59 protein-coding genes and 1 other RNA gene (1 of these 60 cut by a window edge) are annotated in these 57,671 nt (G+C 31.4%); 19 read left to right on the top strand and 41 right to left on the bottom strand.

All coding sequences use genetic code 11. From position 1 onward, the window contains the following. The first annotated feature begins 19 nt into the window (after positions 1 to 19). Both PQF96_RS21335 and PQF96_RS21330 read left to right on the top strand, forming a co-directional pair. Complete coding sequence (locus PQF96_RS21335) at positions 20 to 235, top strand: hypothetical protein (RefSeq protein WP_109435286.1); 216 nt, start codon at positions 20 to 22, stop codon at positions 233 to 235. 2 nt (positions 236 to 237) lie between these two features. Further along, entirely contained in the window at positions 238 to 786 is a 549-nt protein-coding gene (locus PQF96_RS21330; RefSeq protein WP_271768168.1) for a Smr/MutS family protein, read from the top strand. Between the two features lies 1 nt (position 787). Here the strand turns inward: PQF96_RS21330 and PQF96_RS21325 are convergent, their stop codons facing one another. Both PQF96_RS21325 and PQF96_RS21320 read right to left on the bottom strand, forming a co-directional pair. Beyond that, on the bottom strand, positions 788 to 1,321 hold the full coding sequence (locus PQF96_RS21325) for a hypothetical protein (RefSeq protein WP_271768166.1): 534 nt from the start codon (positions 1,319 to 1,321) through the stop codon (positions 788 to 790). A gap of 19 nt (positions 1,322 to 1,340) precedes the next feature. Further along, positions 1,341 to 2,354: a hypothetical protein gene (locus tag PQF96_RS21320; RefSeq protein ID WP_271768164.1), complete on the bottom strand. Its 1,014-nt coding sequence runs from the start codon at positions 2,352 to 2,354 to the stop codon at positions 1,341 to 1,343. A gap of 219 nt (positions 2,355 to 2,573) precedes the next feature. Here PQF96_RS21320 and PQF96_RS21315 point away from each other — a divergent pair, with 219 nt between their 5' ends. Continuing rightward, positions 2,574 to 3,722 carry a cysteine desulfurase family protein gene (locus tag PQF96_RS21315; protein ID WP_143916644.1) on the top strand — a complete coding sequence of 383 codons (1,149 nt, stop codon included), beginning with the start codon at positions 2,574 to 2,576 and terminating at the stop codon, positions 3,720 to 3,722. A gap of 10 nt (positions 3,723 to 3,732) precedes the next feature. Here the strand turns inward: PQF96_RS21315 and PQF96_RS21310 are convergent, their stop codons facing one another. The 3 genes from PQF96_RS21310 to PQF96_RS21300 all read right to left on the bottom strand — a co-directional run bounded on the left by PQF96_RS21310 (position 3,733) and on the right by PQF96_RS21300 (position 9,013). Then, positions 3,733 to 6,201 carry a TonB-dependent receptor gene (locus tag PQF96_RS21310; RefSeq protein WP_271768162.1) on the bottom strand — a complete coding sequence of 823 codons (2,469 nt, stop codon included), beginning with the start codon at positions 6,199 to 6,201 and terminating at the stop codon, positions 3,733 to 3,735. A 14-nt stretch (positions 6,202 to 6,215) separates the two neighbouring features. Further along, positions 6,216 to 7,904: a M23 family metallopeptidase gene (locus tag PQF96_RS21305; RefSeq protein WP_271768161.1), complete on the bottom strand. Its 1,689-nt coding sequence runs from the start codon at positions 7,902 to 7,904 to the stop codon at positions 6,216 to 6,218. A gap of 62 nt (positions 7,905 to 7,966) precedes the next feature. Further along, the gene (locus PQF96_RS21300) at positions 7,967 to 9,013 is read right to left on the bottom strand and encodes a beta-1,6-galactofuranosyltransferase (protein ID WP_160114083.1); all 1,047 of its coding nucleotides are present in this window, start codon (positions 9,011 to 9,013) and stop codon (positions 7,967 to 7,969) included. Positions 9,014 to 9,192: 179 nt separating this feature from the next. Here PQF96_RS21300 and glf point away from each other — a divergent pair, with 179 nt between their 5' ends. The 5 genes from glf (at position 9,193) to rny (ending at position 12,778) form a co-directional block, all read left to right on the top strand. Continuing rightward, on the top strand, positions 9,193 to 10,311 hold the full coding sequence (gene glf, locus PQF96_RS21295) for a UDP-galactopyranose mutase (RefSeq protein WP_271768160.1): 1,119 nt from the start codon (positions 9,193 to 9,195) through the stop codon (positions 10,309 to 10,311). 93 nt (positions 10,312 to 10,404) lie between these two features. Beyond that, positions 10,405 to 10,695, top strand: a complete 291-nt coding sequence (locus tag PQF96_RS21290) for a hypothetical protein (RefSeq protein ID WP_109435295.1) — start codon at positions 10,405 to 10,407, stop codon at positions 10,693 to 10,695. 7 nt (positions 10,696 to 10,702) lie between these two features. Then, complete coding sequence (locus tag PQF96_RS21285) at positions 10,703 to 10,993, top strand: cell division protein ZapA (RefSeq protein ID WP_109435296.1); 291 nt, start codon at positions 10,703 to 10,705, stop codon at positions 10,991 to 10,993. 53 nt (positions 10,994 to 11,046) lie between these two features. After that, positions 11,047 to 11,154: non-coding RNA, 6S RNA (ssrS, locus tag PQF96_RS21280), on the top strand. A gap of 55 nt (positions 11,155 to 11,209) precedes the next feature. Further along, the gene (gene rny / locus PQF96_RS21275) at positions 11,210 to 12,778 is read left to right on the top strand and encodes a ribonuclease Y (RefSeq protein WP_109435373.1); all 1,569 of its coding nucleotides are present in this window, start codon (positions 11,210 to 11,212) and stop codon (positions 12,776 to 12,778) included. An 86-nt stretch (positions 12,779 to 12,864) separates the two neighbouring features. On the opposite strand, the gene PQF96_RS21270 is transcribed toward rny, so the two are convergent. From PQF96_RS21270 to PQF96_RS21260, 3 genes are all read right to left on the bottom strand, one after another. Then, a complete protein-coding gene (locus PQF96_RS21270) occupies positions 12,865 to 13,242 on the bottom strand; it encodes a hypothetical protein (RefSeq protein WP_271768158.1) in 378 nt (125 codons plus the stop codon). Between the two features lie 113 nt (positions 13,243 to 13,355). Beyond that, a complete protein-coding gene (locus PQF96_RS21265) occupies positions 13,356 to 13,751 on the bottom strand; it encodes a hypothetical protein (protein WP_143916640.1) in 396 nt (131 codons plus the stop codon). A 129-nt stretch (positions 13,752 to 13,880) separates the two neighbouring features. Continuing rightward, on the bottom strand, positions 13,881 to 16,439 hold the full coding sequence (locus PQF96_RS21260) for an ATP-dependent Clp protease ATP-binding subunit (RefSeq protein ID WP_109435299.1): 2,559 nt from the start codon (positions 16,437 to 16,439) through the stop codon (positions 13,881 to 13,883). A gap of 370 nt (positions 16,440 to 16,809) precedes the next feature. Between PQF96_RS21260 and gyrA the strand changes: the two genes are divergently transcribed. Both gyrA and PQF96_RS21250 read left to right on the top strand, forming a co-directional pair. Then, positions 16,810 to 19,353 carry a DNA gyrase subunit A gene (gyrA, locus tag PQF96_RS21255; protein WP_109435300.1) on the top strand — a complete coding sequence of 848 codons (2,544 nt, stop codon included), beginning with the start codon at positions 16,810 to 16,812 and terminating at the stop codon, positions 19,351 to 19,353. Positions 19,354 to 19,380: 27 nt separating this feature from the next. Continuing rightward, a complete protein-coding gene (locus PQF96_RS21250; protein WP_271768156.1) occupies positions 19,381 to 20,655 on the top strand; it encodes a tetratricopeptide repeat protein in 1,275 nt (424 codons plus the stop codon). A gap of 347 nt (positions 20,656 to 21,002) precedes the next feature. On the opposite strand, the gene PQF96_RS21245 is transcribed toward PQF96_RS21250, so the two are convergent. From PQF96_RS21245 to pheT, 3 genes are all read right to left on the bottom strand, one after another. After that, positions 21,003 to 21,560 carry a helix-turn-helix domain-containing protein gene (locus PQF96_RS21245; protein WP_109435302.1) on the bottom strand — a complete coding sequence of 186 codons (558 nt, stop codon included), beginning with the start codon at positions 21,558 to 21,560 and terminating at the stop codon, positions 21,003 to 21,005. Between the two features lie 248 nt (positions 21,561 to 21,808). Further along, complete coding sequence (locus PQF96_RS21240; protein ID WP_109435303.1) at positions 21,809 to 23,668, bottom strand: PQQ-binding-like beta-propeller repeat protein; 1,860 nt, start codon at positions 23,666 to 23,668, stop codon at positions 21,809 to 21,811. A 140-nt stretch (positions 23,669 to 23,808) separates the two neighbouring features. Next, complete coding sequence (gene pheT, locus PQF96_RS21235; RefSeq protein WP_271768153.1) at positions 23,809 to 26,244, bottom strand: phenylalanine--tRNA ligase subunit beta; 2,436 nt, start codon at positions 26,242 to 26,244, stop codon at positions 23,809 to 23,811. Between the two features lie 147 nt (positions 26,245 to 26,391). Between pheT and PQF96_RS21230 the strand changes: the two genes are divergently transcribed. The 6 genes from PQF96_RS21230 to PQF96_RS21205 all read left to right on the top strand — a co-directional run bounded on the left by PQF96_RS21230 (position 26,392) and on the right by PQF96_RS21205 (position 34,154). After that, positions 26,392 to 27,621 carry a peroxiredoxin family protein gene (locus PQF96_RS21230; RefSeq protein WP_271768152.1) on the top strand — a complete coding sequence of 410 codons (1,230 nt, stop codon included), beginning with the start codon at positions 26,392 to 26,394 and terminating at the stop codon, positions 27,619 to 27,621. A gap of 258 nt (positions 27,622 to 27,879) precedes the next feature. Continuing rightward, a complete protein-coding gene (locus PQF96_RS21225) occupies positions 27,880 to 28,278 on the top strand; it encodes a lipocalin family protein (protein ID WP_109435306.1) in 399 nt (132 codons plus the stop codon). A gap of 12 nt (positions 28,279 to 28,290) precedes the next feature. After that, positions 28,291 to 29,358, top strand: coding sequence for a hypothetical protein (locus PQF96_RS21220; RefSeq protein WP_271768150.1), 1,068 nt, complete (start codon positions 28,291 to 28,293; stop codon positions 29,356 to 29,358). Between the two features lie 209 nt (positions 29,359 to 29,567). Further along, positions 29,568 to 30,668 (top strand): DUF2911 domain-containing protein, encoded by a 1,101-nt coding sequence (locus tag PQF96_RS21215; RefSeq protein ID WP_271768148.1) that lies wholly within the window; start codon positions 29,568 to 29,570, stop codon positions 30,666 to 30,668. Between the two features lie 180 nt (positions 30,669 to 30,848). Beyond that, positions 30,849 to 32,942 carry a phosphate acetyltransferase gene (gene pta, locus PQF96_RS21210; protein ID WP_109435309.1) on the top strand — a complete coding sequence of 698 codons (2,094 nt, stop codon included), beginning with the start codon at positions 30,849 to 30,851 and terminating at the stop codon, positions 32,940 to 32,942. A gap of 21 nt (positions 32,943 to 32,963) precedes the next feature. Beyond that, positions 32,964 to 34,154, top strand: a complete 1,191-nt coding sequence (locus tag PQF96_RS21205) for an acetate/propionate family kinase (RefSeq protein WP_143916631.1) — start codon at positions 32,964 to 32,966, stop codon at positions 34,152 to 34,154. A gap of 243 nt (positions 34,155 to 34,397) precedes the next feature. Here the strand turns inward: PQF96_RS21205 and PQF96_RS21200 are convergent, their stop codons facing one another. The 5 genes from PQF96_RS21200 to PQF96_RS21180 form a co-directional block, all read right to left on the bottom strand. Further along, positions 34,398 to 34,583, bottom strand: coding sequence for a hypothetical protein (locus PQF96_RS21200; RefSeq protein WP_143916630.1), 186 nt, complete (start codon positions 34,581 to 34,583; stop codon positions 34,398 to 34,400). Between the two features lie 119 nt (positions 34,584 to 34,702). After that, positions 34,703 to 34,882 carry a hypothetical protein gene (locus PQF96_RS21195; RefSeq protein WP_271768146.1) on the bottom strand — a complete coding sequence of 60 codons (180 nt, stop codon included), beginning with the start codon at positions 34,880 to 34,882 and terminating at the stop codon, positions 34,703 to 34,705. 103 nt (positions 34,883 to 34,985) lie between these two features. Then, complete coding sequence (locus tag PQF96_RS21190; protein ID WP_271768145.1) at positions 34,986 to 35,171, bottom strand: hypothetical protein; 186 nt, start codon at positions 35,169 to 35,171, stop codon at positions 34,986 to 34,988. Between the two features lie 174 nt (positions 35,172 to 35,345). Beyond that, entirely contained in the window at positions 35,346 to 35,522 is a 177-nt protein-coding gene (locus PQF96_RS21185; protein ID WP_160114085.1) for a hypothetical protein, read from the bottom strand. Between the two features lie 122 nt (positions 35,523 to 35,644). Beyond that, positions 35,645 to 35,830 carry a hypothetical protein gene (locus tag PQF96_RS21180; protein WP_271768143.1) on the bottom strand — a complete coding sequence of 62 codons (186 nt, stop codon included), beginning with the start codon at positions 35,828 to 35,830 and terminating at the stop codon, positions 35,645 to 35,647. 302 nt (positions 35,831 to 36,132) lie between these two features. On the opposite strand from PQF96_RS21180, the gene PQF96_RS21175 reads away from it, so the two are divergent. Next, positions 36,133 to 38,709 (top strand): endonuclease, encoded by a 2,577-nt coding sequence (locus tag PQF96_RS21175; RefSeq protein ID WP_271768142.1) that lies wholly within the window; start codon positions 36,133 to 36,135, stop codon positions 38,707 to 38,709. An 80-nt stretch (positions 38,710 to 38,789) separates the two neighbouring features. Here the strand turns inward: PQF96_RS21175 and PQF96_RS21170 are convergent, their stop codons facing one another. The 16 genes from PQF96_RS21170 to PQF96_RS21095 all read right to left on the bottom strand — a co-directional run bounded on the left by PQF96_RS21170 (position 38,790) and on the right by PQF96_RS21095 (position 50,297). Continuing rightward, positions 38,790 to 39,356: a DinB family protein gene (locus PQF96_RS21170; RefSeq protein WP_143916627.1), complete on the bottom strand. Its 567-nt coding sequence runs from the start codon at positions 39,354 to 39,356 to the stop codon at positions 38,790 to 38,792. A gap of 50 nt (positions 39,357 to 39,406) precedes the next feature. Then, positions 39,407 to 39,943, bottom strand: coding sequence for a Crp/Fnr family transcriptional regulator (locus PQF96_RS21165; RefSeq protein ID WP_271768140.1), 537 nt, complete (start codon positions 39,941 to 39,943; stop codon positions 39,407 to 39,409). A 70-nt stretch (positions 39,944 to 40,013) separates the two neighbouring features. Continuing rightward, positions 40,014 to 40,565 carry a DUF1697 domain-containing protein gene (locus PQF96_RS21160; RefSeq protein WP_271768138.1) on the bottom strand — a complete coding sequence of 184 codons (552 nt, stop codon included), beginning with the start codon at positions 40,563 to 40,565 and terminating at the stop codon, positions 40,014 to 40,016. Positions 40,566 to 40,604: 39 nt separating this feature from the next. After that, entirely contained in the window at positions 40,605 to 41,507 is a 903-nt protein-coding gene (locus tag PQF96_RS21155; protein WP_109435318.1) for an SPL family radical SAM protein, read from the bottom strand. Continuing rightward, complete coding sequence (locus tag PQF96_RS21150; RefSeq protein WP_143916623.1) at positions 41,491 to 42,213, bottom strand: DNA alkylation repair protein; 723 nt, start codon at positions 42,211 to 42,213, stop codon at positions 41,491 to 41,493. Before PQF96_RS21150 ends, PQF96_RS21155 begins: the two co-directional genes overlap by 17 nt. Before the next feature lie 25 nt (positions 42,214 to 42,238). Continuing rightward, on the bottom strand, positions 42,239 to 42,706 hold the full coding sequence (locus tag PQF96_RS21145; protein WP_109435320.1) for a GNAT family N-acetyltransferase: 468 nt from the start codon (positions 42,704 to 42,706) through the stop codon (positions 42,239 to 42,241). Positions 42,707 to 42,796: 90 nt separating this feature from the next. Next, positions 42,797 to 43,558 (bottom strand): hypothetical protein, encoded by a 762-nt coding sequence (locus PQF96_RS21140; protein ID WP_271768136.1) that lies wholly within the window; start codon positions 43,556 to 43,558, stop codon positions 42,797 to 42,799. A 160-nt stretch (positions 43,559 to 43,718) separates the two neighbouring features. Beyond that, positions 43,719 to 44,039 carry a DUF4345 domain-containing protein gene (locus PQF96_RS21135; protein WP_271768135.1) on the bottom strand — a complete coding sequence of 107 codons (321 nt, stop codon included), beginning with the start codon at positions 44,037 to 44,039 and terminating at the stop codon, positions 43,719 to 43,721. A 144-nt stretch (positions 44,040 to 44,183) separates the two neighbouring features. Continuing rightward, positions 44,184 to 44,948 carry an SDR family oxidoreductase gene (locus PQF96_RS21130; RefSeq protein WP_271768134.1) on the bottom strand — a complete coding sequence of 255 codons (765 nt, stop codon included), beginning with the start codon at positions 44,946 to 44,948 and terminating at the stop codon, positions 44,184 to 44,186. A 90-nt stretch (positions 44,949 to 45,038) separates the two neighbouring features. Further along, positions 45,039 to 45,947 (bottom strand): helix-turn-helix domain-containing protein, encoded by a 909-nt coding sequence (locus tag PQF96_RS21125; protein WP_271768132.1) that lies wholly within the window; start codon positions 45,945 to 45,947, stop codon positions 45,039 to 45,041. A gap of 150 nt (positions 45,948 to 46,097) precedes the next feature. Then, on the bottom strand, positions 46,098 to 46,655 hold the full coding sequence (locus tag PQF96_RS21120; protein ID WP_271768131.1) for a YbhB/YbcL family Raf kinase inhibitor-like protein: 558 nt from the start codon (positions 46,653 to 46,655) through the stop codon (positions 46,098 to 46,100). Positions 46,656 to 46,743: 88 nt separating this feature from the next. Beyond that, positions 46,744 to 47,583 carry a helix-turn-helix domain-containing protein gene (locus tag PQF96_RS21115; protein ID WP_271768129.1) on the bottom strand — a complete coding sequence of 280 codons (840 nt, stop codon included), beginning with the start codon at positions 47,581 to 47,583 and terminating at the stop codon, positions 46,744 to 46,746. Between the two features lie 36 nt (positions 47,584 to 47,619). Continuing rightward, positions 47,620 to 48,051: a hypothetical protein gene (locus tag PQF96_RS21110; protein ID WP_109435326.1), complete on the bottom strand. Its 432-nt coding sequence runs from the start codon at positions 48,049 to 48,051 to the stop codon at positions 47,620 to 47,622. Positions 48,052 to 48,114: 63 nt separating this feature from the next. Then, positions 48,115 to 48,609, bottom strand: coding sequence for a YfbM family protein (locus PQF96_RS21105; protein ID WP_271768126.1), 495 nt, complete (start codon positions 48,607 to 48,609; stop codon positions 48,115 to 48,117). 30 nt (positions 48,610 to 48,639) lie between these two features. Further along, on the bottom strand, positions 48,640 to 49,314 hold the full coding sequence (locus PQF96_RS21100) for an SIMPL domain-containing protein (protein ID WP_271768125.1): 675 nt from the start codon (positions 49,312 to 49,314) through the stop codon (positions 48,640 to 48,642). 116 nt (positions 49,315 to 49,430) lie between these two features. After that, positions 49,431 to 50,297 (bottom strand): LysR family transcriptional regulator, encoded by an 867-nt coding sequence (locus PQF96_RS21095; RefSeq protein WP_271768124.1) that lies wholly within the window; start codon positions 50,295 to 50,297, stop codon positions 49,431 to 49,433. Between the two features lie 115 nt (positions 50,298 to 50,412). Between PQF96_RS21095 and PQF96_RS21090 the strand changes: the two genes are divergently transcribed. After that, positions 50,413 to 51,288: a haloalkane dehalogenase gene (locus tag PQF96_RS21090; RefSeq protein ID WP_271768123.1), complete on the top strand. Its 876-nt coding sequence runs from the start codon at positions 50,413 to 50,415 to the stop codon at positions 51,286 to 51,288. A 67-nt stretch (positions 51,289 to 51,355) separates the two neighbouring features. On the opposite strand, the gene PQF96_RS21085 is transcribed toward PQF96_RS21090, so the two are convergent. From PQF96_RS21085 to PQF96_RS21055, 7 genes are all read right to left on the bottom strand, one after another. After that, positions 51,356 to 51,724, bottom strand: a complete 369-nt coding sequence (locus tag PQF96_RS21085; RefSeq protein ID WP_271768122.1) for a nuclear transport factor 2 family protein — start codon at positions 51,722 to 51,724, stop codon at positions 51,356 to 51,358. Positions 51,725 to 51,736: 12 nt separating this feature from the next. After that, the gene (locus PQF96_RS21080) at positions 51,737 to 52,480 is read right to left on the bottom strand and encodes an SDR family NAD(P)-dependent oxidoreductase (protein ID WP_109435332.1); all 744 of its coding nucleotides are present in this window, start codon (positions 52,478 to 52,480) and stop codon (positions 51,737 to 51,739) included. A gap of 5 nt (positions 52,481 to 52,485) precedes the next feature. Further along, positions 52,486 to 52,680, bottom strand: a complete 195-nt coding sequence (locus PQF96_RS21075) for a tautomerase family protein (RefSeq protein WP_143916612.1) — start codon at positions 52,678 to 52,680, stop codon at positions 52,486 to 52,488. A 120-nt stretch (positions 52,681 to 52,800) separates the two neighbouring features. Next, complete coding sequence (locus PQF96_RS21070; RefSeq protein WP_109435334.1) at positions 52,801 to 53,364, bottom strand: Crp/Fnr family transcriptional regulator; 564 nt, start codon at positions 53,362 to 53,364, stop codon at positions 52,801 to 52,803. Positions 53,365 to 53,504: 140 nt separating this feature from the next. Continuing rightward, positions 53,505 to 54,143 (bottom strand): hypothetical protein, encoded by a 639-nt coding sequence (locus PQF96_RS21065; RefSeq protein WP_109435335.1) that lies wholly within the window; start codon positions 54,141 to 54,143, stop codon positions 53,505 to 53,507. A gap of 143 nt (positions 54,144 to 54,286) precedes the next feature. Then, positions 54,287 to 55,078 carry a DJ-1/PfpI family protein gene (locus PQF96_RS21060; RefSeq protein ID WP_271768121.1) on the bottom strand — a complete coding sequence of 264 codons (792 nt, stop codon included), beginning with the start codon at positions 55,076 to 55,078 and terminating at the stop codon, positions 54,287 to 54,289. 182 nt (positions 55,079 to 55,260) lie between these two features. Further along, positions 55,261 to 55,641, bottom strand: a complete 381-nt coding sequence (locus PQF96_RS21055; protein WP_271768120.1) for a nuclear transport factor 2-like protein — start codon at positions 55,639 to 55,641, stop codon at positions 55,261 to 55,263. A gap of 233 nt (positions 55,642 to 55,874) precedes the next feature. Here PQF96_RS21055 and PQF96_RS21050 point away from each other — a divergent pair, with 233 nt between their 5' ends. After that, on the top strand, positions 55,875 to 56,552 hold the full coding sequence (locus PQF96_RS21050) for a class I SAM-dependent methyltransferase (RefSeq protein WP_271768119.1): 678 nt from the start codon (positions 55,875 to 55,877) through the stop codon (positions 56,550 to 56,552). A gap of 40 nt (positions 56,553 to 56,592) precedes the next feature. Here PQF96_RS21050 and PQF96_RS21045 read toward each other — a convergent pair whose 3' ends face one another. Both PQF96_RS21045 and PQF96_RS21040 read right to left on the bottom strand, forming a co-directional pair. Continuing rightward, positions 56,593 to 57,078 (bottom strand): GNAT family N-acetyltransferase, encoded by a 486-nt coding sequence (locus tag PQF96_RS21045; RefSeq protein ID WP_271768118.1) that lies wholly within the window; start codon positions 57,076 to 57,078, stop codon positions 56,593 to 56,595. 111 nt (positions 57,079 to 57,189) lie between these two features. Then, positions 57,190 to 57,671: the 3' portion of an alpha/beta hydrolase gene (locus PQF96_RS21040; protein ID WP_271768117.1), read on the bottom strand. Its footprint extends 409 nt past the window's final position; 482 of the gene's 891 nt are visible here — the last part of the coding sequence; its start codon lies off the right edge, out of view; the stop codon is at positions 57,190 to 57,192.

Raw genomic sequence — 57,671 nt, 5'->3', positions numbered from 1 at the left:
ATTTAATATTTTTGCAGGTATGAATTATAATAAATTTAAAAAGATTATAAGTGTACTTTTTATTGTTTTAGGAACAATAGCAGTTATTAGTGAAATTTCTTCTTCAGTAAAGAATTATTATATTCAAATCATTGGAGTCGTTTTTTTAATGTCTGGAGTATTTCTAGTCAATACGAATGTGAAATCAAAAACAGAAGTTGATGCATATCAACATGTTGAAGAAGAAGAAGAGTAGATATGATAAAGTTGGGAGATATAGTATCGGTGCTGGATGAACCTATTACAGGAAAGGTTGTTGGGCTAACTACAGAGGAAGTGACTATTGAAACTGAAGATGGTTTTGATATGACTTTTTTAATAAAAGAAGTAGTAAAAATTGAATCTGAAGATATAATTATTCCTTCATATGAAGAAGTGAATAGAAATTTACAAGAGAAAGAGGTTTTTAAAAAGAAGCCTAAAAGACCTGTGGTAAAACCAAAGGAACGTCATATTCCTCCTATGGAAGTGGATTTACATATCCATAAATTAACAAAATCAACAAAAGGAATGACTAATTACGATATGGTTACATTGCAATTAGATACAGCAAAAAGACAATTAGATTTTGCAATTCATAAACGTATACCAAAAGTGGTTTTTATTCATGGAGTAGGTCAAGGAGTTTTAAAAGAAGAGCTTACTTATTTGTTAGGTAGATATGATAATGTTAGGATCTCTGATGCTGATTATAAAAAATATGGATTAGGTGCAATGGAGATTTATATCGTCCAAAATCCTAAATAAGTTATTTGGTAATAGTAATTTCATCATTGCCAAATTCTAGTACTTCCTGTCGTATGGCAATATCAGGTCCTTCCAAAGTAATGTCGTTAAGAGTAAAGGTTCTGGTATATGTGGCTTCAGTCATAGTCTCACTTAGTAAAGTATACTTAATTTCTGCATTTCCATTAGAACTTGTTAATTCCTGAGTTACCGTGATGTCTCCAGGAGGTACACTGCTACAAAAATACTCACTGCCATTAATGGCAGTATCGAATTGCCTATAGATCAAAACATTTGCAGTACCATCAAGTGTTATGGTTAATGTTAACTCTTCATTGTCTGGGATAGTATTTAACTCAAAAACAGTACTTGTAAAACTAAGCGATATGGATTGATTGATCTCAGAATCTGTTTTAAAAAAAACAAAAGTATCATTACTTTGATTAGAACAATTTTCTAAAGGAGCAGTAAAATTACTAATATCATTTTCGATAATATCTCCTTCACTACAGCTAATCAAAAGAGTGAAAATAATAAGGAAAAATACTTTATTCATAATTATATTCTAGTGTATTCTACATTTTTTTTGTAGTCTTAGGAATGGTGCGATCTCTAAAACCAAATTTAAATTCTCCGTCCTGGAAATTATCTGTGTTGCCATTAAGAATAAGATTGTTTATTTCTAAAGTAGCTCTAAAAGTAGTTTGCACAGTATTATCAAGAGCAGGTTCTACAGTTACAACAGGAGGTTGAATAGTATTGTCTAAGTAATATAAATTATTAGAAGCATCTCTGTCATCCCTAGGATTTCCATTTTGATCTGCATCTTCATTTCTAGTCAGAACGCCATCATTATCATCATCTTCTTCAAGATAGTCTGGTATGCCATCTCCATCAGTATCTCTAGGGTTATCATCATTAGGAATACCATTTTGCAACTCTACACTCGTTAGGATATTGTCATTATCGTCATCCTGATCCTTATAGTTAGGTATACCATCTCCATCAGTATCAAATATAGATTCTAATGTGTCACAGATACCATCCTCATTGGTGTCAGGACAAGTGGGGCCGGCCTGGCTTCCATTAGCAGTACTGTCCTGATAGTTTGGGATCTGATCATTGTCTATATCTCCTAAGGGGTCAATACCTCCAGATTCATCGATTGGATCTACACCATCATCATCATCTTCGGTAATGATTTCATTTGTGATTTCTGCAGTACCAGAGGATCCAATTAGTTCTTCAATAATCCTAATGTCACTAGATGGTACATTAGAGCAATAATATGTTGCGGTGACAGGGATGTTAAAAGTTCTGTAAATTAAATCATTAGTTCCATCAGTAAGGTCGATTATTATCGAAGATGTCGTAGGTATAGTGTCAGAGAATATTTCGCTTATAAAATTATAGGAAATAGCTTCATTGTTACTTTCGTTAATTTTAAAAAAGACAAATTCATTTTCTTTTGCTCCCTCGCAAAATTGTAAATCAACATCATCAAACTCAAAACTTGTAATTATTATATCTCCATCGTCGCAAGAAGACAACAGTACCATTGAAAAAAGAAAAGAAAATAGCTTTTTCACCTAATTAAAATTTATATGTATTAAAATCATTTATTTCTACTCTTAAGGACGAATGAAAATAGAAAATGTTCTGATTTTATAATGTTTTAACAATTTCTGACAAAAGTAAAGGAATTGAAAGATTATAACGAGCCTGGCTGAAAATAATTTTATTTAAACTAATTTTGTATTCTTAAAATTTCTCCAATAATCAGTTTATATATTTAATTATTTTGTTTTATGCAAAAGGTTTATTTTGATAATGCAGCCACTACGCAATTACGACCAGAAGTTATCACAAAGATGGTTTCAGTTTTAGAAGAGGATTTTGGAAATCCGTCTTCTACTCATGGGTATGGACGTTCTGCTAAGAACCATATAGAACATACACGAAAAAATATAGCCAGTCGTCTTGGGGTTAGTGCCTCAGAGATTATATTTACATCTGGAGGTACAGAAGCTGATAATCTTGTAATAAATAGCGCAGTGAGAGATCTTGGAGTACGTCATATAATTACTTCAAAAATAGAGCATCATGCAGTACTACATACTGTACAAGAAATCGAAACTCGTACAGAGGCATCAGTGAGTTATGTAAGCGTACAAAAAAATGGAGCTATTGATTATGAGCACTTAGAATCTCTACTTGATAAATCAAATGATAAAACTCTAGTAAGTCTGATGCATATTAATAATGAGGTTGGAACAATGCTTGACATAGAGCGCGTTGGGGATTTGTGTAAAAAGTATAATGCGCTTTTTCATAGTGATATGGTACAGTCAATTGGACATTATGAAGTTGATTTTAACAAGATACATGTGGATTTTACAGCGGTGAGTGCGCATAAATTTCATGGTCCAAAGGGAGTGGGGTTTGCTTATATAAGAAAAAATTCTGGGTTGAAACCATTGATTTTTGGTGGAGAGCAAGAAAGAGGGTATAGAGCTGGAACCGAAAGTGTACATAATATCGTGGGAATGGATGAAGCACTGCGGCTTTCTTATGAAAACCTGGAACAAGAAAAGAACTACATAATAGAGTTAAAACAATACTTTGTAGAAACGTTAAAACATAATATTAAAGGAGTAAAATTTAATGCAGACTGCTGCACTGCTGGGCATAGTACATATACATTAATCAATATTTGTCTCCCGGTTTCTAATGAGAAGGCAGGAATATTACTATTTCATTTAGATATTAATGGTATAGCCAGTTCAAAAGGAAGTGCTTGTCAGAGTGGAAGTAGTAAAGGCTCACATGTCCTAACTGAAATTCTTTCTGAAGATGATATGCAAAAACCCTCTGTGCGTTTTTCTTTTTCGAAGTATAATACTAAAGAAGAAGTAGATTATACGGTGGATGTGTTAAAAAAGTTTATTGAGAGTTAATACAATCATTTTAAAACTTCATTCCGAGTCTAACATTAAAAACTCTTGGGGTCAGAAAATTTGGAATTGCAAATTGGCGCTGAGTTGAAGCATCTCTTACAAAGGTATTTGTGATTGAATTTTGATTGTCAAAAATATTATAAATTTCGAACCCAAGACTTAATTCTCTGAACGTATTAAGAAAATGCCCTTTTCTAAGTCTTTTATTTTTATCTACTACAACATATGATATTCCTAAGTCAGCTCTTCGATAGTCTCTTAGTCGGGTCTGAAAATCATAAGGATCAGCATAACTAGGAGATCCGCCTGGTACTCCTGTTTGATATACCATATTTAAGTACATTTTTAGACTAGGTATAGTTGGTACATAATCCTGGAACAGCACTCCGATTTTTAACCTTTGATCTGTAGGTCTTGATATATACCCGCGATTATCAATGTTCTCTTCTGTTTTTAAATACCCAAGACTTACCCAGCTCTCAGTTCCGGGAACAAATTCTCCATTTAATCTAAGATCTAGCCCATAAGCATATGCTTCTGCATTATTTCTTGCTCGATATCGTATTCTTACGTTTTCGATTGTATATGGATTTACGTCAGTCAATTTTTTATAATAGGCTTCTGTTGTAAGTTTAAAAGGTCTTTTCCACATAGAAAAGCTATAATCATTACCCAAAACGATGTGTATGGACTGCTGGGCTTTTACTTCTGGTCTAACTACACCCAAAGAATCTCTTAGCTCTCTGTAAAAAGGAGGTTGATGATATAACCCGCCAGAAGCTCTAAAAATCATTTCAGCTTTCCAGTTTGGTTTAATAGCAATTTGTGCTCTTGGACTAAATACAATTTGAGAATCACTACTGTTAACTGTATTTCCTGAAATATTCCAGTGATGAGACCGTATGCCAATATTTGCCCAAATTTCATTTTCTTTTATATGTGAACGTAAGCTATATTGAGCATATCCCGAAATGCGATCAATTTTTGCTTTATTTGTTGCTCTAACACTAGTAAATGGAACAATTGGACTAACGAATGGAGTATAAGGTTGATCATTTATAAAGTCAGAAATTGGTGGACGTATAGAAAAACCAGCAGAATCAATGATTTCAAATTCTTGTAATCGATCTCTGATATCTTCTGATGTGTATTTTACACCCCAGTCAAATTGATGCTTGTCTGCGGTATAGGTTCCTTTATGTTCTATATTGAAAATTAAGGCGTCCAGATCATTCCTGGCATGAGTTAATTGGGATCCGATCCCTTCACTAAATTCTACCTGACCTAAGTCTTCACTTCCAATATCAGTATTTACAGTCCCTAAAGCATAAGCTGCAAAAATATCATAATGCTCTTGTTCTTGTGTATGATAAGCTGATGTAATTAACTTTAATGTTAGATTGTCATTAGGTTTATAAGTTCCTTTAAACGCTCCAAAATAAGTTTCGTATCGATCTTCTTCCTGTCCGTCATAAAGCACTGTTAAAGCTTGTACTGTTTGCAAGGTTCCAAAATTCACCTGTTCTCGTAAAGGCTCATAATCATAGGTGTTAAGCGCTACATTGCCTAAAAAACCTAGTTCAAATTTATCAGAGAAATTATAGGAAAGGTACGTTTGTACATCAGCAAATCTCGGTTGGAAATTAGTTTCGGTATTTCTTGCGTCTACCAATAGGCTGTTATCTCTATATCGAACACCAACGATAGCAGCCAATTTTTTGTTTTTAGAAATTCCACCAGCAGAAACACTGCCCCCCAATAGACTTAAGTTGGCTGTTGCTCCTAATCGCGTAGGTCTTTTGTAAGTGATATCTAGAACAGATGAAAGTTTATCTCCATATTTTGCCTGAAAACCTCCGGCAGAAAAATCTACATTACGAACCAAGTCTGTGTTAACAAAGCTTAGCCCTTCTTGTTGACCTGATCTAATTAAAAAAGGTCTGTATACTTCAATCTCATTAACATATACCAGGTTTTCATCAAAATTTCCTCCCCGAACAGAGTATTGTGTACTTAATTCATTGTTAGAACTTACACCAGGTAAACTTTTAAGAAGGCCTTCTACACCTGCATTAGCAGAAGGGGTAGAGCGTATGGTCTCTGGGTCTAATGTAGTGATTCCTTCCACTACTTTTCTTTCCCTACCTGAAATAACTACCGTGCTGATTTGTTCAACATCTGTCTTTAGTACTGGGTTTAATTCATATTCCTGATTTTCCTGGAGATTAATAGTGAACAGAAGATTTTTTAAACTTATGTGCGATATATTGATTTCAATATCTTGATTGGCAGGTATTCTAAGTTGATATACCCCATTTTTATCAGACTGAGTACCCGAATTATCGTAAGTGATATTAGCACCTTGAACTGGAATATTATTTTCATCTAGAACTACACCTTTAATCGTAGCATTTTGAGCCGAAGTTGAAATACTGATTAAAATCAGCGAAATCAGAAGGAAGAAAAATTGATTTTTCAAAAAGTATTTAGGTTTTAAGGTTTTCTAAAAAATGTGGTTTCGAATGTTGCTCTATTTCCTACATTATCTAACACCACAAGTTTAAAATTATTTTCTGAATCTGTGATAATTTTATCATTGAAATCATAAACCAACATTCCTGTTTTATAGTCATATTCTAATAAGATGAATTTTCCATTTATAGTTCCTCTATAATTTTTTATTCCTGATTCAGAATCATTAATCTTTATTTTAAGGTGAGTTGCCTTAGATATCCATTTCTTATTGGCAACATTGATGGGGACTATTGTTGGTTTTTGTTGATCAGAAAATAAGGAATACGTCCCAAAAGTTCTTGTTCTTGTAGAAAAACGGTTTCCTTTTTTTGAAGTTCTGGAATAGTATGGCTTCTTAGAACCATTTATTCTTCCGATATAAAGTTTCTTTTTGTCTTCTTCAGTATAACGAGATACATCAAAAACTAATGTCATATTTTTATGTAATGGGGTCGCGTTATTATGAATTTTTGCTTTTTCGCCATTAACCGAAATATCAAGATAGGTATCTTCATACAGACTACCTTTTGGAATCAATAGATCAAAAATACCTTTACTATAAGTGAAATTTTCGCTTGTTTTAGCAAAGTCTGGCGTCGTAATGATCTTTTTCTTGATAATAGAGTCAACTTTTTTCCCTTGTAGAGGAACTAATATGGTTACTTTATTGTTTTTAAAATCTCTTACATGGATTTTATAATTATAGGACAATCCATCTTCAGTTGTAAGTATACCTTTATTAATACTACTTTTAAAAATGGTTAAAGGATTATTTTTTTCAATAAATAGTTTGGTTATTCTACTACGATGATTTTTATAGTAAGCATAGTCTATAAGTCGATTTGCATATCGTGTTTCGGCAAAAGAAAATCGATTCATCTCTAATCTTAAATTCTTTTCTCCATTAATTTCTGTTACAATTTCATAAATACCATTGCTATTTGTTGCCAAATCTTGTTTGTCAATGGTAGAAATTCCGAATCCAATTTTTCCAAAAACATTTACATTTTCTGCTTTAAAATTTCCATCTTCTTGAGGAGTTAATTTTAATTTTACGGGTTTTTGGGCGCCATTAATATGAGTGTTTTTATCCAAACTATATGCCCATAGACTATTTATAATGGGTTTTTTTGTGTCTTTTACTTCTATGCCAAAAATCATAGGATTCATTGGTCTTGATCTTGGATCTCTAATTTCAAAATGAAGGTGCGGTCCAGAACTTCCTCCGGTATTACCGCTATATGCAATAATATCGCCTTGTTTTACGAGTAAAGAACCAGATTTAGGAAAAAGCTCTATTTCATAAGATTCTTTAGCGTATTGTCTTTCTTTTACAAAAGCCTCTATTTCTGGTGAAAACTTTTTTAAATGAGCGTATACACTGGTATATCCATTTGGATGAACAACATATAAAGCTTTTCCATATCCTCCATGTGAAATCTTAATTCTACTTATTCTACCAGACGCAGATGCATAAACGTTAAGTCCTTCTTCTCCAAGGGTTTTCATGTCTAGTCCAGAATGGAAATGATTGGATCTTAATTCTCCAAACGTACCTGATGCTGTAATAGGGATTTCTAATGGGTGAATGAAATAATCTTTTGGAAGATCTTTTTGCCCATAACAAAGGGAGAAACTTAGTAAACTGAAAATTAAAAATTTATACATATAGGGGGAAAATATATGAATGTTTGTCAATTGTCTATAAAACTACTTATTTTTTTGGTAGGTTAGGTAATTTTTAATGCTTGATTAACTGCGTCGTTTAAATACCCACCAGAAATGATTTTGGTTCTAACATTATTAACGTTACTTTTCATTTCTTTATATTCTTCTACTGATAAATTATCAAGAATATCACTCAATTGATCTAAATTAGATATCGTAAAGCCAATATTATTTTCTTTAATAAATGAACTGATAGCTGCTTGATCCCAAACAATAACTGGCAATCCGCATAAGATATACAAGGAAGTTTTGTGTGGATTGTTGTACTTGAGATACTGTCCATATTGTCCACTACATTCTTCTGTTGAAATACCATCCCAGACTAACCCAAATGAACCTTTGATATGATAGGCCACAACATCAGAAGGAAATGCACCTTCATAGGATAGAACAGATTCTTCTTTAGAAACTTTGAGTTTTTGATAATCAAAACCTATACCATATAGGTTCATCTTAAAATTCTTTTCATTAAGAGTATCAAGATCGTATATGTAAGAGTTTTTACCTTCACCAAATCCGCCTGCATACACTATTTCATGAGGTTTTTCTCCCTGGTTATTGTCATTTTGATCAGGAAGTCCATCTTTGAGAATATAATCAAAGATACCGAGTACAATAATAGGTATTTTAACACCTTGTTCAAGAAACCAGTTTTTCATAGCATCGTTATGAACAATAATGGCATTGGATGTAATAATTTTCTTTAATTCTTTATCTGCATTACCAGTTCTTCCTTTTAAAAATCGAACATCATGAACTATAGTAATAATTTTACACTTTTTGAGCTTTGCCATGAATAAGACATACCCTCTAAATTTATTTAACGGATATTGAGTGCATAATGTGCTTTTATATGGTAATCTTAATAAAGCATATGTTATGCCTAAAAAGTTTTTGATAGTACCTATTGCAGAATTTGGTATTGAAGATTGTTTGAATCCAAGATTTTTGAATCCCATTTGCGCAAGAATAGACTCACAATCTGTTTTTGCTTTTCCAGCAGCATTAAAAAGAGATTTGTAATTTCTGGAAATAAAATATCCCATCATATAAATATATCGATTTGTGGCTTGAAAGATACATACATTTTATTTTTTATACCCTATCATATAAGGATTATCAAGTTGTGATTTTTTCATCTTATAAATATGCACATAAATTAGCTATAAATGTATTAGTTTTGAAAATTGAAATTGAAATAGAAGCTTCTTAAGAAAAAACAAGTAGAGTGAAAGAAAAAAAATATGATTATCTGATTGTAGGGGCAGGATTATTTGGAAGTGTTTTTGCTCACGAAATGACCAAACACAATAAAAAATGTTTGGTAATTGATAAACGAGAACATCTTGGAGGCAATGTATATTGTGAACAAAAAGAAGGAATTAATGTACATAAGTATGGGGCTCATATTTTTCATACAAATGATAAGCGAATTTGGGATTATGTAAATCAATTTGCAACATTTAATAATTATATAAATTCTCCTCTATCATTGTCAAAAGGAAAGTTATATAACTTACCGTTTAACATGAATACTTTTTATCAATTATGGGGGACCAAAACACCTCAGGAAGCAAAAGAGATAATTAATGGGCAGATAAAGGAATATGGTGTGAAATCTCCTAAAAATCTTGAGGAACAAGCTTTATCATTAATAGGTAAAGATATTTATGAAACCTTTATCAAAGAGTATACAGAGAAACAATGGGGGACTAAAGCCACAGATTTACCAGCTTTTATTATTAAAAGGTTGCCAGTGAGATATACATATAATAATAATTATTTTAATGATATTTATCAAGGCATACCAATTGGAGGCTACAATACTATCATTAATGGTTTATTAGAAGGTATTGAAACAAAAACTAACATTGATTTTTTTGAAGATAGAGTAGCGTTAGAATCTTTGGCAGATAAAGTGGTTTATACAGGTAAGATAGATGAGTTTTTTGATTACAAGTATGGACAATTAGAATATAGGTCATTACGATTTGAGCATGAATTGCATGATGTAGAAAATTATCAGGGAAATGCAGTTGTTAATTATAATGATTCAGAGTACAAGTTTACTAGGATTATAGAACACAAACATTTCGAATTTGGAAAACAGGATAAAACAATCATAACAAGAGAATACCCCGAAAGTTGGGATAGAGGTAAAGAAGCATATTATCCAATTAATAACGATAGGAATCAAGATGTGTTTAAGAAGTACAAAGAAGAATCAAAGAAATCTAAACATGTTATTTTTGGCGGAAGATTAGCAGAATATCGTTACTATGATATGCATCAGATAATAGCATCTTCTTTGACTAAAGTAGAAGAAATATTAAAGATTGAAGTATAATAAGGGATAGCATTAAAATTAGTTTAAAAACTATTGGGTTTTTTCAATTGGTATGTTAACTTTGTGTAACGAAGTATTGTGTAAAAGTTATCAATGAGTGATTTAATTGAAATTATTGATTCTCTTGAAAATAGAATAAGTAAGTTGCTTCATAAGCATGAATTATTGAAACAACAAAATACAGATCTAAAAGAGAAAATTGTTGCATTAGAGTCCAATTCAGAGGATCAGGCAGATCAATTAAAGCATTGGGAAGAAAAATTCAGTGCCCTCAAAAATGCTAATGCAATGCTAGGCAGTGACGAACATAAAAGAGAAACAAAGCTCAAAATAAACGCTTTAATAAGAGAGATTGATATGTGTATTGCTCAACTCTCTGAGTAAATAAAGTATGGCAGATAAGCTTAAAATTAAATTATCTATTGCAGACAGAGTGTATCCATTGACAATTAACCCTGATCAAGAGGAAGGTTTACGGAAGGCTGCAAAAAAGATAGAGGTTATGATTAAGCAATTTGAGCAAAGTTATGCGGTTAGAGATAAGCAAGATGTATTAGCAATGTGTGCTTTGCAATTTGCTGCACAAGTAGAACAAAAGACTATAGATAAAGATGATGATATGATTAATGTGGCAAATAGATTGAATGAATTAAACGATTTGCTACATGATCATTTATCATAACGTTCTTTAAAATAAATAAAGGTTACTGCCTGCACTAGTTGTTATTTTGATAAACTCAACAAGAATTATTTAAAAAGGGTGAGTTTAAGTTGTAAAAGCGCGCCGCCATAGAGCGGATTCTTGAGCAATTTGTTAGCCCTAAACCTGTTTTTACAGAGTTTATACAGAACCTTTGCTAGTGCAGGCTTTTTTTATATACAAACACTAACACAAATTATGGATAATAATATTATATTTTTGATAGTTGCCGGGATCGCAGGATTGGTGATAGGATTTATCATCGCTAAAGTCCTGGAGCGCAGCAAAGCATCAGAAATGATTAAAAGTGCTAAGAAAACTTCTGAAAGCATAATAAGAGACGCAAAAAGCGAAGGGGAGACCATTAAAAAGGATAAAATTTTACAAGCTAAAGAAAGATTTATAGAGTTAAAATCTGAACATGAAAAAGTAATATTATCCAGAGATAAAAAAATTGCAGAAGCCGAGAAGAGAACTAGAGATAAAGAATCTCAAGTTTCTAATGAATTATCAAAAAGTAAAAAGCTAAACACAGAGTTAGAAGAAAAAATAAAAGAGACACAACAACGTCAAGATTATTTAGAAAAGAAACAAAGTGAACTTAAAAAATTACATAAAAGCCAGGTACAGCAATTAGAAGTGATATCAGGTTTGTCTGCAGAAGAGGCAAAAGAACAGTTGGTAGAATCTTTAAAAGGACAGGCAAAAACTGATGCCATGGCCGTGATTCAAGACACCATAGAAGAAGCTAAATTAACTGCACAGCAAGAAGCTAAAAAAGTCATTATTAATACAATTCAAAGAATTGGGACAGAAGAGGCAATAGAGAACTGTGTTTCTGTATTTAATATCGAAAGTGATGATGTAAAAGGTAGAATTATAGGTCGAGAAGGAAGAAATATCAGAGCAATTGAAGCTGCAACCGGAGTAGAAATTATAGTTGATGATACTCCAGAAGCTATTATCTTATCATGTTTTGATTCTGTAAGGAGAGAAGTAGCTCGTTTATCTTTACATAAATTAGTAACCGATGGAAGGATTCATCCAGCGCGAATTGAAGAGGTCGTAAGAAAAACCAGAAAACAAATTGATGAAGAAATCATCGAAGTAGGAAAACGTACCGTAATCGATCTTGGAATACATGGATTACATCCAGAGTTAATTAAGACTATAGGAAGAATGAAATACAGATCTTCTTATGGGCAAAATCTTTTACAGCATTCTAGAGAAGTAGCAAAATTATGTGGAGTAATGGCTGCAGAATTAGGATTAAATCCTAAACTAGCGAAGAGGGCAGGGTTGCTTCATGACATAGGGAAAGTTCCTGATACTGAAACCGAGGTGCCGCATGCTATATTAGGAATGCAATGGGCAGAAAAATACGGTGAAAAGAAAGAAGTTTGTAATGCAATTGGTGCTCACCATGATGAAGTAGAAATGACTTCTTTGATTTCTCCAATAGTTCAGGTTTGTGATGCGATTAGTGGAGCAAGACCAGGAGCAAGACGTCAGGTGTTAGATTCTTATATACAAAGACTAAAGGATTTAGAAGGTATAGCCTTTGGATTTGATGGAGTTAAAAAAGCGTATGCAATTCAAGCAGGAAGAGAATTACGAGTAATTGTAGAAAGTGAAAAGGTAAATGATGAAAAAGCAGCTAGTCTTTCATTTGAAATTTCTCAAAAAGTCCAAACAGATATGACATATCCAGGTCAGGTAAAAGTAACAGTGATAAGAGAAACAAGAGCGGTAAATATAGCTAAGTAAATAAGCTTGAAATCTAATATACAAAAAGAGCAGTCATTATACATAACTGCTCTTTTTGTATTTATATATTTTTTGATAGGGGTTGATTAATCCTTATATTTTTTAATGGTTTCATTTTTCCAGTTTAATGCAGCTTCTATAGTGTCAAATTGTTTAAATTCCTTTCCGAAAAATATTTTTTCAACTTTAGTTTGCATGATTTGTTTCGGATCGTTTGATACAACAGCAAATCCTACTAAGTTTTTGATTTTAGCCGTCTCTAAATATATGGTTGGATTTACAGCATAGGAGTTAATTCTATGGGTAAGATACACAAAAGGTTTATTTTTAAAATGCCTTTCTACAACTTGTAATAAAATGGTATTGTGCTCAGGAGAAACTGTAATTCCAGCTTTCATTACAGCTTTTATATAGTCATTATAAATTTCTATATGACAAAAATCAAAATTATATGAAGTAACCATTTAGTATGCCTTAGCTTTTTAAAGATATGAGTTTAATCTTTAAATAAGATGAAAAAAAAGTGTTTTTCCCTTATTGTGAATGACGAATATATTAAAAATAGTAGAGTTTTTGTTTAATTAACATCTTTTGAATCACGAATATGCTTTTTCAAAATTTCATTTTTCCACTCTAAAGCTTGTTCCAGAGTTTCGAATAATTTGAATTCTTTTTTGAAAAGTGATTTTTCTAATTTGGTTTGCATTTTTTGTCTAGGATCGCTGGATATTACAGCAACTCCAATCAAATTTTTTATTTTGGACATCTCCATATGGATAGCGGGATCTACAGAATATGAATTTATTCTATTTGTTATATATACAAAAGGCTTGTTTTTGTAGTATTGATTAGCTCCCATTTTTAGAAGGTCATTGTATTTTGAGAAAACAGTGACTCCTTCTTTCATGACTGACAAAATATAGTCATTATGTACTTCAACTATACCAAAGTTGAAATCAAAAGATGTAATCATTAAATTGATTTGTTAGTCTAACAAAGATAAACTTAAAAAATTATAAATTTTTAGTCGTCAATAGATTAAGTAAAAAAAAGACTACTATAGCTATATAGTAGTCTTTTTTAATTATAATTCAGTTTGTTTTTAAGATTCAGCTGATTTTTCGGCTTTCTTAATGGTTATTGTAAGTTCTCCAGAATCATCATCCATATCCATGAAAATACTATCACCTTCCTGTAGTTGAGCATTTATAATCTCTTCAGCCAAAGCATCTTCTATATATTTCTGAATAGCTCTTTTTAGTGGTCTTGCTCCGTATTGTTTATCAAACCCTTTTTCTGTTATGTAATCCTTAGCTTTTTCACTAAGGGATAAATCATATCCAAGGCTTTTGATTCTTCCGTATAGCTTATCAAGTTCGATATCAATAATTTTATGAATATCTTCTCTTTCTAAAGCATTAAAAACTACAACATCATCTACTCGATTTAAAAATTCGGGAGCAAATGCCTTTTTTAAAGCATTTTCGATAACTCCTTTTGCATAATCTTCTGCCTGAGATTTCTTGGCTGTTGTTCCGAATCCTACTCCTTGTCCAAAATCTTTTAATTTACGAGCTCCAATATTAGAGGTCATTATAATTATAGCGTTTCTAAAATCAATTTTACGACCCAAACTATCTGTCAAATATCCATCATCTAAAACTTGAAGCATCATGTTAAAAACATCAGGATGTGCTTTTTCGATTTCATCTAATAAAATGACAGCATATGGTTTTCTTCTTACTTTTTCTGTAAGTTGTCCACCTTCTTCATAGCCAACATATCCCGGAGGAGCTCCTATAAGCCTTGAAACAGCAAATTTTTCCATGTATTCACTCATGTCTATACGAATGAGTGTATCTTCACTATCAAAAAGTTCTCTAGCTAATACTTTTGCTAATTGAGTTTTACCGACTCCTGTTTGTCCAAGAAATATAAAGGATCCAATCGGTTTGTTTGGGTCTTTAAGTCCTGCACGATTACGTTGTATTGCTTTTACGACCTTGGTAACAGCTTCGTCTTGTCCAATAACTTTGCCCATAATAAGGCTTGGTAACTCCGCTAGTTTATTGCTTTCTGTTTGGGCAATACGATTTACAGGAATTCCTGTCATCATAGAAACTACATCAGCAACATTTTCTTCATCTACTGTTTCTTTATGTAGTTTCGATTCTTTTTCCCATTGTTCTTGAGCAACTCCTAGTTCTTTTTCAAGATTTTTCTCATCATCTCTAAGTTTCGCAGCCTCTTCATATTTCTGTTTCTTGACAACGCTATTTTTGAGTTCTCTAACTTCCTCTAATTTTTTTTCTAAATCTAAAACTTTCTTAGGAACGTCGATATTAGTAATATGAACTCTGGAGCCTGCTTCATCCAGAGCATCTATAGCTTTATCTGGAAGAAAACGATCTGTCATATATCTATTGGTTAGCTTCACACAAGCTTTTATAGCTTCTGGTGTATAGCTAACATTGTGATGCTCCTCATATTTCTCCTTAATATTATTAAGGATTTCTATAGTTTCTTCTATGTTAGTAGGTTCTACAATTACTTTTTGGAATCTTCTTTCTAAAGCTCCATCTTTTTCGATGTACTGTCGATATTCGTCTAATGTTGTGGCTCCTATACATTGAATTTCACCTCTTGCTAAAGCAGGTTTGAACATATTTGAAGCATCAAGACTTCCGGTTGCTCCTCCGGCACCTACAATAGTGTGAATTTCATCTATGAAAAGAATAATATCATCATTCTTTTCTAGTTCATTCATAACAGCCTTCATTCGTTCTTCGAATTGACCTCTGTATTTGGTTCCGGCAACAAGGCTAGCTAAGTCAAGAGTAACTACTCTTTTGTCAAATAATATTCTAGAGACTTTTCGTTGTACAATTCTTAGGGCAAGTCCTTCAGCTATAGCGGATTTACCAACTCCAGGCTCTCCTATTAATAAAGGGTTGTTTTTCTTACGTCTACTAAGAATCTGGGAAACACGTTCTATTTCTTTTGATCGACCGACAACGGGATCCAATTTACCTTCTTCTGCCATTGCAGTAAGGTCTCTTCCAAAATTATCTAGAACAGGAGTTTTTGATTTTTTACCCGCTTTATTTCCTCCAGATGGAGAATTAAAAGGGTTTTCTTTAGACGCATCCCCTGTCAAATCATCATCATCTTCAGAGAAAGATTCTGCTTTTGGGTTATCTATATATTCTTCTTCGTTCGTTATCATAAACTTAAATTGGTCTTTAACGTTATCATAATCCACTTTTAAACGATTTAAAAGCTTTGTAGTTGGGTCATTTTCATTTCTTAGAATACATAACAGAAGATGAGCAGTATTAATAGAAGAACTTTGAAATAGTTTTGCTTCCAAAAAAGTAGTTTTTAATGCTCTTTCTGCTTGTCTAGTTAAATGTAAATTCTTTTTTTCATTTGAGGCCACCGCTATATCAGGATTTGCAGGGCTAAGGATTTCAACTTTTCTTCTTAAATTAGTCAAATCTATATCTAACGCATCAAGGATACTAATTGCTTTCCCACTTCCATCACGTAATAATCCTAACATAAGATGTTCTGTACCAATAAAATCGTGCCCCAATCTCAGAGCTTCTTCTTTACTGTAAGCAATAACATCTTTAACTCTGGGTGAAAAATTATCATCCATAAATTATACTCTTTCTTTTTCTTTATAACTAAAATAGTAATTTTTAGAATTACATTGACAAAAACTATTCCTTTTAATCGATGATTAACATATATCTATACTGAATAGGAAATTTTGTCATGTAATTCCTTTTTTTCAAAAACAGTCACTCAAACAAGTAGTTTTTGTTAATGTTTTTTACTTCTAATGGTAAATAGACAAAAAAAGCTTTAATAATCAAAACCTAAGATAGTAGACTTATTAACCATATACATCCTGATCATTGTTAATAAATTACGTATATTACATAGGTCAATAGCTGTTAAAACCGTCTTAATTTACTTAAATTAGCCCGTTTAATTAATCAATTTTAGAATAAAATAAATTTTTTATGGCTGAAGGAGAAAAGCTTATACCCATCAACATCGAGGATGAGATGAAATCTGCCTACATTGATTACTCAATGTCGGTTATTGTTTCTCGTGCACTTCCAGATGTTAGAGACGGTCTTAAGCCTGTACATAGGCGTGTATTATATGGTATGTATGAACTGGGTGTTAAAGCCAGTAGTGCCCATAAGAAGTCTGCAAGAATTGTAGGTGAGGTACTTGGTAAATATCACCCTCATGGAGATACCTCTGTATATGACACAATGGTACGTATGGCTCAGGAATGGAGTTTAAGGTATATGTTAGTTGATGGTCAAGGTAACTTTGGTTCTGTAGATGGAGATAGTCCTGCTGCTATGCGTTATACAGAGGCAAGAATGAGAAAGATATCTGAAGATATGCTTGCAGATATAGAAAAAGAAACCGTAGATCATACATTTAATTTTGATGATACACTACAAGAGCCTACAGTTTTACCAACAAGGGTTCCAGGACTCTTGATTAATGGAGCTTCTGGTATTGCGGTTGGTATGGCCACAAATATGCCTCCTCATAATTTGACTGAAGTTGTAGATGGTACGGTAGCTTATATTGATAATAACGATATCGAAATAGATGAGTTAATACAGCATATAAAGGCTCCTGACTTCCCTACAGGAGGTACAATTTATGGATATGATGGGGTTAGAGAAGCCTTTAAAACAGGTAGAGGACGTATTGTTATCCGGGCAAAAGCAAGTTTTGAAGAAGTAAATGGTAGAGAATGTATCATTGTTTCTGAAATTCCTTATCAGGTCAATAAAGCAGATATGATTAAAAAGACTGCAGATCTGGTTAATGACAAAAAGATAGATGGTATTTCTACGATCAGAGATGAGTCTGATAGAAAAGGGATGCGTATTGTATACGTATTAAAACGTGATGCTATACCTAATATCGTTTTAAATCTTTTATACAAGTATACCGCATTACAGTCTTCTTTTAGTGTTAATAATATTGCACTTGTTAATGGAAGGCCACAGTTGTTGAATGTAAAAGAAATGATTCATTATTTTGTAGAACATAGACATGAGGTTGTTGTTCGTCGTACAAAATATGAATTAAGAAAGGCAGAAGAAAGAGCTCATATTTTAGAAGGTTTAATCATTGCTTCTGATAATATTGATGAAGTCATTGCTTTAATCCGTGCTTCTTCTAATGCTGATGAGGCTCGTGAAAAGCTTATTGAACGTTTTAAGCTATCTGAGATACAGGCTAAAGCAATCGTAGAGATGCGATTACGTCAGTTAACTGGTCTGGAACAAGATAAGTTACGTGCAGAGTATGAAGATTTGATGAAGACTATCGAAGATCTTAAGGATATCTTGGAGAAGAAAGATCGTAGAATGACAATTATCAAAGAAGAACTTGCCGAAATAAAAGAAAAATACGGTGATGAACGTCGTTCTCAGATAGAATATGCTGGAGGAGATTTAAGTATTGAAGATATGATTCCTGATGAAAAAGTAGTAATTACGATTTCGCATGCAGGTTATATCAAAAGAACATCTCTTAATGAATATAAGAAACAAAATAGAGGAGGAGTAGGACAAAAAGGAAGTACTACACGTAATGAAGATTTTCTTGAGCACTTGTTTGTAGGGACTAATCATCAGTATATGTTATTCTTTACACAAAAAGGAAAATGTTTCTGGATGAGAGTATATGAAATACCAGAAGGAAGTAAAACATCAAAAGGTAGAGCGATACAAAACTTGATTAATATTCATAGTGATGATAAAGTGAAAGCTTTTATTTGTACTCAAGATCTTAAAGATGAAGAGTACATTAATTCTCATTATGTCATTATGGCAACGAAAAAAGGTCAGGTCAAAAAGACATCTTTAGAACAATACTCCAGACCAAGAACAAATGGTATAAACGCAATTACCATTAAAGATGATGATGAACTTCTAGAGGCTAAGCTAACAGATGGTAAAAGTCAGGTGATGCTAGCAGTACGATCAGGTAAGGCTATTCGTTTTGAAGAAGAGAAAACGAGACCTATGGGACGTGGTGCTTCAGGTGTAAGAGGTATACGATTAGCAGATGAAAAAGATGAAGTAATTGGTATGGTTGCTGTAAATGAGATGGAAAGTAATATCTTAGTGGTTTCAGAGAACGGATACGGAAAACGTTCAAAGCTAGAAGATTATCGAATTACAAATAGAGGAGGTAAAGGAGTTAAGACTATTTCTGTAACCGATAAAACAGGTAATCTGGTAGCTATTAAAAATGTTACTGATCTTGATGATCTGATGATCATAAATAAATCAGGAATAGCTATTAGGTTAGCCGTAGAAGATTTGCGAGTGATGGGACGTGCAACTCAGGGAGTACGTTTAATTAACTTAAAAGGTAAAGATTCTATTGCGGCAGTAGCAAAAGTTATGCATGATGAAGACGATATAGATGATGCAGAAATTGTAGAAGATGTAGATTCTCCTATGACAGATGCTGATAATGCTTCAGATGGCACGAATATTGATGATAAAACGAAACAATAATTAAATCCCATTTTAAAAACTCAAGTAATGAAGACTAAATTTATCGTAGTACTGTTCTTAGCAGTTAGTGCTATTGGATTTTCTCAAAAACAAGCATTAAAAGCTGCTGCAAAGGCGCTTAAATCCGGAAATATGGATGTTGCTAGTGATGCATTGAAAGCTGCAGAGGGGCAGTTAGATATGGCTGATGAAAAAATGAAAGCTCAATTTTATTTCTTTAAAGGTCAGGTCTTGGCATCTTCGTCTGGAGAATCTTTAGAGAAAGTAGAAGCTGCTGCAGATGCTTATAATAAATCAATAGAGATTGAAAAAACGGCAGGTGGATCTAAGTATACTGCAGATGCTAGCCAAAAGTTGCAGTTATTGCGTCAAGCTTTAATAGAAAATGCAATTAAAGATCAAAATGCTAAAAACTATAAAGGTGCAGCAGAAAAATTATATTTAGGATATAAAACCAATAAAGCAGATACTACATATTTATATTATGCTGCTGGTAATTCTGTTAATGCAAAAGATTATGATAAAGCATTATTATACTACAAAGAGTTAAAAGAACTTAATTTTAGTGGTATTAAAACTGAATTTGTTGCAACAGATAAAGCAACAGGTAAAGTAGAGCCTTTTGATTCAAAATTGATTAGAGATGCATCTGTGAAATCTGGTTCATACATCAAACCAGAAACTCGCACTTCTGAATCTAAAAAAGGAGAGATTGCTAAAAACATAGCATTGATCTATATGAGTCAAGGAAAAGATGAAGAAGCTGTAGCTGCTATAAGTGATGCAAAAAAAGAAAATCCTAATGATGCAGCTTTAATGCAAGCTGAAGCTGATGTATATTATAAGTTAGGAAACATCGCTAAGTATAAAGAAATTATGGAGCAGATTGTTGCTAATGATCCTGAGAATCCAGACTTACTTTATAATTTAGGTGTTAGTGCATCTCGTCTTGGAGATAATGACCAAGCATTAGGATATTATAAAAAAGCATTAGAATTGAAGCCAGATTATACTGCAGCTCAAATTAATATTGCTTCTATTATCCTAGGTGGAGAAACTAAGATTGTTGATGAAATGAATGGTCTGGGTACATCTTCAAAAGACAATAAAAGATATGAGGAACTTAAGGTAGAAAGACAGAATATATACATAAATGCTGTCCCTTATCTTGAAGGAGCCTTAAAAAGTAAGCCAGACAATGTAGAGGCTATCCGTACTTTGATGAATATCTATTATCAGCTTGACAATCCAAAAGCTGATGAAATGAAAAGTAAATTAAAAGCTTTAGAAGGAGGTAACTAGATTACTAAAAGCTTATGAAAATATAAAAGCCAGAATTATTCGATTCTGGCTTTTTTTATTAGAATATTATATGTGTTTTATTTTTTGTATATCATATAATTTTTTTTCCTTTTCAAGGAATATAAATGTCATGTAATACAATTTCAAGAAGTTCTTTAAGAATAATTTATCTAGTATTATCATCACTCCTTTTCCTGTTTTCTGAAATACGATCAAATGGGTATGAGACGATCACTATGGATTTTTTTGAATACTCCAAATTCATAAGTAGATTCGTATAGTATGACTATTAGGGGAGTTTATGACGTACAAAAGAAATATAATGCTTAGTATTTTTATTGATTTTTTTATTTTTTAATAAAAGGAATAGAGAGTGGATAATAGCATTTTTGAGAATTTATAGCAGATATTACATTTTTAATCATTACAATAATACTAAATGGGATAACCGCAATAAAAAAGAAAAAGGCACCAGGTATGGTTACTAATGCGATAAGAGATAATACAAATAGGATCGTAATGGTGATCTGAAAATTAACAATTGCTCTTCCATGAATATCATAAATTTTATGATCCTCTCTTTTATGAATCCATAAAAATAAAGGAATCAATATATTGCATAAGGGAATACCTAATCCTAAAATAGGAATTCCGTGCATTAGTAATAGCCATTTTTTCTGAATCGTCTCTTCTTTTGGATCCTCTAAGATTAATAGGTCATCAACTTCGATTTCTAACGCAGTAGCAAGAAGTTTGACAGTTTGTAAATGTGGATTTACTTCACCTTTTTCAATACGTTGTATAGTTCGAATGGTAACGTGAGTTCGTTCTGAGAGTTCTTCTTGAGTGTATCCTTTTAACTTACGTTGATATACTAAGTTTTTTGCTATTGATCGATCTTCCATAATTTTGATTTTTGTTTAGAATGAAGCTATCAAGAGCTCACGGTTTTTGTTACGACATATCTATGTCACCTATATGTCATTTACTGTTTTATCTACTGCTTTAGGATAAAGATATAAGTTTTAGAACTAATTTGTGTACGATAGGATGATGATTAATTTCAAAAAAGGTCAAATACAAATAAATCAAAAAAAAGAGACTGTTTCATAAAACAGCCTCTTTTGAAATTAAGTTTTAAATTTTAGTATCTCTAAAACTTATAAGAAGAAATCAAATGATTTTTTTCGTTAATGAAAATAACATCATCGATCACATCTATTAGATAGTTTGGTGTTTTATCTAAAAGATCAATTTGTTTATCGATTGCTCCGGTTTTTTTGTTAATCATATTTATAGAATGCTTTGTAGGAGCAGTGTCGCTTTTTATTTTTGCAACTATAAATTGATGGTCCTTAATACTTTTTGAATTAGAGTATCTGGTTTTTGTAATTTCAAAAACAGTAGCCATATTTTGACCGTCTCCAACATATAAGCCAGCTACCATAGATTCTGTAGCTGTACCATCATTTTGATCTGTTGATCTTCTGTAAACACCGCTAGACAAGGCAGAAAGTTGATCAATATTTTCCAAAGCTCCACCGATATCAAGATCTACACCAGCCACTGCTAATCCTATTTCAGCCATTTGTGCAAAACCTTTTAGACTAGATGCAGGTTCATAATACTGAGTATACTTTAAGGTTCCTGTAGGAGATAACAAGGAGATATGTTGTTCGGTAAATAATAGATATCCGCCATCTTTTACATATTCTGCAACAAGTGGGGTTTTCTTTTTTACATTTTCTAGAGCGATATCTTCTGCAAATAATTCTATTTGTCCAGATTTTAAATCAAATTTGTATCCCTTTTTATTCTCAAAAAGTACTACTTTTTCTTCCTTTTCATCATAAGTAACTGCCGGGATTGATTTAAATTTCACATCTTTATCCCATACATCTTTTCCTTTTACAAAATCAAGAATATTTGATCTTTCAGTAGATACATACATAATACCTTTTTCTGTAGGAGTCACATAATATGCATACCCTTTAACTTTACTATCCCAGATTTTATCTCCTTCGGGATTAACTAGAGCTATAGTACCATCTTTTTCATGCTTACCAATGGCAATAAAACCTTTTGGATGAGGAATTACTTCGTCTAGAAAATCTATTTTGAAGCTTTTTTTCCATTTAAACACATTTGTTTTTGGATCAATAATATTAAAACCTTCTGTTTCTACAACAATTAGATTGTTAGCTTCATCTGGACGTACATCTATTAGTGTACCTCGTAGTTTTAATTTACCGGGAGTTATATCACTTCCATTTATAGGGTCTAGTACTGTAAGTTTATTGGATTTTTTGATACCAAGATAAAGGCTGTTATTAATGTCAGAATATACTAATGCTTTAATTCGCTTATCAGCTTCGTGTTTCCATACAATTTCTCCATTAGTACCATTTATAGTAAATATTTGATTTTTGATACCAATAATCAAATTATTCTCTTTGTTAAAATATGGTCCATGATCTATAAAACTTCTTTTTGAAATAAGGCTTTTAATGAAGCCCTTACTTTCCCCAAGCGCTGTTATCCATTCTTTTTTCCAAGTTTTTAGACTGAAACTCATAAGATAGCGTTCTTTGTCTTTAGTCAGTTCAAAAAGGATTACACCATTATTTTGTAATATGGTAAAGTCTTTTATTCTATAACCATCATCTTTAGTATCAAAAACAATGTCTCCATTACTAGAGTTAATAATAATACCTCTTGTTTTACCAGCTAGTGGTATATATTCAACATAAAAAAGAGGTAAACCATCAATGGTAAGAAAAGTGTTTTTATCAACAGCTTTAAGTTCCTTATTATGCCATACGGTTTCTCCAGTGGTGTTGTTCATTGCTAATAAACCCTTTGCACCAGAAGCGATAATAAGGCCATCATTAGATTGCTTGATCCAACCTACTTCGTATAGTGTTTCTTTGAGATCAACTTCCCAAAGTTTGTCTTGTGAATATCCAAAACTAATTGATAAAATTGCCAGAAAAATGACATAGATTTTTTTCATTTGGTTGAGTGTTTAGTTAGAAAAAATAAGTTTAGGCACGCCAAAAATGCAACAAAATATGATTATCCACAAATTTGTCGTATCAAATTAGAAGTTCTAAACAACTTAGGATGCATTTTTAAAGCGCATCCTAAGTTGTTTTATCTAAGTTCTGCACCTAGTTTATTTTCAAAATTATGTTGTAGTTTGTTCATAATTTTGTCAATTTGTTTATCTGTAAGTGTTTTCTTTTCGTCAAGTAGAGTAAAGCTTACTGCATATGATTTTTTACCTTTAGGTAGATTTTTACCTTGATAAACATCAAACAAATTTATATCTTTTAATAGTTGTTTTTCGGTCTGTTTGGCAATGGTATGAATTTCTTCAAATTTTACATCATTATCCAAAAGAAGAGCAAAATCCCGACGTACCTCTTGAAATTTTGAAATATCAGAATACTTTACTTTATTATGTTTTGCATACTCTAAAACTGCATCCCAATTAAAATCAGCATAAAGTACTTCTTGAGCAATAGAAAAATGCTTAAGAATTGATTTTTTAATAATTCCAAAATCAACAACTTTAGCTTTTCCGACAGTTAATGAAATCCCTTCAGAAAATATATCGTTTTTTATTGGAGTTGTTTTTAATCTGTTTATACCTAGGCGTTCCAATACAGATAATACAACACCTTTTAAATAAAAGAAGTCGCTAACTTGTGAGCTGTTATTAATTCTCCAACTTTCTTTAGACCGGTTTCCTGTAATAATGATACTTAAATGCTTGTTTTCTATTCTACTATCTTCTTGATAATGATGATAAGTTTTACCGAATTCAAAAAATTTAAGATCTGCTCTTTTTCTGTTACTATTATAAGATACAGCTTCTAAACCAGAGAAGAGCATGGACTGTCGCATTACTGCTAAATCATTACTAAGCGGATTAAGCATTTCTACGTTATTTTCAGTTTTTAACTGTTCGCTTAAATGAATATATTCTGGTGTAGTAAGCGAGTTTGCCATCATCTCATTAAATCCCTGCCCTGCCAGTTGATTTGATATTATGTTTTGCACATTATGATCTGAAAATTTATCAATATTAGAGATCGAGGCATTTAATTTTTGAGTAAATCCAATATTGTTATACCCGTATACTCTTAGAATTTCTTCTATAACATCGGCTTCTCTTTGTACGTCATTTCTATAAGAAGGAATGGTAAGACCAATCCCACTTTCTGTAACGCTATTAATTTTGATATCTAACGAGGTTAGAATCTGTTTTATAGTTTCTTGAGGAAGTTCTTCTCCAATAAGTTTGGTTGCGTTTTCAAAAGACAAAAACACTTGAAAATCTTCAATTTTTTTAGGATATAGATCTAGTATTTCACTAGAGATATTTCCACCAGCAAGTTCCTGTATTAGTAGTGCGGCTCTTTTTAATGCGTACTCTGTAATATTGGGATCAATACCGCGTTCAAATCTAAAAGAAGCGTCTGTATTTAGACTATGTCTTTTTGCCGTCTTTCTAATACTAACGGGGTTAAAATATGCACTTTCCAAGAAAATAGAAGTCGTTGTTTCTGAAACTCCAGAGTTCATTCCTCCAAATACCCCTGCAATACAAAGAGGTTTTACAGCATCACAGATCATTAAATCTTCCTCGTGTAATTCTCTTTCTACTTCATCCAGAGTTGTGAACTTTGTTCCTGCCTCTACTGTTTTTACTTCAATTTTATCACCTTCAATATAATGTGCGTCGAATGCATGTAAAGGCTGCCCCAGCTCATGTAATACATAATTGGTGACATCGACTACATTATTTTTAGGGGTTATTCCGATAGCTTTTAGTCTATGTTGTAACCAAGATGGAGATTCTTTTACTTTAATATCAGAAATTGTTAAACCGCAATATCTAGGTGCTAAATCTTGATTAGTAACTTCGATATCGATTTTCTTTAATCGATTTTCTACTCTAAAATTACTCACAGACGGAGTAATAAGTTCTATATTAAGATCTTTTTGAAGTAGACCAGCTTTTAGATCTCTTGCTGTACCCCAGTGGCTCATTGCATCAGCACGATTTGGAGTTAGTCCTATCTCAAAAACATAGTCATTTTCGATATCAAATATTTCTGCAGCCTTTGTCCCAACAGGAATGTCAGAATTAAGAACCATGATTCCGTCATGACTTTTTCCTAATCCTAATTCATCTTCGGCACAAATCATTCCATGACTTTCTTCGCCTCTGATTTTTCCTTTTTTTATAGTCCATTCTTCACCTTTGTCGTCATAAAGCTTAGTTCCGATAGTTGCAACTGGTACTTTTTGGCCAGCAGATACATTAGGTGCTCCACATACAATCTGAACAGGTTCTCCATTTCCTAAATCAACTTTTGTGATTTTTAGTTTATCTGCATTTGGATGTTTCTCACAGTTAAGAACTTGCCCTACAACAACTCCTTCTAAACCTCCTTTTACACTTTGGTAAGCTTCTATTCCTTCAACTTCTAGTCCTAAATCAGTAAGAAGTTCGCCCGTTTTTTCTGCATCCCAATCTAGGTTAGCAAATTGTTTTAGCCAATTATATGAAATCTTCATTTGTGATCTTTCTTAATTCAGTCGGTAAAGATAATATATTGAATCTGCCTGTTAAAATAAACAGATACCAAAATGTTTATATAAAATGAACTGAAATAATTCGGTAAGTTTTAAGTAACTTTCCGGACTCTTTATAAAATTTCTATAATGAAAAGAATTATCACACTTATCTTATTCTCTTTAGTTATTGTTTCTTCTTGTAAGAAAGATCAAACCAACAAAATAATGCATCTTAAAAGTGGTCCTTGGAGAGCTACGTTAGAAGTTCAGGACAATAAAAAACTACCTTTTTTAATGGAGGTTATGGAAGATCATACTTTAAAGATTTTTAATGCAGAAGAAACTATAAATGTTGATGAAGTTGTGGTCAGTGGAGATTCAATTGCCATCAAGTTTCCTGTATTTGAAGGATATGTTGCAGCAAAATTTGTAGATTCTGTGACAATTTCGGGTAGTTTTATTAAAGAAAGTTTGGATAGAGTAGTACCATTTGAAGCAAAATATGGAGAACAGGATAGATTTGATATTGAATCAAAGGAAGAATACAATATTACAGGGAATTGGGAGGCTGTTTTTAGTGAAGACAATAAAGAAGATAGATATATTGCTAAAGGGATTTTTAAACAAAATGGAAATATTGTTACAGGAACATTTAGAACAACCACCGGGGACTACCGTTACTTAGAAGGAGTAATGAATAATAATGAGTTGCAATTATCTACTTTTGATGGTGCGCATGCATTTCTGTTTACAGCACAAGTAACAGATAGTACCCTTAATGGCTCTTTCTATTCTGGAAACCATTGGAAAGAACCGTTTGTTGCCAAAAGAAATGAGCACTTTAAATTACCGTCTGAAGATTCATTAACGTTCTTAAAAGAAGGGTATGATAGTTTGACGTTTAGTTTTCCTGATACCAATGGAAAAGAAGTTTCACTTCAGGATGAACAGTTTAAAAACAAAGTAGTAGTAGTGCAGATTATGGGTACTTGGTGTCCAAATTGTATGGATGAAACTAAGTACTATGTAGATTTTTATAATCGTAACACTTCTGAAGATGTAAAGCTTGTTGCCTTAGCTTTTGAATATGCAAAAACTGAAGAAAAGGCCTTTAAGTCAATAAAGAGACTGAAAGAAAAATTAAATGTAGAATATCCAATTCTTCTTGCTCAATATGGTACCTCAGACAAACAAAAGGCACAAGAGAAATTACCTATGCTTAATCATGTATTATCCTATCCTACGACCATTTTTATAGATAAAAAGGGGAAAGTACGTAAAATCCATACAGGTTTTAATGGGCCCGCGACAGGTCAAAAATATGTTGATTTCAAAAAGGAATTTGAAGAATTTGTTGATCAATTATCAAAAGAATAAGTATATTAAATAGATAAAACTCTACCATCGTGATAGTATCATGCTGGTAGAGTTTTACTGATACATAGCTAAAGATACAATACATTAAGGCTCAATTTTCTGCATAACACTACTATCTATAAAAGTAACCTTATAGTTTTCTGATCCATTTTAAACTTAAGTTTTCTTAACAAAATCAATTTTTTGTTTTTGTCCAAAAAGAACAAACACCATACTTTTTGCGATCTATATTTTTGTTCAAAACATTAGAATAACGATATGGAATATAAAATCAAAATGGCCTTTGCTTTAATAGGAATAGGATTAATCTTTTTTATCAATACTATCAATGCTCAAAAAATAGACAAGACTAATTTGTTTGAAATCTGGCATTTGAATAGTTATAAAATTAAGAGCAAAGAGTATTCACCATCCAAAAAAGAAAAGAATGATTATATACATTTTAAGGAAGATGGAACATTTGTTTCTAAGTCAGAAAATACAATAGAAACCGGAACCTGGATATTAAATAATAATGGTGGTTATATTTTGATGATCGATGATAACAATGAAACGATAAAAGCCTATATCGTAAGTTTAAGTTTTGAGAACTTAATACTGCGCTTTGACGTAGCAGAGATTAAAGAAGTCGAAGTTGTGTATAGTAGTCATTTATAAAATTGAGGGATTATGAAATATAAATGCACAATACTGCTTTTAGTTATATTCTTTACAACATTCGCTCAAGAAAGGATTCGTCTTAATACAGTTCTCTTTGAAACAGATAATATATCAATATATGTAAAAGATATAAAGGACGAAAGAAAAGAAAAGTCATTAGGTAATGTAGATAATAGCTCAGGAAAACAAAGTACAGTAATATTAAATCCAAATGCGTCAAAAGCAATTCAGGAATTTATGGATGTTTCTTTTCCTTTTTCAAAAGAAGCTACGCCAATTTATATTAAAATTAAAGCATTAGAAATACAGCAATCACAAAGTGCTATAAATACTGTAACAACAAGAGCATATGCGCATCTAATTTTCTTTGAAAAAGAAGAAAATTCATTAAAAGAAATTTTTAATATTAATCATTACGAAGATCAGATTTTTGACATATCGAATACATCGGGAATATTTGAAAGTCATGAAAAGAATGTTAGAGCAACATTAGAATATTGCATGCAACTTTTTGTAAAAAACTATAAAGAAAATAAAACTTCTGAAAAGGATACATTAGAATTTAGGGCATCCAAAGAACCAATTTCTTTGGCTACAGTACCCAAATTGGGTAAGTGGTTTGATATTTTTACATATAAACAACTTTTTAGTAAAAATAGAGAAGGGTATAACATTAGTTATATAGGATTTTCAGATAGTGAAGATCGTTTTATTTTACCGTTTGTATTATCGTATAGTACCTATAAAATAAAGCCAGAGTCATTGAGGAATAAAGGATACAAATCTGTTGATTATTTTGCACTAGGAGCAGGTTTTGATGGATATTTTAAAATGTTCCCGGGAGTATATGTTGGTTTGGGTATTGGAGTGCCAATAGGTGTTGAAGTTACAAGAAACACAGAAAACAGAAAACGGACTAATTTTTTGATAGGTATAAACGCAAAACAAGGGATAAAACTTATCCCTTTTAAAGACTTTGGGATTGTTATGGGAGCCAATATATTTCAACAAGTTCAAACATCCAAAGTATATAAAACAGATTTTGGTTTTGAATTGGAATTAGGGGTTAATTTTTAAGAAGCTAAAGCATGTCCTTAAAAATAATAGCAATATAGTTTTGTTAATTAGTTGTTAAGTAAAGAGTGGTTTAACAATCTATTATTAATTTTTTATTGAGTTTAACACTATCGTAACATTAGGATTAATAATTACCTCTTACATTGTTTTGGGGTAGAAATCGAGATCGATTTCTATTTATAAATAATTATTAAATCAAAAAGTCAGTCATGAAAAACTCCAACCTTATTATCGCATGTATTGCGGCAGCAATGATGCTATTCACAATTGATACGAAGGCACAATTAAAGACACCCGAGGGAAGCCAACGTGCACAGGTAATGCAACGTGTGGGAATTACTAATATTACAATTGATTATGGAAGACCTAGTGTAAAAGAACGCGAAATATGGGGCAAATTAGTACCTTATGGTTATAATGACCTTGGTTTTGGTACATCAAAGGCAGCACCTTGGAGAGCTGGAGCTAATCTTAATACAACTATTGAATTTACAAATGACGTAAAGGTAGAAGGAAAAGATATTAAGGCAGGAATCTATGGTTTACATATAGCATTAAAAGAAGATGGAGGAGCTACCATAATATTTTCTAATAATTCTACTTCTTGGGGAAGTTATTTTTATGATGAAAAAGAAGATGCTTTAAGAGTAGATGTCAAAACTAAAGAGGCACCACACACAGAAATTTTGAGCTTTTCGTTCCCTATAATTGAAGCCAATAGTACTGTAGCGGCTCTACGATGGGAGAAAAAAGAAATTCCGTTTAAAATAGAAGTAGATGTAAAGAGCATAGTAATGACGGGAATTAAAAATGACCTTCGTAATACTGCAGGGTTTACTCAATCAAATTGGGATAATGCAGCAAATTATGCTTTTAATGCAGGTGAATTAGACAAAGCTTTAGAGTGGATTAATGGTTCTATTAGCGGGAACTTTTTTAGCAAAGAAACGTTCTCAAATTTATCTCTTAAATCACAGATCTTAGTAAAACAAGGAAAAACAAATGATGCTATGACACTTGTTGATAAAGCAGCTAAATTAGGTAATGCAAGTCAGGTTTTTCAATTAGGAACCGGATTGATTAGCCAAAAACAAAATGATAAAGCGTTAGCTATTTTAAAAGATAATGTAAAGAATAATAACGGTGCATGGCCTTCAAATTTTGGTTTGGCAAGGGCATATTCTGCAAAAGGAGATTATAAAAATGCCGTAAAATCTTTAAATATAGCAATGACAAAAGCACCAGAAAGATTTAAGCCAAGGTTAACGGCTGCTCTTGAGAAACTTAAAAAAGGAGAAGATATAAATTAAAAAAAATCAAAATTTATAGTTTTTTAAAGAAGGTTTAGAGTTTTTCTAAACCTTTTTTTATTGAAATTAAAATCAAACTGTTAATAACATAATAGTATCGTAGAAAACAGTTTTAATATCATATGATTTTATGGTACATTAGTGCATTACCGTATCTTTGTATACACCAAATTTATGTACATGAGCAAAGCCGTTTATATTGCTACTATCGAACCGAATAGTGGTAAATCTATTGTTGTTTTAGGGATGATGCGTATGCTTCTGGGCAAGGTTGCCCGGGTAGGATACTTTAGACCAATAATTGATGATCCTGCAGCAGGAGAAGTAGATAACCATATCAATACTGTAATTTCTCATTTTGAGTTAGATATTAATTTCAAAAAGGCATATGCGTATACCAGAAGTGAAGTGCTTCAGAAGTATAATGAAGGTAAGGCAGGAGAGATTATAGATGGTATTATAACAAAATATAAAAATCTTGAAGAAAAATTCGATTTTGTCCTTGTAGAAGGAACCGACTTTTCTGATGAAGGTAGTATTATTGAGTTTGACATAAATGTTGTTATAGCAAAAAATTTAGGAATTCCGGCGGTAATAGTAGCCAGTGGATTGGATAAGACCAATAAAGAAATTGTAGGTAATTTAAAGCTCGCCTATGATACTTTTAATAGTAAAGATGTTGAAGTTTTGGCCGTTGTTGCAAACAAAGTTACCCAAGGGAATGAAGATGGATTAGAACGTGTTTTTGAAAATGATTTCACTAATGAGGTAGATCGAATTGTAATTCCTAAGATCAATTCTTTATTAAATCCAACAATCAAAGAGATTGTCAATGAGTTAGATGGAAATGTTTTGTTTGGTAAAGAATATTTAAATAATCAAGCAGGTAGTTTTGGAGTGGGAGCCATGCAATTACGAAACTATTTAACTCATCTTAAGGATAATAGTCTGGTGATTACACCTGGGGATCGTGCAGATATTATTTTAGGAGTGTTACAGGCAAATATTTCTGATAACTACCCTAAGATTTCAGGAATTATATTAACAGGGGGAATAATTCCTGAACAATCAATTCTTAAACTTATAGAAGGGGTTTCTTTATCATTCCCGATTATAGCCGTTCCAAGTGGCACATTTTCTATTGCGAATAGGATAGGAGCTATTAAATCAAAAGTTTATTTGGATAATTTACAAAAAATAAACACCTCTATAAGTACATTCGAGAAATATGCTAATGAAGATCGCCTGGCAGATAGAATGATTACTTTTAAATCAGAGGGGTTAACACCACGTATGTTTCAGTATAATTTATTAAGACGTGCATTAAAGCATAAAAAGCATATTGTTCTTCCTGAAGGATCCGATGAAAGAATTTTAAGGGCAACTTCAAGATTATTAGCTTCCGGAGTTGTAGACATTACCTTAATCGGAAATGAAAAAAAAATAAAAAATAAAGTTACACAACTCGATATCCCAATTGATTTTAGTAAAGTAAATATTGTTTTCCCAACAGAATCTCCTCATTATGATGATTATGTACAGACATTTTATGAATTGAGAAAGCATAAAAATGTAAACCTGGATATGGCTAAAGATATGATGGCAGATGTGTCATATTTTGGTACAATGATGATCTATATGGGACATGCCGACGGAATGGTTTCGGGAGCAGTTCATACTACTCAGCATACTATTCGTCCAGCACTACAGTTTATTAAGACAAAACCAGGAGTAAAAGTGGTTTCTTCTGTATTTTTTATGTGTCTCGAAGACCGAGTTTCGGTATTTGGTGATTGTGCGATAAATCCAAATCCAAACGCCGAAGAATTAGCAGAAATAGCAATTTCTTCTTCAGAGTCTGCTGCTGCTTTTGGGATCGAACCAAAGGTTGCAATGCTGTCATATTCATCAGGGAATTCTGGTAAAGGTGAGGATGTAGAAATAGTAAGAACTGCAACTACGATTGTTAAAGAGAAGCGTCCTGATCTTAAAATAGAAGGTCCCATACAATATGATGCTGCGGTAGACATGAGAGTAGGACAAAGTAAACTTCCAGAATCCGAAGTTGCAGGTCAGGCCAGTGTTTTAATTTTTCCGGATTTAAACACAGGAAACAATACATACAAAGCTGTGCAGAGAGAAACGGGTGCATTAGCAATAGGTCCAATGTTACAAGGGTTAAATAAACCAGTAAATGACCTAAGTAGGGGATGTACTGTAGATGATGTATACAATACGGTGATTATTACTGCAATTCAAGCTCAAGGATTATAAAAAAAAAGAGAAAAGAAGATCATGCAAATACTTGTATTAAACTCAGGAAGTTCATCGATAAAGTTTCAATTATTTACCATGCCAGAGGCAAAAGTTATTTGCTCTGGATTGGTAGAACGTATTGGATTGGATAATGCAAAAATTAGCTATCGGTCAGATATCAATAAAATTGAAGCGACAGAGATAATTAATAATCATAAGGATGGTTTGCAATTTATTGCAAGTTATTTAATGGATAAAGAAATAGGCGTTATTCAGGCAGCTTCAGAAATTGAAGCCGTAGGGCATAGAGTGGTTCATGGAGGGAGTACTTTTGCTGAAACAGTTGAAATTACTGAAGAAGTAAAACAAAAAATAGAAAAACTATCAGTATTAGCTCCATTGCATAACCCAGCTAATCTTGAAGGGATCTTGGTAGCTGAAGAAATTTTTCCTGAGGCAAAACAAGTTGCAGTATTTGATACAGCCTTTCACCAAACCATGCCTGTTGATGCTTATAAATACGCAATTCCCAATACATTTTTGGATGAGAATAATATTAGGGTTTATGGCTTTCATGGAACTAGTCATAAATATGTTTCAGAAAAAGCAATAGCGTTTTTGGAAAAGAAAAAGAACTCAAAAATTATTACGATTCACTTAGGGAATGGATGTAGTATGACAGCGATCAAAGATGGTAAAAGTATTGATCATACTTTGGGGTTTGCACCTATGAATGGTTTAATTATGGGGACACGATGCGGTGATATTGATCCGGCGGTTATTTTTTATATGGTAAACTCGCTAGGGTATTCATTAGATGAAGTAAATAACCTCTTACAAAAAGAAAGTGGAATGCTGGGGTTAACAGGATATAGTGATTTAAGAGATATTGAAGCAGAAGCAGAAAAAGGAAATTCAGATTGTAAATTGGCATTACAAATGAATGCATATCGAATCAAAAAATTTATTGGTGCTTATGCATCGGTAATGAACGGTTTAGATGCTATTGTATTTACTGCAGGAATAGGGGAGAACTCTAGTGTTATTAGAGAGTTAGTGTGTAATGATCAAGAGTTCCTTGGGATTCAATTAGATACAAAACAAAACGAGATACGATCAAAAGAGATTCGAGAGATTAACTTACCTTCTTCAAAAGTAAAAATATTGGTTATCCCTACAAATGAAGAATTAGAGATTGCTAAGCAATCATTTGAAGTGCTGTCCTCATAATGACTTAAAAACAACCTCTTGTTTTTTGAAATAAGAGGTTGTTTTAGAATTTTGTAATAGAGATTTGCACATGTACTATTGAGACAAAGAGAATTACCTATACCTCTTAGATCACATTGAATATTAAAGTATCCTGGATTTCTTCTGGTTCCTTTAATTCTTCCTTAATGTTCATTTGGATAATTTCTGAACTCTACTTAATTCTAAGATTTTTTTAACAAGAATAATTTTTATGATTAGTGTTTAATACAAGTATTGACAAAAACCATCAATACAAAGTGAATATTCACAACCAAAAGCACCACCCGCTAGTTTTACACGACATTGTTGACTATTGCAACAACCATAATTTCTTATAGCACCTTTTATTTCTTGTTGTTGTTCTTTAGATAATTTCTGAACCCCTGTAAGATTTAAAATTTTTTTCATTTTTGTATATATTTAAAAGTTAATAATCCAATTTTTGATTTAGAATAGTATTCCAATTAGAATTATTCACTAATAAAAAAGACAAACATAAAGTTTGTCTTTTTATACTAATTGCGTTCTTAGTAAAAGATACAACCTCCATATGGAAGACATCTTCCTGGTTCACAGAAACTTCCTCCTGGAAAGCTCACTCGACATTTGTTAGAACCACAACATCCGATACCAATGGCTCCTTTAATTTGACCTTGTTGTTCTTTGGATAATTTCTGAACCCCTGTTAGATTTAAGATTTTCTTCATTATATATTTAATTTAAAGTTAATACGAATTGAGATATGCTTTCTAACCAAAAAAGGATCACCTTATGCAATAAAGTCATCCTCTTTTCATTATTTATATTTTATTATGCCCAGATACATCCGCCACTAACACAGTATCCATAGTCACAAAATTCTATTCCACTTGGAGTTCTTACACAGCATCTATTAGGACCATTACAATAAGGTCTGGAAAAATTGGCTCCATTTATATCCTGTTGTTCTTTTTTACTTAGTTTTTGGACTCCTGTTAGCTTCAATATTGTTTTCATTGTGTAAATATTTAAAAGTTAGTAATTAAAATTCAGGTATAAATATGTATTCTAAAGTTATAAGACGTTTATTGGGAATACAAGTTTATGTTCATGATATTTATAAATTTGGGGTATTAAATTAAAAGGGTTATACAGGTTAAGGTGTTGATTATGTGTGTTTTGTTTATGTTTTTAGTAAAAGACACATCCTCCCCAAGGATTACAACGACCTGGTTCACAAAAGCGTCCGGCAATGAGACAACCTCTGCCACTTGGACAACAAACTCCTCTCGAAGCTGATCCATTAATATTTTGTTGTTGTTCTTTAGATAGTTTCTGAACTCCTGTTAGATTTAAGATTTTTTTCATAATGTGTATATTTAAAAGTTAATAATCCAATTTTTGATTTAGAATAGTATTCCAATTAGAATTATTTACTAATAAAAAAGACAAACCTAAAGTTTGTCTTTTTTGTATGATTAATATCGAGATTAGGCAAAAATACATCGCCCCCAACGATCACAATATCCTGGTTCGCAAAAACTTTGGTTACCAAAACTGATAAGACATCCTCGTCCATTAGGACAACAAGTAGCGCGTCCAAAAGCACCTTTTATGTCTTGTTGTTGTTCCTTGGATAGCTTCTGAACTCCTGTTAGGTTTAAGATTTTTTTCATGATGTGTATATTTAAATGTTAGTACTTAAATTTAGTTTAAAATACTGAATAACAGTTACATAAAAACCACCGAATATGTAAGGTCTTCTTATTGGTTTTGTGTTGTAAGAAATAACTTATTAACAAGTGTTAAGGTTTGTAAAGGTTTGATTTTTAATATTTTAAGTTGAATGTTTTTTTTAATTCCTAGATTGTCAACATACTAGGTAACGTTTTGATAACGTTTGACTATAGTAAGTCTAAGAAAATAACTTTAGTTTCGAATCCGCATAATCACACATAATAAACTAACTCACAACACAATGAAAAAAATAATTCTTTTATTATTGGCTATTCCAATTATTGGTTATAGTCAAATACCATCATATTATAATGATGTTAATCTTAATTTATCTGGAAACGCTCTACAAAATGAATTGGGTAATAAAGTTATAAATACACATACTACTTTTCTTACATATACTCCAGGAGTCTGGGATGCTCTAAAACAAACAGACCTGGATCCTTCTGATTCTTCTAAGGTAATTTTGATTTATGGATTTAGTGATACTGATGGAAATACGACAACAGACAGAACTCGAGGAGTGAATAATAATGGAGGAGGATCTACCGATTGGAATAGAGAACATGTATATCCAAGATCTTTAGGAAATCCAAATCTTGGTTCTTCAGGCCCAGGTTCTGATGCTCATCATCTAAGACCTTCTGATGTACAACGTAATTCATCCAGAGGAAATAGAAAATTTGCAGACGGTTCTGGAAACTCAGGAACCACGGCTCAAGGACATTGGTATCCTGGAGATGAATTTAAAGGTGACGTAGCGCGTATGATGATGTATATGTATATTCATTATGGTAATCGTTGTCTACCAAAAAATGTTGGTGTTGGTTCTCCTGCGGCAAGTGATAGTAATATGCTTCAATTATTTCTTGAGTGGAATGCAGAAGATCCGGTATCACAATTAGAATTACAGCGTAACCCAATCTTAGAAGGAATTCAAGGAAACCGGAATCCATTTATTGATAACCCGGCATTTGCGACACAAATTTGGGGAGGACCACAAGCAGAAGATAGGTTCGGAAATGTAGGGGGAGGTAATGATACTCAAGCTCCTAGTGTGCCGGGTAACTTAGTATCTAATTCTACAACGCAAACTTCTACAGTACTATCTTGGAATACATCTACAGATAATGTTGGTGTTACCGGGTATGATATTTATAGAAACAATACATTTTTGGCCTCGGCTACAACGACTAGTTATAGTGTTTCAGGATTGACAGCAAATACAACGTATTCATTTTCTGTAAGAGCAAAAGATGCTGCTGGTAATATATCAGCTTCTAGTAGCACCATAACGGTAACTACTCAAAGCGCTTCTTCTGGAGGTAACGCAACCGCATTATTTTTTTCAGAATATATAGAGGGATCATCAAATAATAAAGCATTAGAAATAGCAAATTATACAGGAGCATCGGTTAATCTTTCTGGATATACAATAAAACGACAAACTAACGGTTCTGGATCTTGGTCTGGAGGATTAAATTTATCAGGAAGTATAGCCAATAATGATGTTTTTGTGATAGCAAATAGTTCAGCTTCTAATACAATCAAAAATGTTGCAGATTTAACTTCTGGGGCTTCAGAGATGACTTTTAATGGTAATGACCCTGTAGGTCTGTTTAAAAATAATGTTTTGATAGATATTATTGGAAATTTTAATGGAGGATCATCGAATTTTGCAAAAGATGCTACCTTAAGAAGAAAAGCAGATATTTCATCTCCTTCGTCTACGTATAAATCTATCGAATGGGATTCTTTTCCTCAAAATACAACTGATGATTTGGGAAAGCATACTTTTAATGGAGGAGGTAATAGTGTTGATACAGAAGCTCCATCTGTTCCTACAAACCTTAGTGGTTCTAATATCACAGAAAATAGTGTGAACCTTTCCTGGACCGCTGCTACCGATAATATTAGTGTAGAAGGATATTCTATATTTCAAGATGGTACATTGTTAACAACTACTGGTTCAACAACATATATTGTGTCTGGTTTAACAACAGGAACATCATATACATTTACAGTACAGGCTTATGATGCTGCAGGAAATAATTCTGTATCAAGTAATACGATAACTGTAACTACACAAGATATTATAGTATCCTATTGTGAATCAAAAGGAAATACAATAAATTATGAGTTTATTGATTATGTTGGAATAGGAGGTATTGCCAATACTACTCAAGCTAATGGAGGTTATGGTGATTTTACTTCTCAGGTAGGAAACCTCAATTATGGTGATAATACAATTGTGTTAAGTGTTGGATTTGTGAGTGCTTCTTATACCGAACATTGGGCAGTTTGGATCGATTTTAATAAAAATGGATCCTTTGAAGCTTCAGAACAAGTAGTTACAGGTTCTACTTCGAATCCAGGTAATTTGTCATATAATTTTACGATTCCAACTTCTGCCAGTTCTGGTACAACTAGAATGCGAGTTTCTATGAAATGGAATGGAGCGCCAACCTCTTGTGAAACTTTTGGTTATGGTGAAGTAGAAGATTATACAGTAAATATTGGAGCTTCAGGTTCTAAAACCAAAGAATTAGCTGAGGTTAGTATTGATGGTAAATTAGAGAATGAAAACCAGATATTTTCAGCTCAAGTATATCCTAACCCGACATCCAGTTATGTCAATTTAGGTATTGGAGATAACCGTGAAATTAGTTTTAAATTAACTGATATGCGTGGTCGAATTATAAAATCTGGAAAAACGACAAAAAATAGAATAGAATTAAATGATGTAAAATCAGGTATGTATAGTATAGAACTTAATGATGGTACCCGTTCGGTTTCAACAAAAATAGTAGTTCAGTAATGTTTTGACAATATTTAAACAAAAAGCCTCACTTTAAGTGAGGCTTTTTGTTTAAATATTGTAGAATAAATTGATATGCCTTATAATGTTTTTCTTCTATTGACCTCTTTCAGTACCTTTTTAGCTTGTAAAATATGTCTTTGATTATGATAGATTACAACTCTAAAAGTATCGCCTAATCTTAGCTTTAGCCATTTAGAAATCGAGATCCCGGTTTTTGTTTTAGTAAGATTTACCTTTTTAGACATATCTAATACATCAAGGAGCATATATTGATGATTGATAAATGTGCTCAATACATCTTTATTTAGCATACTCCCAGCAGGATTCATTGATTTAAATGTCTTCATTTTATTTAGTTTTTCTTTTGGAAGCATACTTTTTGCAAAATAATTCCCTAACCATCCACTTTTAAAGTTTTCTGATTCATGGTGCTTAGAAATTGCTATTTGTTGCTTTATTTCAGGAATATAAAAATTTCCGTATAAATTTAAATGTTCTAAGCATTCTAATATACTCCAGTATTCAGATGTTTTTTTCCAGTTAAGTACTTCGATTGATAACTGATTAAATTTCTCTACTTCGTTTATGTTCTTTCGGGTTCTTTCTATTAAGTCCTGTATTAAGTCTTTTGATGTTATTTCCATTGTTTTTTTACAAAAGTCTATATTCTAAACTCTTAAAACATTGATCGAAATTAAGATTTTTTGATTCTTGAAAGTGTTTCTGGAGTCATTCTCAAATATGATGCTATATATTTATTAGGAATTTCCTGAAAGAGTTGAGGGCTACGTTTTAATACACGATTGTATCTTTCTAAGGGAGATATGGTTAGAATATCTCGTTCTCTTTCCATTTGTTGTAAAACAAAATCTTCAAGAATGATATTCCATGTTTTGATATTTTGGGAAGACGCCCATATTAAATTCATGAGTTTTGTTTTACTTATTACTTTTAAAGTTGCCTTTTTTAGGGCTTGAATATATAAATCTGATGGTTTTTCATTTAAAAATGAGTCAAGAGCGGCAATGAGGTTATTTTTATACCCAAACCGAATAGTATGCTCTTCAAATTCATCCAGTACAAATATTCTTAAACTACCGCTGATAACCAGATAACAGTTAGTATCAATACTTCCTTTTACTTTTAAATACTCATTTCTTTTCAATTCTATTTCTCCATCCCACAAGTTTTGGGTATTGAGTTCTGTAATTAGAAGTGAAATTGGATTCATTTTTTAAATGTAATAATACTTTATATGTAATATTATAAGGTTAATTTAAGTTTTTTAAATTATGATAACGTTAGTTTAAATCGACCCTGAGTTTTTTTTCTATTCGTTTAATGGTGTTCCAATTTCTTGTAGTGATATCCTTCCCAAAATACCTTTCTAAAGCTTCCATTCCTTTAGGAGTTTTGGCTATAGAAAGATCTAAGATACTGATTATTTCTTTGTTACTTTTTTCCAGGATTGTATAAGATTTGTCATTATTAGTCCAGGGAAAATCTAATTCAGTTTGAATATCTTTTCTCAAAAATGAAATATACAATCGAATATCTTTTGTATTTACAATATCTCTAAATGGATTACGCTCTAACAAACGATATATCATTTCCGATTGTCTTATGATTGTCGGAACAGGAAACCCAAAAACCTTTTCTAGATGTTCAGAAATTGTTTTTTCAAGATTTTTTAAGTCATTGTTTATAGAGTCAAATATTACGTTCCCCGAATTTAAAATTGTCGCTACATTTTTGAAATTTAATTTATGCATTTCTTCACGAAGTTCGATCATAGGAACTTTATGATAACCACTCACATTAATTCCTCTTAAAAAAGCGACATATTGGTTCATTTCATTATTTTTTACAAAGATCTAAGGTTATTCTCATCTTTATTTACGATTATTACTTGTTATCCAATTCTTTATGCCATACTCATTACAAAGTTCATTCATTTTTTTTGAAAAAGCTTTTTTATAATAATCGGGCATTTCAGAACCCTTTTTGAAATAGTTTATATATCGATTTTCTAATTCGGGATAATGCTTTTTTATAGCATTTAACACTAGAGTTTTACTATCGGCCTTGTTATTACCAAACAAAGTAATCGTTGCAGGTAAAATATAATCGATGTTACTTTTTTTAAAGGTAGAGAACATTGTGTTTAAATGTGCTGTGGTGTCTGAAATAAATGGTAACAAAGGCATTAAGCTGACTCCTGTCAGGAAGTTCTCTTTTTTTGTTTTATGTAAAGCAATTAGTCTATTAGAAGGTTTGGGAGCTCCTTTTTCGAATATTTTAGATACGTTATCATCAAGTGTAGAGAAGGAGAAAGAGACGATGACGCCATGATCTAAACGATGAGTGAGATCATTGGGAAGAATAGCGGTTTTGTTTATTTGATGTAAAAGATCAAAATCTCTTTCAATTAAATCAGATTTGGTGATGATATGTACAGGAAACTTATGCTTAGCAATTATTTTAAGAGCGCTTCTGGTCAATTGATACTCTTTCTCTACTTTAAGATAGGGGTCTGTTGCTGATGAGAGTACTATAATTCCGTATTGACCTTTTTTTACCCGATTAAATAATTGACGGTCTAATATTTCAATTGCATTTGTTTTAACCGATAAGCTTTCTTCAAGATTTGTCCCGTATTTACTTCCTCTAATATAACAATATAAACAATTGAAAGAACAACTACTATATAGATTAAGTGTGTAGTCATCTAAAAACCAAGAATCTCGTCTCTTAGTTTTGTTTAAAACCGATTTTACTTTAATTTCTCTTGGCATAATTATTTCTGTTTAAGCCTATTGAAATTTTGGTTCTAAACCAATGCGCCACTTGATTGGGGTTATCAATTTCATGTCTATAAAACTTAATAATATCTGGATGAAATTTTGCAGTGGTTTTCGCAGCCCAGCCTACTCCTTGTCTTATTTCTTTGTCTTTTGTATTTGCCATTGATAATAATAATGTAAAAACGGTTTTTACATTCTTTTTATCTAATCCCTTTTTAATCGCATAATGAATGCCTGCTCCTAAGGAACGTATAACCCAATTAGACTCATGAGATGATAATTTTTTTATTTGAGATATTGTAGATTTTGGTTGATGTAATAAAGCAAACCCAAAAACGCGTTCTCCAATAATATCACAAACATACCAGATGTCTGCATCTGCAATGTATGCAGTGGCTTTACTAATAGATTCTGTAAAATTTTCCTGTAATCTTTTTTGTAACATAATTCCTAAAATTACATTTCCGCCTTCGGTTTTTAAGGATTGAATTTTATCACAAAAAGATAACTGCTTATTTTGAGGAACTTCTTTATAAAATTCTTCTGCGCAGTATTCTAACAATGGAAATTTAACTTTATTTGAAAGAATTAGAGTATTTAGCTTAGAAATACATTGTGTTAATCCATCAGAGTGATATTCTAACAGACATTTTTGAAGGAGTTCCTTAATTTCAGATTTCTTTGTTATTACTCTCAATGTTACTTTTGATTATCTAAAGGTTCTAATTATTAATAGTACTAGTTTTTATTTTCTTAGTTAATAGTGCACGTTGATTATCTTTAAACCCTTGTTTTAAGTATAAATGATTAGCACTTTTATTATGATGTTCTACTTCCAGATGAATTGCATTAATTTTAAGGTTTTGCGATTGTTTTTCAATAAATTCTAATACCATTTTACCAATGCCTTGATTTCGAAAATCATCTTTAATGTAGAATTCATCGATAAATGCATCGTGTCCTCCATATTCAAAGCTAAATCCAAATATTAAAAGGATGTATCCGATGATATTAGATCTATTTTTAATTAGATATAATCTCCCTAATGATTGCTTGTTTGTAAATTCGATTAGGTTTTTTTCTCTAATTTTTGCGTCAAAAGGGTAACCATCTATAGTATTGAAATCCTTCATCATTTGAAGGATATCAGAAATATTTTCATTGCTATATTCTTTACATACAATTTCCATGAGTTTTTAATTATGACTAAATTACTCTAAATTTTGTGTACAATATAACTTTATGATTGGCAGTTCTATTGGTGAGTATAAATTAAAACTTTAATTTTTTTTCATTGCTGCAATCAGATTTTTTTTTGCTGATTCTAAAACTCCATGTAATTCTGTTAGCGTAATTTCTTTAGCGTTATTGAAATCGACAAGCACATGATCGTATTTTTTTGGATATTTTTCTTGTATAGCTTCCCTAACAAATTTTAAAGCAGGTCTTAAGTGCCGATATTCTCCATCAATTGTCATAGATGATTTATATAGTGCACAGAAAAGACTATAAGAATCATTAGAGTTACATATTCTATTATCATTTTTATTCCAATCATCATTAGAGTCAAGTAATTTAATAGTGTTATCAATAATTTTTACTTCAATCTCATTCGGTTTGAACCAATTTCCTTGTAATTGAGCATCTTGAAAGTTAAATTCTTTAATGACTATTGGTAGTATTTTTGTTCCATCTTCAAAATTTCCGGCATAATACCCATCAGTATATTGAATAAGCGTTGCAACTCTATGGGGCTTATTTGGCCACGAAATCTCGACAAATCTTTGAATTGTATCATTTTTAATTACGGTGAATTTTATAGGGGATTTTCCGTATGGAGCCAGAACGATACTTGTTAATGCTCTACCTTTTTTGATGATGTTATATCTTCCTTGAAGTATTTTTCCATTGTCATCAGTATAAGTTCCAAACCAAAGTTCTTCTTTTTGAGCAAAAAGAGTAGTGGAAGAGGCAATTAAGAAGATGAAAAGAAATAAGTGTAAATAAGATGATGATTTAATTTTTTTGATTGAAGAATTCATATTCTTATATATTTAGAGATTCTATTAAATATAAGAGTTGTTTTAGGTCAAATTGTTACAGGTCAGTATATTATAGTTTGTTTTTGTTTTCATAAAGATGAAAAAGATTATAATTGTTACATAGATAATTAATTATGCATTGTAGCTTTCATTTTTTAGATTATATATTCCCCATATCATTACAATTAAAGGAGACAGACTTACTCAACCTTCCAAACGCTAGTCCTCCCATAAAGATAATATTAGTAAGTGTAGCATTTCTCCAATGCTCTGATTTTCTGATTCCGATAACCCAATATATGGCAAATGCAATGTACAGTCCCATAATTGCTCTGAAAATATTTTTCAGCTCTAGATTATCTACCTTAAATTCAAAAATCAAAGGAAGAATCTTATTAGGGTTGAAACCATAAAGTAAAGGTGCTCCAAAAACAACAGTAGCAGATAAACCTAAATGCAAGTTCTTAATCGTTTTATCCAAATAAGTTATTTTTCAAGCTTATTATTATTATTATTATGGTTTTGTAAATGAAATTTAATAAATGTAAAATTTTCAGATCATATAAATATATTAAAAAAGTGCTAAACTAGTAAGCTTGCACTTTCTTGACTGTGGTACTAAACTTTACAGATTAACTCCACCAGAGACTTCAATTCTTTGTCCGTTTATCCAGTTAGAATCATCCGTACACAAAAAGGCAACTACAGGACCAATATCGGTTGGTAAACCGACTCTTCCTAATGCAGTTGTTGACGAAATATAACTTTTTAATTCTTTATTATCTCTTACAATTCCACCTCCAAAATCAGTTTCTATAGCACCTGGAGCAACTATATTTACTCTTATTTTTCTACTTCCCAATTCTTTTGCCTGATATTTTGAAAGCACCTCAACTGCCCCTTTCATTGATGCATATGCCGAAAATCCATTTTGAGTAAACCGGGTCAACCCAGATGAAATATTGATGATTCCTCCACCATCATTTAAATATGTTAAAGCACTTTGAGTTACAAAATAAGGAGCCATTAAATGTATATGAACCATATCTTTAAAATTCTCTAAGGTTGTGGTTTGAAAAGGTTCATAAACTCCTGTTCCAGAGTTATTTATAAGAAAATCAAATTTGGTTGTATTAAATTGTTTATGTAATACTGAAGTTAATTTTTCATTAAAAAAAGCTTTGTATTGGGAGTGGTCTGACACATCCAATTGTATAGAAAATGCTTTTTGACCTATTTTTTGAATTTCAGCAACTACTTTTTCTGCTTCTGTTTTGTTTGAATGAAAGGTAAGGATAACGTTCAGTCCTTTTTTTGCAAGGTTTATCGCCATATCTTTTCCTAAACCTCTACTTCCACCAGTTACTAATGCTATTTTACTTTGATTCATTTTGTACTGTTTTTTTAATTATTTAATAGTACAAAGGTCAAGAGTATATGAAGGAAAAAGTTACCTGTTTCAAATAGATATTTGCAAAAATCAAATAATAAACTCTTTCCTGAATCGAATAGGTGAGTATGTTGTATGTTTCTTGAAGAAATTTGAAAAATGAGCCGTCTCTTCAAAACCAAGACAATTTGCTATTTCCGAAATATTCCAATTAGTATGTGATAAAAGTATTTTTGCTTCTTGCAAAAGTCTGTCAGCAATTATAGTAGTGGTAGATTTATTTGTAATTTCTTTTAATGCTCTATTGAGATGATTTACATGTATGCCTAATTGGTTAGCAAATTCTGATGCTGTTCGTAGTTTAATTTGTTGTCTTACATTTTCTATTGGAAACTGTCTTTCCAGAAGTTCTAAGAATAAAGAGGATATTCTTTCGGATGCATTGGATTGATAGTTAATTGAAAGGTTTGTAGGTTTTAATTTTATGGCAGAATGAATGAGCTCAAAGACAAGATTTCTCAAAACATCATATTTAAATTCATAATCAGAATTTATCTCAGTAAACATTCGTTCGAATATTTTTGAAAATTCAGTAATATTATCAGATGTTAAGTCAAAAATAGGGTTACCATCGGATTTAAAAACAGGGTATTTATTTAGGTCACCAAATTGGCTGAAAAAGCTTTCTGTAAAAACACAAAAGTATCCTTTTAGTTGTTTGTCTACTTGTTCCCAATTGTACGGGATTTGAGGATTTGCAAAGAGTAGCCCTTGTTTATTGATTTCTATAACTTTATCAGCATAATGTACTTTACTTTTACCAAGTATCAGGCTTATTTTATAATAATCCTTCCTGCTGTAGGGCATGGGTTTAGGATTTGGACCAGAAAATTCTTCTGTCTGAAACACATTAAAATGTCCGATTTCAGTTTTTAAATTATCAGGAATCCAATTTAAGTTTTTAGAGTAGAATTCTTGTAGTTTAAGCGTTTTATTCATATCCTAAAGTTATGAAATTCAAACATAACATCTGAATATGTAAAGTTTTATTGGTTTTACTTTTTATATGAGTTAACGTTTTAATAGAAAATATATAAAAAACGCAAGTAATAAGAACTTGCGTTTAATTTGATAATTGTTAGTAATAGGTTATACTTTACTTCTTTTGTAGTAAGTTACTATACTTGCTTTTGCTATCGTATTATTCCATAGATAATATCCTACTACTGCTGGATTAGTACTTTTGCTTAGCCCAAGATTATTGGTTTTTAAAGCATAGACTGTGATTATATATTGATGCAAACCATGACCTTCTGGAGGGCAAGGTCCACCATATCCATTTGTTCCGTAATCTGTAATGCTTTGGATTGAACCTTCTGGAGCTAAATTCAATTTAAGGTTTCCTGCATTTGATACCAATTCGTTTTTATTAGATGGAATATCAAATACAATCCAATGCCACCATCCACTTCCTGTAGGAGCATCTGGATCGTACATTGTTATAGCAAAACTTTTTGTCCCTTCTGGAGCATTTTTCCAAGATAATTGAGGAGATTGATTTTTTCCGGTACAACCGAAACCATTAAACTCTTCGTTGATAGTTGCTTCCCCGCCTAAGTCCTTACTAGTTAAGGTAAACGTATGTTGAGCAAACATGACACTCGATATCATCAATATGATTCCTAAAATAATAGTTGTTTTTTTCATAATGTTTTTAATTAATTATGAGTACAAATTTATTGACAACTATAAAAGATGCTGTGTGTAATTAAGCTCAAAAAGTATTGATAAAAGGTCAATCTAATTGATATTGTTTTGGTGTGATTCCAAACTTAGCTTTAAATGCCTGTATAAAATTGGATAAACTTTCATAACCAATTTCTTCGAATATATCAGATGGTCGTTTTGATTTGTTTTTTAAGAGAAAAGCAGAATACTCTAGTCTTTTATCTTGAAACCATTTACTTGGTGAACTATGAAAATGTTTTTCAAATTCTCTTTTGAATGTGGATACACTCATATTTGATAAAAATGAAAGTTCTTTTATGGTGAGTTTATTTAATTTATTAGTTTCTACGATTTCAATAAAGTGTTGTAGTTGACTATCAACATCAGAAATTAATGAAAAAACAAAATCAGGACCTTTGATATGAATTAAATATAATATTAATTCCTCAAATTTTATTTTAAGCAGTTTCGCCTGAATTTGAATATTAAGTTTACTAATGTCAATGAGCCCTTTTACAAACGTTTTTAAAAAATCATCATATTGAAAGGAATAAATAGATTCTTGATTATAGTTACCAGTGTTTTCTATTTTGTACTTTTGGATACATTCAAAAAGGGATTCATCTGAAAAGAAAAATAGAATACTTCTATAATTGTCTATAGCGTTAGGAAGTTTTTCTGTCATTAAGCAGTGCCCCATCTTCATTAATAAGAAGTTTGATTTTTCTATTGAAATTGATGTCGTATCCGAAAAGACCTCTTTACTTCCCTCGATCAAAAAACTAAATGTATTCTGTTGTAGAGATACCATTTGTTTGAAACATTCTTTGGAAGTTTGATAATCAAATACTTTAAAGGTTGAGGAACCTTGTAGCCTTAAGTCATCGGGTAAATTAATTATTTCCATTTTTCAATTCTCTTCTTATTAGAAATAAAATCTATTTCATAACAATTTTGTGTTCTTAAATTCGATTCTGCTGGTTTTTTTGTTCCATAATTTTTTATATCCAATGATTTTTCCATCTTCAATTTTTAAGACTAGATCTTTTAAGAATTTGTATTCTATTTCTTTAGGGATACTATGTACCTTAATTTCAGAATTTTGAATTAACTCCCAATGATAATCAAGCTTAGAGGTAATATATTCGGAGCCACAGCTTGAGATTTCTTTTTCTACTATTGAAATGTTTTCTTTAGTGAATTTTAGAATTAAATAGACTTCTAGACCAGCACATGGATCAGGTTCTGGAGTTTCTTCACAAACAGATCCAATATTTGAAATGAATGTTTGATTGATTAAAATATCATATTCATTTTGGGCATTTAATCCTAAAAAAGAAGAGATGAGTATTAGAAATGTTATGGATTTTTTCATGATATCATAATATTTCAACACTGTTTCTTCAGTGCTGTAGCATGGTCCTGGTTATGGAGTAATTTAATTGATAAATGACAAAATAGCTTCGTTATTTTCTGATGCTTTTTTATAAAAATCTAAAAAATCTTTAAAATTATCAAATAAGAATTCTATTGCTTCACTTTCAGTCCAAATTTCTGGATAAATTCCTTTTTCAATCATATCAGTCCCACTCACCTTATTTTTAAGTTTATCGATGTCAAGTTTTTGAAGTTCAGAATTCGTTTCTGTTACTTGTTCAGAAGTCAAATATTGAGCGGGTCCATAACCTAAATCTTGTTCTTCATCCAAAATTTGAAAACTAAAAAATGCTCTTGTTAAGATATTTGGTTCTTCTAATTCTGCCATTCCTTTTCCTGTTAGTAAATATTGTATTCCTTCCCAGGATTTATCTAAATCAAGATTCCATTCTGCATCATAATTCTCCTCGCTATATATTTTGTTTTCAAATAACTCAGAGTTTTCAAGAAATGTATTTAATTCATTTTGACTAACTCTTACGATATTTCCAATCATTCCCATGTTTGATGTTTTTTAATTGTTAAATTATTTAGTTGCAAATTTGACTATTATAGCTTTCCACTTTTCCCCGAATAGGTTTCCTTTTTCCATACCAAATTCTTTGCGTTCTTGACTAGTAGTGTAAATGTCCATTATGTTAAAAGTGATATTATCAATTTCTGGCACCTCTTTAAATTCAATTATTCTCCCTAGTTTCAAACCGGATAATTCTGCTATTGTTTCTGCTTTTTCCTTAGTTTTGTTTATCAACTTCTTAAATAAACGTTTTTCAGACTTTAACTCTTCTTCGTATTCCATTTCACCAATTGAAGCTATAATGTAATCCATTGTCTTTAATTCTGCAGTCAATGTATTCAAATCTATAATATTATTGATTTTAACGGCATATCCAGATTTCATAAATCCAATATAGCTATGTATTTCATAATTTTCATTGTGTAATATTCTAAATTGATAACTTTTGCTTTTTAAAAAGACTCCAAGTTCATTAAACTTTTGATTCATTTTTGCTCTTGCTTCTTTTTCATTCTTTTCTCCATCTTGCGAAAGCCTAAGAAATCTTGAATCATCAATAGTTACATTGTATTCAAAACTTAAAGGCTTAATTTTAATCGAATCGCGGATTTCAACTTCTATAAATCCTGATTGAGAATATCCAAGAGAAGTAATTAAAAAAAGAGTATAAAATATATTTTTCATATTTCAAATATTACAGACATGTTATAAATATGTGTCATGACATGGCAAAATGTTACCTATCCATCTACAACTCTAAACCGATTTTATAATTTTTTCTTTTCGGTTTATGAATACTTTTATTGTTTAAAATCTCTTTTGATTTGCTCGATAAACAAACTCTCTGTTTCTGAAATTTTATTGAGACTTGCAATAAACCAATCTCTTTGCCCTTGATTTGCTTCAAAAGGAATTATTTTTAACTGCTTATTCTGTAAAAATGGAGTAACTGCCCATTTTGCCATAACTGAAATACCCAAATTAGCACTTACCAATTCTATGATGGCTTCGGTTAGTTGAACTTTTTGAATAGAATTTACCAAACTGATATTATTTTGTAGAATGTTGGTCAAAACATAATTTTTCTCTTCGGGAATATCATAGAGAATTAAATTTTGATTTTTAAGATCGGATAATTCAAGATGTTCAGAATCACCCAAATCATTCTCTTTTGAAAGAATTACAACCATTTCATCAGTAATCAATGGTTCAAAATGGACAGATGGATTATTTGCTGTATTGCTTACAATTGCCATATCAATCTTACCTTCTATGAGATATTGAAGAGGTTCTTTTGTAGCTTCAATATTGATCTGAACATTGATTTCGGGGTTATCCTTTCTAAATTCCTGAACGACTTTTGGAAGCCAATGGTAGCAGGTATAACATTCTGTAGTCAAACGGATTTTTTTCTTTTTACCTTTTTTGATTTCATCCAGTTCAGAGTTAAGTAGATCGATAGATGCTAATAGCTTCTCTGAGGTTTTGAATATTACTTGTCCGGTCTCTGTGAGTATTAACTTTTTATTCAGGCGATTAAATACTTTTAAACCAATTTCTTCTTCTAGTTTTTTTAACTGGTGACTTAGTGCAGGTTGGGAAAGGAATAATTTCTCTGAAGCCTTGGTCACAGAACCTTCTTTTACAATCACGTTAACTAGTTTCAAATTTCTTAAAGAAATACCCATTATGCAGTAAATTTATGGAAATGATGAAATTAATTCATTTTCTTCATATAATCAAGAATTATACCTTTGAGTGATAATCTATAACACCCAAATAATGGTACAACAAAGTCAAACAAGATCGAGTTATTATGAAGTATATGGCAGCAAGATGCACGTACTCGAATATGGAAAAGAAAAGGGAAGTCCAATACTTTTTCTACACGGCAACCCTTCTAATAGTTTTTTATGGAGAAACATCACTCCATATGTAGAAGGAACAGGATATCATATTATTGTGCCAGATCTAATCGGCATGGGAAAATCTGATAAACCAGCTATTGATTATACGTATATGGAGCAATATACTTATATAGAAAAGCTTATTTCTATATTGAATCTAAAGGATATTACTTTGGTACTACACGATTGGGGCTCTGGACTTGGTTTTAATTACTTTGCTAACCATCCTGAAAATGTAAAAGCTATTGTTTTTATGGAGGGGATAATCCAAGATATAGGAACATTTTTTCCAAAAGAGAATATTGAGTTTTTCAATACATTAAGAGGTCCAAAAGGATGGAAAATGATTGCAGAAGATAACCTATTCTTAAATGAAGTTTTACCTACCTGGGTATCCAGGGTTTTGACAGAAGAGGAGTTGGAGGCTTACAAAGCTCCATTTAAGACTGTAGAAAGCAGAAAACCAATTTGGAAGTTCGTATCCCAAGTCCCCTTAAACGGAAAACCTGAATTGACAGCTTCGATCGTACAACATTATAGAGAAAAATTACAACAATCTTCAATTCCTAAACTCTTTTTTTATGCAGAGCCAGGAGCATTTATGCCAGAGCCTGTTCGTAATTGGATTATTGAAAATATACCAAATTTAGAGTCTGTGAATATTGGTAAGGGAGTTCATTTTATTCAGGAGGATAATCCTGATTTGATAGGTGAAAAGATCAAAGAGTTCATGTTAAAGCTTGAAAGCTAAGATAAAATAGCGGTTTGAACTAATATCCAAACCGCTATAATTTTTATAAATATTGATAATTTCTTATTTATTCTACATGAGTAAATAGTTTATTTACAATTTTCCAATCATTATTGATTTTGGTCAAAGATAAATAGTCGTAATAATTATAACCTAACATAGGAACGTGTAGTTTTACTATGGCAATTTTACCAATAATGTCAATTCCTATGATTTTCATCTTTAAACTTTCATTTAAATCTTTAGGACTTTTTCTATTTTTTACACCTTCAAGATATTCGCTTATACTTTTTAGATAATCAGCACCATTGATATCTCCATATATATTTACATTTTTGTGGAAACAAGATTCAAGCTTGGTTACATCTCCGTTAAAAATGCCTTGAAAGTAATTATCGATTAGAGTTTCGACTTGTTTTATATTTTCTTTATACATCGTTTGTTTTTTTTAGATAGCGTGGCCAACGGTATGTCCTCCTGCTACATTAATTGTTTCTCCTGTTACAAAATTTGAAGTAGCTAAATAGTAAGCTGCTTCGGCAATTTCATTGGCTTCTCCGATTCTATTTAGTAAATGTAATCCAGCTAAACTGTCAGCATCTTCAATTCCGATTTTTCCTTGCAAGGGACTTCTGATTATTCCTGGAGCGATTGTGTTTATCTTTATATTTTTTTTCCCAAATTCAGCGGCTAATTGCCTTGTTAAAGAATGTATTGCGCCTTTGCTTGTTAATGGTGCTGTAGCAGGAAATCCATCTATAGCATGTTCTACCAAAACAGTTCCAATATTTATAATCGAACCACTTTTTTGCTTTAACATTGCTGCAATAGCAGCTTGTGAGGTGAAATAAGTTCCTTTTAGGTTTACATTCCAATAAAGGTCTAAATCTTTTTCTTCAACATCTAAAAAAGGTTTTGGAGAAAATACTCCCGCATTATTAATCAACACATCTACAGCGTTAAATTTATCTAATGCCAGAGCAATGAGTTTTTTACCTGTTTCTTGTTTGCTGATATCACCAAATAAATACATTGCATTAGAAGGAGAACCAAGTTCTTTGTACGCAGCTTTTAAGTTTTCTTCATTAGAAGAATTCATAATAACGTTACTTTCTCTTTCTATAAAGTGCTTTGCAATTGCTTTACCTATTCCGGTGGATGCTCCTGTTATAATTACTGTTTTATTTTTCATTTTCTTTATTTTTTGGTTCCTAAATATTGATTTCCATTAACTCCCCAATTTTGGATGGGTACTTCGTCAATAACTACATGAGTGGTTTTGGGATCTTTGTTGAGTACATCGACCAGTAGCTGAGTAACTCCAGCTATTAATTGACGTTTTTGTTCTAATGTTACTTGTTCATCAGTAACTTTAATATTAATGTATGGCATAATTTTTTTATTAAATTAATAGTCATACAAAGGTGCTAGGTAATGAGAATAGTACACAGGAGGTATGTCACTTCTTTAAAGTGATGTAGATCACATTTTGAAGGTGAAAAGAAAAGAAAATTATGAGTTTAACCTACTAAGTGTCTCTCTGGAAACTCCTAAATAGGCTGCGATCATTTTTTTAGGAACACGCTGTAAAAGGGTAGGGTATTGTTCTAGAAGTAAGTTATATCTTTCTTTTGCAGAATTTTGTAAAAGTGATAAAATTCTATTCTGAAGTCCAATTCGACCAATTTTACTTTTTTTGGCCCAAAAACGTTCCATCTTATGCATTTCTGCAGTTAATCGTTCCCTATTTTCATATGTGATATATAAAAGTTCACTATCTTCAATACAATCGATAGAGGTTTTAGATGCGACTTGTTTTACAAAAGATTCATAATCCGTAATCCACCAATTTTCCATGCCAAATTGGATAATGTGTTCTTTTCCATTATCATCAACGAAATAGCTTTTCAGACAACCATTAATAATCCAATATTCTTTATTAACGAACTCTCCTTCTTGAATAATATATTGATGTTTACGCTTTTTGATTTGCTCAAAATGACTTAAAACAAAATCAAACTCTTCATCGGTAAGGCTAATGATTTCTTCGATATGTTTTCTAAGAGGATGTGTCATTTTAATTGTTGATAGCAGTTAGTACGTAGTAAGTAGGGTAATAGAAGACGATAAGTTTTTAGGTTTAACAAATTTTGTGAACAGCAATACATTCTTCCAAACCATAGAATGATTTTTTACTACATACAATGGTATTCACTTTATATTTTAATTTTTTCAATGATTTCATATAACTCATTTTTTCCATTATCAGTTGCGAAAGAAACAATAAACGAAAGACTAAATCCTTTTGTTACTGTAGAAATATAATGTTGAATTACTGTTTTATTCATATGGTCAAGCTTAGCTTCCATAATGTAAAAAGTAGATTTCCCGATTGTTTTTTCATACACTTCTTTTTCAAAATAATATGACATTTGAGATTGTTCCAATAACTTCTTTGCGTGAAATAGATAATCACTTCCGTTTTTAATCCCAGGGAAATTATTGATATTTTCTGCAACAACCATGAATGAAGGGTTAAATTCGACTGCCGAACCAACTTCATGTTTAAAAACGGCTAGGAGGTAGGCTGTATTTACCTGTGATGCTTTAACGATTGCTTTTAAGTTTTTGTCCTCTCCTGTAGTTAATTCACTACCCATTTCTATAATATTGTTCATCTGTTGTTTGTCTTGAACAATCCAATTGGGGTCAAATGAGATTTCCATATCAAAATATTCATTTTTATATGAACCATTTTCGGTTTTTCCAAAATCAAAGTTGTCTGGTAATTTCTTTTCTTGATTTGTACAACTTAGAGTCGTTATCGCAATAATTAAGTAAATAATTTGTCTCATGTGTGTTTTATTAATACTAACGTTATAAGTATGTATCTCAACTTAGAAAAATGTTACCCTACCATGGATAATTTTGTTAAATCATAATGAAAACAGGACAACCTTCGGTTATTCAATCCCATCATAGATTTTCTAATCGATTATTAATGATTCATGCTTTTGGTTTTTCTTCTATATTTCATACCATTTGGTGCTATTGGCCAATCTTCTTTTTCGTGAAATTTATATTGCAAAGCTCTTGAAATCATTTGTTTTATCTTTTCTCCACTATGCTTACCAACAATATGTAAAGCTGCATCTATTCCTGAGGTAATTCCAGAAGAAGTAATCAACTTGCCTTCATCTACAAATCGTACATCTTTGATCAACTTTATTTTCGGATATTGTTTAGAAAAATCATCTGCTACAAAATAATGAGTAGTAGCTTTTTTATGATCTAAGGCGTTTGTATTTGCTAATAAATAAGAACCAGTGCATATGGAGACCGTTTTTGTCTTTTCTTTAGCATTCCAATCTGCTATAAAATTAGTAAATGTATTATTTTGGACTAAAGTATTAATAACAGGCATACTAGCTCCTGGAATTATTAGGTAATTAGCATCTGGCATGTCTTTAATACTATAATCTGGTTTTAATCTAATGGTATTATTTTCTGTTCGAATTATCGATGTATCTAATGCAATTGTAAATATTTCATATTTTCCTTTGGTCAATTTTTTTGCTTTGGAAAACACCTCAATCGGTCCGGCAAAATCTTGTAAGACTACATCCTGATATATCAATACTGCAATTTTCTGGGTTTCTGTTTCATTTTTTGTTGATCTTGTAATTGAGTCCATCAATGCATTATGATTCATCTCTTGGGTGAAACCATTTAGAGTAATTAGATTTACAATAAAGATGATGGAATAGAGTATAAGTGTTGTGTGTTGCATTTAGAGTAAAACTATGTTTTGTATACGATTTTAACTATTTGTATTGAATTAATAATGGAAATAAGAGAATATTTATCAGGGATAAAGATACTTAATATCAGTTAGTTTTTGATACTGTACTTAGCTTGTTGTAGTATGAAAACGTTGTTATAATTAATAATACGTTTTATTGTGTTTTGTATTTAACTTTTATCTGTAATACTTTTAATTTTTCCATTTTCGAACTTAAATTCTGATTTGCCTTTCACCTCTAAAATTTCTCCTGTTTTTAATCCATTGGGTAGATCTATAGCCAAAATTCCTTTATAGTCAATTTCAATAGTAACATTTTGTTTATCAAATTTCCAAGACTGAATGATTTGTTTACGCTGTTTAAAATAATGTTTTGCCGATTCTGCTTGATTTTTAAACTCAAGTATTCCTTCAGTTCTAAAATCCACTTTTCCATTAGACATATTCTCAAAAACAATTTTTCTGTCTAAATTTTTCAACATTCCATCTATGTCAAACTCATTATATGATGTAACATAGTTTTCAATCATATTTTTTTGCTGTTCTTTCATATCTATTCAGGTTTGAAAACTTAACGTAAGAATTTGTGCGGTACATAAAACAATGCAGTTAGTTATATAATCTAAAATACTAATAAATTCGGATTGCTGACTTCAAAAAGGATAAATCACATTAGATTGCTATAGAGAATTGAATATCTGTTATTACATATAATTTGTAGGTTTGTTTTATAATTACATCTGAATACATATCATCATACTTTTATAACTTGTATAGAGTGTTTATGAAGAAGAAAGAAAATGAGACTAAAAGAATAAAGAAACCCTGGCCAACCAAAGATGCTATGGAACAGGTATATGAAATGAAACTTTGGGGTGATAACAAAACTAATTTTTACTCGGGTATAGGGTCACATCACCCCGAATTGGTACATCCATATATTGATGTTTTGACATCATTCTTATCATCCTTCAAAAAAAACCTTGTGGTATGTGATTTAGGTTGTGGAGATTTTAATGTAGGAAAAGAATTGGTAAAGCATACCAAAAAATATATTGCGGTAGATATAGTAGAAGACCTGATAGAATATAATAAAGAAAGATTTAAAGATGCGAATTTAGAATTCTATTGTTTAGATCTTGCAGAAGATGATTTACCCTCTGGAGATTGTGCTTTATTAAGACAAGTACTACAACATTTATCCAATACTGAAGTACAAAGAATAGTAAATAAATTAAACGATTATAAATATGCTATTGTAACAGAACATTTACCTAAAGGAGATTTTGTGCCTAATAAAGAAATTATTTCTGGACAAGGAATTAGACTGAAGAAGCAAAGTGGCTTAGACTTATTGGCTCCACCATTTAATCTTAAAGTAATAGAAGAAAAACAATTATTGTCTGTTATTTTAGATGACAATAAAGGACGTATAGTAACTACACTTTATAAAATTTTTTAAATTTCACTTAATATTGATATTTATGTGCTTCTTTTCGTTCTTAGCTAAGATCTTTATACATAATATAAGTATTAACAAATCCTAATTTTGAGTGCCTAAATCCATTTGGAGTAGTTCCAATTATTTTAAATCCATATCGTTTCCATAATTCTACAGCACCTTTGTTTGTGCTAACAACAATATTAAATTGAATACTTTTATATCCACTTTCTTTAGCTGTTTTTATAGAGTGTTCACAAAGTTTTTTTCCAATTCCTTTTCCTTGAGCATTAGGACTTACCATATAACTACAATTTGCAATATGATTTCCCAAACCTATTTGATTAGGTTTGATAACGTATGTTCCGAGAATAGTTTTATTTTCTTCAATGATAAAAGTTTGCATATAATCTGCAAACCAATATTTTTTTAAATCAGATTTAGGTGTTTTTGGATCGAAAACATATGTGTCTCCTGTTGCAATAACCTTTGAAAAGATACCCCAAACTTGATTATAATCAAGCTCTGTTGCTTTGCGTATATTCAATTTTATTTAGATTTAAAATTATCTATAACATTTCGACGATGATATTAGCACAGGATTAAAGCAGTAAACTTTTAATTGTATTTATGAGATCAACTAAAATTTAATTTACACTTAGTCCTTTGTCAATTCTAATTCGTTTAAGAATCTCCATATTTTTTCATTTAACATTAATCTTTGTTCTTTTGAAAATTTTCCATGACCTCCTCCTTCAATAGTTACTAATTCTGTTTTAATGTTATTTGCTTTTAATTTTTCATAAAGAAGCACAGACTGTTGATATGGAACATATGGATCTTTGGTACCATGTATAATTAGTATTGGGGGACTATTTTTATCTACATAATAAAATGGTGAAACAGATTCTATAAATTCTTTGTTTTTATAAGCATCACCCAGCCATCTTTTGACAGATCCCTTTATCATTAATGTTAAATCTGATGGTGCGTATTTATCAATAATTGCAGCTATTTTAATTTTAGTATCATATTCACAGTTCGTATCAAATTTTCTATTATTACCCAATAAACCGGTCATAAGAGCCAAATGACCTCCTGTAGAACCTCCCATTACAACGATCTTGTTAGTATCAATGT

It is taken from the genome of Aquimarina algiphila (assembly GCF_947494415.1).
In the GTDB taxonomy this organism is placed as follows: Bacteria; Bacteroidota; Bacteroidia; order Flavobacteriales; family Flavobacteriaceae; genus Aquimarina; species Aquimarina algiphila.
This window is presented reverse-complemented; position numbering and strand designations above follow the sequence as displayed.

Excerpts from the sequence above, each read along its gene's own strand:
- PQF96_RS21115 (WP_271768129.1), bottom strand. The coding sequence starts at position 47,583 with ATGGAAATAATTAATTTACCCGATGACTTAAGGCTACAAGGTTCCTCA.
- PQF96_RS21155 (WP_109435318.1), bottom strand. The coding sequence starts at position 41,507 with ATGCCAAGAGAAATTAAAGTAAAATCGGTTTTAAACAAAACTAAGAGA.
- PQF96_RS21060 (WP_271768121.1), bottom strand. The coding sequence starts at position 55,078 with ATGCAACACACAACACTTATACTCTATTCCATCATCTTTATTGTAAAT.
- PQF96_RS21170 (WP_143916627.1), bottom strand. The coding sequence starts at position 39,356 with ATGGAAATAACATCAAAAGACTTAATACAGGACTTAATAGAAAGAACC.
- PQF96_RS21070 (WP_109435334.1), bottom strand. The coding sequence starts at position 53,364 with ATGACACATCCTCTTAGAAAACATATCGAAGAAATCATTAGCCTTACC.
- PQF96_RS21330 (WP_271768168.1), top strand. The coding sequence starts at position 238 with ATGATAAAGTTGGGAGATATAGTATCGGTGCTGGATGAACCTATTACA.
- PQF96_RS21265 (WP_143916640.1), bottom strand. The coding sequence starts at position 13,751 with ATGATTACATCTTTTGATTTCAACTTTGGTATAGTTGAAGTACATAAT.
- PQF96_RS21290 (WP_109435295.1), top strand. The coding sequence starts at position 10,405 with ATGAGTGATTTAATTGAAATTATTGATTCTCTTGAAAATAGAATAAGT.
- PQF96_RS21125 (WP_271768132.1), bottom strand. The coding sequence starts at position 45,947 with ATGAATAAAACGCTTAAACTACAAGAATTCTACTCTAAAAACTTAAAT.
- PQF96_RS21215 (WP_271768148.1), top strand. The coding sequence starts at position 29,568 with ATGAAAAACTCCAACCTTATTATCGCATGTATTGCGGCAGCAATGATG.
- PQF96_RS21180 (WP_271768143.1), bottom strand. The coding sequence starts at position 35,830 with ATGAAAAAAATCTTAAACCTAACAGGAGTTCAGAAGCTATCCAAGGAA.
- PQF96_RS21050 (WP_271768119.1), top strand. The coding sequence starts at position 55,875 with ATGAAGAAGAAAGAAAATGAGACTAAAAGAATAAAGAAACCCTGGCCA.
- PQF96_RS21300 (WP_160114083.1), bottom strand. The coding sequence starts at position 9,013 with ATGATGGGATATTTTATTTCCAGAAATTACAAATCTCTTTTTAATGCT.
- PQF96_RS21335 (WP_109435286.1), top strand. The coding sequence starts at position 20 with ATGAATTATAATAAATTTAAAAAGATTATAAGTGTACTTTTTATTGTT.
- PQF96_RS21075 (WP_143916612.1), bottom strand. The coding sequence starts at position 52,680 with ATGCCATACATTAATATTAAAGTTACTGATGAACAAGTAACATTAGAA.
- PQF96_RS21080 (WP_109435332.1), bottom strand. The coding sequence starts at position 52,480 with ATGAAAAATAAAACAGTAATTATAACAGGAGCATCCACCGGAATAGGT.
- PQF96_RS21195 (WP_271768146.1), bottom strand. The coding sequence starts at position 34,882 with ATGAAGAAAATCTTAAATCTAACAGGGGTTCAGAAATTATCCAAAGAA.
- PQF96_RS21250 (WP_271768156.1), top strand. The coding sequence starts at position 19,381 with ATGAAGACTAAATTTATCGTAGTACTGTTCTTAGCAGTTAGTGCTATT.
- PQF96_RS21260 (WP_109435299.1), bottom strand. The coding sequence starts at position 16,439 with ATGGATGATAATTTTTCACCCAGAGTTAAAGATGTTATTGCTTACAGT.
- PQF96_RS21160 (WP_271768138.1), bottom strand. The coding sequence starts at position 40,565 with ATGAACCAATATGTCGCTTTTTTAAGAGGAATTAATGTGAGTGGTTAT.
- PQF96_RS21230 (WP_271768152.1), top strand. The coding sequence starts at position 26,392 with ATGAAAAGAATTATCACACTTATCTTATTCTCTTTAGTTATTGTTTCT.
- PQF96_RS21165 (WP_271768140.1), bottom strand. The coding sequence starts at position 39,943 with ATGAATCCAATTTCACTTCTAATTACAGAACTCAATACCCAAAACTTG.
- PQF96_RS21285 (WP_109435296.1), top strand. The coding sequence starts at position 10,703 with ATGGCAGATAAGCTTAAAATTAAATTATCTATTGCAGACAGAGTGTAT.
- PQF96_RS21270 (WP_271768158.1), bottom strand. The coding sequence starts at position 13,242 with ATGGTTACTTCATATAATTTTGATTTTTGTCATATAGAAATTTATAAT.
- PQF96_RS21245 (WP_109435302.1), bottom strand. The coding sequence starts at position 21,560 with ATGGAAGATCGATCAATAGCAAAAAACTTAGTATATCAACGTAAGTTA.
- PQF96_RS21315 (WP_143916644.1), top strand. The coding sequence starts at position 2,574 with ATGCAAAAGGTTTATTTTGATAATGCAGCCACTACGCAATTACGACCA.
- PQF96_RS21065 (WP_109435335.1), bottom strand. The coding sequence starts at position 54,143 with ATGAGACAAATTATTTACTTAATTATTGCGATAACGACTCTAAGTTGT.
- PQF96_RS21190 (WP_271768145.1), bottom strand. The coding sequence starts at position 35,171 with ATGAAAACAATATTGAAGCTAACAGGAGTCCAAAAACTAAGTAAAAAA.
- PQF96_RS21240 (WP_109435303.1), bottom strand. The coding sequence starts at position 23,668 with ATGAAAAAAATCTATGTCATTTTTCTGGCAATTTTATCAATTAGTTTT.
- PQF96_RS21305 (WP_271768161.1), bottom strand. The coding sequence starts at position 7,904 with ATGTATAAATTTTTAATTTTCAGTTTACTAAGTTTCTCCCTTTGTTAT.
- PQF96_RS21110 (WP_109435326.1), bottom strand. The coding sequence starts at position 48,051 with ATGAAAAAATCCATAACATTTCTAATACTCATCTCTTCTTTTTTAGGA.
- PQF96_RS21140 (WP_271768136.1), bottom strand. The coding sequence starts at position 43,558 with ATGAATTCTTCAATCAAAAAAATTAAATCATCATCTTATTTACACTTA.
- gyrA (WP_109435300.1), top strand. The coding sequence starts at position 16,810 with ATGGCTGAAGGAGAAAAGCTTATACCCATCAACATCGAGGATGAGATG.
- pta (WP_109435309.1), top strand. The coding sequence starts at position 30,849 with ATGAGCAAAGCCGTTTATATTGCTACTATCGAACCGAATAGTGGTAAA.
- PQF96_RS21120 (WP_271768131.1), bottom strand. The coding sequence starts at position 46,655 with ATGAAAAAAACAACTATTATTTTAGGAATCATATTGATGATATCGAGT.
- PQF96_RS21200 (WP_143916630.1), bottom strand. The coding sequence starts at position 34,583 with ATGAAAAAAATTTTAAATCTTACAGGGGTTCAGAAATTATCTAAAGAA.
- rny (WP_109435373.1), top strand. The coding sequence starts at position 11,210 with ATGGATAATAATATTATATTTTTGATAGTTGCCGGGATCGCAGGATTG.
- PQF96_RS21225 (WP_109435306.1), top strand. The coding sequence starts at position 27,880 with ATGGAATATAAAATCAAAATGGCCTTTGCTTTAATAGGAATAGGATTA.
- PQF96_RS21085 (WP_271768122.1), bottom strand. The coding sequence starts at position 51,724 with ATGTATAAAGAAAATATAAAACAAGTCGAAACTCTAATCGATAATTAC.
- PQF96_RS21185 (WP_160114085.1), bottom strand. The coding sequence starts at position 35,522 with ATGAAAAAAATCTTAAATCTAACAGGAGTTCAGAAACTATCTAAAGAA.
- PQF96_RS21105 (WP_271768126.1), bottom strand. The coding sequence starts at position 48,609 with ATGATTGGAAATATCGTAAGAGTTAGTCAAAATGAATTAAATACATTT.
- PQF96_RS21145 (WP_109435320.1), bottom strand. The coding sequence starts at position 42,706 with ATGGAAATTGTATGTAAAGAATATAGCAATGAAAATATTTCTGATATC.
- PQF96_RS21175 (WP_271768142.1), top strand. The coding sequence starts at position 36,133 with ATGAAAAAAATAATTCTTTTATTATTGGCTATTCCAATTATTGGTTAT.
- PQF96_RS21205 (WP_143916631.1), top strand. The coding sequence starts at position 32,964 with ATGCAAATACTTGTATTAAACTCAGGAAGTTCATCGATAAAGTTTCAA.
- PQF96_RS21220 (WP_271768150.1), top strand. The coding sequence starts at position 28,291 with ATGAAATATAAATGCACAATACTGCTTTTAGTTATATTCTTTACAACA.
- PQF96_RS21055 (WP_271768120.1), bottom strand. The coding sequence starts at position 55,641 with ATGAAAGAACAGCAAAAAAATATGATTGAAAACTATGTTACATCATAT.
- PQF96_RS21100 (WP_271768125.1), bottom strand. The coding sequence starts at position 49,314 with ATGAAAAATATATTTTATACTCTTTTTTTAATTACTTCTCTTGGATAT.
- PQF96_RS21090 (WP_271768123.1), top strand. The coding sequence starts at position 50,413 with ATGGTACAACAAAGTCAAACAAGATCGAGTTATTATGAAGTATATGGC.
- PQF96_RS21325 (WP_271768166.1), bottom strand. The coding sequence starts at position 1,321 with ATGAATAAAGTATTTTTCCTTATTATTTTCACTCTTTTGATTAGCTGT.
- PQF96_RS21130 (WP_271768134.1), bottom strand. The coding sequence starts at position 44,948 with ATGAATCAAAGTAAAATAGCATTAGTAACTGGTGGAAGTAGAGGTTTA.
- pheT (WP_271768153.1), bottom strand. The coding sequence starts at position 26,244 with ATGAAGATTTCATATAATTGGCTAAAACAATTTGCTAACCTAGATTGG.